The sequence below is a fragment of the Pantoea sp. ICBG 985 genome, from assembly GCF_002928365.1.
In the GTDB taxonomy this organism is placed as follows: domain Bacteria; phylum Pseudomonadota; class Gammaproteobacteria; order Enterobacterales; family Enterobacteriaceae; genus Pantoea; species Pantoea dispersa.
Window position 1 is genome coordinate 114,916 of the sequence record NZ_POWM01000009.1, and the last position, 45,991, is coordinate 160,906.

Here is a 45,991-nt window from a genome sequence, read left to right on the forward strand (position 1 = left end):
GGTCGCCGCGTAAACGCAGCGGCCACATCCATTATTCATGCTAAAAATCAGGCGCAGGTTGTTGCCTGAACAGGAGAGAAACATGAGTACACCGCTCGACAGCGTGGCGCTGAACGCGCTGTTTACTGAAGCCCGCACCCATAGCTACTGGCAGGATAAACCGATTTCGCAGGAGGTGCTGAAGCAGCTCTATGCGCTGACGGCGCTGGGGCCGACCTCAGCCAACTGCTCGCCGGGCCGCTTTGTGTTCGTGACGTCTCAGGAAGGTAAAGAGAAGCTGAAGCCGGCGCTCTCCTCAGGCAATGTGGATAAGACCATGGCGGCACCGGTGACGGTGATTGTGGCGTGGGATCCGACCTTTTATGAAGCACTGCCAAAACTGTTCCCGCATGGCGATGCACGCAGCTGGTTTACCAGCAGCCCGGATTTGGCCAAAGAGACCGCGTTTCGCAACAGCAGCCTGCAGGCGGGCTATCTGATTCTGGCGGCCCGCTCGCTGGGACTCGATGCCGGCCCGATGTCCGGTTTTGATCCGGCTAAAGTTAACGCCGCGTTCTTCAGCGAAAATAACTGGCAGGTCAACTTACTGATCAACCTCGGCTATGGCGAAGCCAGCAAGCTGCATCCGCGCCTGCCGCGTCTGAGCTTTGACGAAGCCAGCAAATTTGCCTGATGCGTTAAGCCGCGCAGCCGCCCGACGCGCTGCGCCATGACTTAGCCCAGCGAGTGAAAACCGCTGTTGAAGTAGACCATCGGCGCTGTCGCTTCGCCCGGCAGCGCAATACCCACGATACGCGCCAGCAGCACGCTGTGGGTGTTCCACTCCACCGTTTTTTCCAGCTGACAATCGAAGCTCACCAGCGCATCAGCCAGCACGGGCGCGCCCGTATTAAGGGTTTGCCATTCACCGCTCTGGAAACGCTCAGCACGGCGCGTCGGCGAGCTGAATTGCGCGCATAGGTCATCGTGCTGCTCGCGCAGAACGTTCACGGCAAAGTAGCCCGCCTGCAGAATGGCATCGTGGCTTGATGCGCTGCGGTTAACGCAGACCAGCAGGCTGGGCGGTTCCGCTGCCAGCGAGCTGACCGAGGTGGCGATCAGCCCGAACTTTTCTCCGCTGGATGAGGTGGTCACCAGCGAGACACCGGCAGTGAGACGGCGCATGCCGTGACGAAATTCATCCAGCGAGATCGATTCCTGGCGAGCAAGAGAGGTAACAGACATAACAACTCCGACGTGCATGGTTTGCGATGCGCACGATTGGCAGATAGGTGAATAATTTAAGCACTTCATTGTGCAGCTCTTTCCTGTCCAAATCCTACACCACATCCGCCGCTTCGGCACCCCATCCGACACCAATGTGCAAAAGCCTCATATTCAATTGCAGCTCATGGCAATGAGATTCGCCTCGTCCTTATCTGAATTTACTGGCTATCCAGCGTAAGCCGGATGCAAACCCATGAGAAAATTCTTACAATAGCCCTGATGATTATCCGACCATTTTCACGGAGCGACAGATGGCTAGTCATTTTGTTCGTTGGGTGGTTAACCCGCCCCTCACCCCAGAGACCATGCGGGTTCCACAGGATGTGATGACCAGCGCCGGGCACCTGCCTGATAAGCGCCGCGGCCGCTTTCTTGCCGCACGCGCGCTGCTGGCCCAGCTGATGCTGCGCGTCTATGGTATTCGTGACCTGCCACCGCTGATCGCCAGCAGCAGCGGTCGTCCCTGCTTTGCCGATCCTAATCTGCCTGACTTCAGTATCTCCTATGCCGGTAACATGGTCGGCGTGCTGCTGGCGGAAGAAGGCGGGCGCGCTGGCCTGGATATGGAAATCGTCCGGGCGCATAGCCGTCAGGCGCAGGATGCCCTCACGCAGGGGCTGTCATCGGGTGAAAAGGCGTGGATTAACGCCCAGCAGGATTTTATGGAAGCGGTGACGCAGATCTGGACGCTACGCCAGAGCATCCTCAAACTGACCGGCGAAGCCAACAGCGGTATTGATGCGCTGCGGCTGCATCCGGCGGCCGGCCGGCTGCGATCCAGCGTCTATCCCGATATTCAGGCGGTGTGTGATGCCGAGCCGACGCTGGTGTGGTCCTGCGCGCTGTCGCCCGGCACTGAGCGTTTACGGCTGTGGGAGATTGATGCGCAGCAGCAGTGGCAGTCGCTGCGCGATGTGGAGATGAGCAAACCCAACATCGGGCCGCGCACCCTGCGCCTCACCAGCCTGCCCGGCGAGCGTGTCGCCAGTCAGCCGGAAGTCAGGCATCCCGGATAACCAGGCCGCACCCGCGGCCTGTTGCGTTTAGTGCGCGTCGATAAAAGCGATTTTCAGCACAAACAGCAGCGCCACCACCACCACGCACGGGCTGATTTCACGCCAGCGTCCGGTGCCGAGTTTCATCACGCAGTAAGAAATAAAACCGAGCGCAATACCTTCGGTGATCGAGAAGCTGAACGGCATCATCGCCGCCGTGACAAACGCCGGCACCGCTTCGGTGAGATCGTCCCAGCGCACGCGCGCCAGCGAAGCCGTCATCAGTACGCCAACATAAATCAGCGCACCGGCCGCCGCATAGGCGGGCACCATGGCAGCCAGCGGCGACAGGAACATCACCAGCAGGAACAGGATGCCGGTCACTACCGCCATCAGGCCGGTACGGCCACCAATCGCCACGCCGGATGAGCTTTCGATGTACGCCGTCACCGAAGAGGTGCCGATCAGCGAACCGGTGACGGAGCTGATGCTATCCACGTACAGCGCCTGTTTCATGCGCGGAAAAGTACCTTTCTCATCGGTCAGGCCCGCTTTATCAGTTACGCCAATCAGCGTACCGGACGAGTCAAACAGATTGACCAGCATGAAGGCGAAGATCACGCCCGCCATGCTCACGTTGAACGCGCCTTTGATATCGACCTGGCCGACCACCGAAGTGATGGCCGGCGGCGCGGCGAACAGCCCGGTAAACTTCACGTCGCCCAGCAGCAGACCGATCGCGGTGGTCACTACGATAGAGACCAGCACCGCCGCGTGGATGTTGCGCGACGCCAGAATCGCAATGATAAAGAAGCCGAGCGCGCCGAGCAGCACGTTGTGCGAGGCCAGGTTGCCGACGGTCACGATGGTGTCCGCGTTGGGCACAATAATACCGGCGTTTTTCAGCCCCATCATGGCGATGAACAGACCGATACCGGCGGTGATGCCCACGCGCAGGCTGAGCGGAATATTGGCGATCATCCAGTAGCGTACGCGCAGCAGCGTCAGGATCAGCAGCCCCAGCGCGCCCCAGAAGATTGCGCCCATGCCAACCTGCCACGAGTAGCCCATCGCACCCACCACCACAAAGGCAAAGAAGGCGTTGAGGCCCATGGCCGGTGCCAGCGCCACCGGCAGATTGGCCACCAGCCCCATCAGGATGCTGCCGAACGCAGCAATCACGCAGGTGGTGACAAACACCGCCTGGGTGTCCATGCCTGCGGCACCAAGAATCTGCGGGTTAACGAAGACGATATACACCATCGTCAGGAAAGTGGTGAAACCGGCAATCACTTCAGTGCGCGCGGTGGTTCCGTGTTCCTGCAGCCTGAAAATACGCTGCAAAAGGCCCTGCTCGTTCATTTCGCTGTTCCGATGAAAAATTTATCGCCGCGTATCCTATAGACTTTAGCGCCGCAAAACACTGATTTTTCGCAACCGGTTGCCTGGGGTCGCTTTCTGCGCTGAGTGCGCTAGAGTGACAGCTTATTGTTTACTAAAAGGATGAGGCGCGATGTCAGTTGAATGTATCTTTTTTGATTGCGATGGCACGCTGGTCGACAGCGAAGTGATCTGCACGCAGTCCTACGTCAACACCTTTGCCCGTTACGGTATCGAACTCTCGCTGCAGCAGATGTTTGAGCAGTACAAAGGGGTGAAGCTTTACGACATCATCCGCGATGTGACGGCACAGCATCAGGTGACACTGCCGCTGGCTGAGGTGGAGAGTGCCTACCGCGCGGAAGTGGCGCGCCTGTTTGATCTTGATCTGCAGCCGATTGCCGGCGCCAGAGCGCTGGTGGAGCGCGTGAAGGTGCCGATGTGCGTGGTGTCGAACGGTACGGTGAAGAAAATGGAGCATTCGCTGGGGCTGACCGGCATGCTGCCGTATCTGAGCGGACGCCTGTACAGCGGCTATGACATTAATCACTGGAAGCCGGATCCGGAGCTGATGTATCACGCGGCGGAACAGATGCAGGTGCCGATTGAAAAGTGCATTCTGGTGGATGATTCAGAGGCTGGCGCGCGGGCTGGCATCGCCGCTGGCATACCGGTGTTTTACTATTGTGCCGATGCACACAATCCGGTGATTGATCACCCGCTGGTGACGCGTTTTGACGATATGGCGCAGCTGCCAGCACTGTGGCGTGCACGTGGCTGGGATGTGGTCAGGTAAGTGCGCGCAGCCCCCTCATCCCAGCCTTCTCCCGCCAGCGGGAGAAGGGGCCGATCGAGCGGGGTTGAACAAAAGTGCCCACCCACATACCGCACCAGACGGTTCCCTCTCCCGTTTGCGGGAGAGGGTTAGGGTGAGGGGAAAAAATCACCCAATCGCGCCCAGCGAATCCTCATTGCCCTGGCTTTTTGGCAGCAGGAACAGCGTAGCGACAATATCCAGCAGATAAATCAGCGCCAGCAGCGTAATCGCAGCGGTGAATGAAATATGCGTGGCCAGCATGCCGATCACCAGCGGGCCGAAACCGCCGACGCCGCGGCCGAGGTTGAACAGCACATTCTGCGCGGTGGCGCGCGCCTGCGGTGGGAAAGTGTCCGAGATCAGCGCGCCGTAGCCGCCAATCATGCCGTTAACAAACATCCCCATGATGGCACCGGTAAACAGCATCACCGTCGGGTCGCGCAGCTGGGCGTAAACCACCACCATCGCCACGGCGCCAAACTGGTACAGCAGGAAAATCTTCCAGCGCGCAAAGCGGTCCGCCAGTACGCCGAACAGCCAGATGCCGAACGTCATGCCCACCACCGTAACGGCCGTCCACAGGCCGGATTTGGTCAGGCTGAAGCCGAAGCTGGAAGAGAGATAACTTGGCATCCAGATCATCAGGCCGTAATAGCCAAAATTCTGCACCGAACAAAGAATCAAAATGCCGAGGCTGGCTTTGCTGGTGGCGCGATCGGCAAACAGCAGTTTAATGCGCGCGGAAAAGGAGAGCTGCGGGGCCTTTTCCACATGGCGGGTGAAGGCTTCCGGCTCGCCCATGCTGCGGCGAATCACAAACGACACCAGCGCCGGCAGCAGGCCAACCAGGAACATACCGCGCCAGCCAATCACGCTCAGCAGCGGCGGCGTGATAAAGGCCGCCAGCAATACGCCGAGCTGCCAGCCGATACCGACCCACGCCGAGGCGCGGTTGCGCTTCTCCTTCGGCCAGGCTTCGGCAATCAGCGCCATGCCGATGCCAAACTCACCGCCCAGTCCCATGCCGGCCAGCGTACGATACGCCAGCAGATCCCAGTAGCCCTGCGCCACGGCGCACAGCCCGGTGAACAGCGAGAACATCAGGATCGTCACGGTCAGAATGCGGATGCGGCCGTAGCGATCGCTCAGATGACCAAACACAATGCCGCCGACCACCGCGCCGATCAGCGTCCAGGTCACCAGCGAACCGGCCTGCGACGCATCCAGCGCCAGCGACACGCTGATCGCCGGCAGCATAAATCCCAGAATCAGCAGATCAAATCCATCCATGGCATAGCCGCTGACGGCAGCCACCATCGCTTTCGCCGGCGTAACGGCGGTTTTGTTGTTATTTGCAGAGGACATAAAACAGCACCTGGCAGAAAAATGTGCGCCAAGTATAAAGAGAGCGGCAGGTTGAGAACAGGCAGAAATCAAGCGCACTGCCTGTCAGCCTCAGCGCTAACAGGCAGTCATCACGTCAATCAGGAGGGTTTATTGCTGCCGTCGTCGCCCGACAGCAGTTCATCCAGCTTGTCACCGCCAACGTGACGGAAATCCTGACCTTTCACGAAATAGAAGATAATTTCGCAGATGTTCTGGCAGCGGTCACCGATGCGCTCGATAGCGCGCGCGCAGAACAGCGCGGTGAGCACGCTGGGAATAGTGCGCGGATCTTCCATCATGTAGGTCATCAGCTGGCGCACGATACCTTCGTACTCTTTATCCACCTTTTTGTCTTCGCGGTAGATCTTGATGGCTTCGTTGAGATCCATGCGCGCGAAGGCATCCAGCACGTCGTGCAGCATCTGCACGGTGTGATGTCCGAGCGACTCGAGGCTCACCAGCAGCGGCAGGTGCTGCTGACCGAACTTCTCCAGCGCGGTACGGCTGATCTTCTCCGCCACGTCGCCGATGCGTTCCAGCTCCGAAATGGTTTTGATGATCGCCATCACCAGACGCAGGTCGCTGGCGGTAGGCTGACGCTTGGCGATGATGCGCACGCAGGCTTCATCAATCTCCACTTCCATCATGTTGACCTTCTGGTCACCGTCGATCACCCGGCGCGCCAGTTCGCCATCCTGGTTATGCATCGCGGTGATGGCATCGGTAAGCTGCTGCTCCACCATGCCACCCATGATCATCACCTGGGTACGAATGTGCTCCAGCTCCGCGTTGAACTGACCGGAGATATGTTTGTTCAGATTTAAATTATCCATGTTTCTCTCCTGAATCAGCCGTAACGACCGGTGATGTAATCTTCTGTCTGCTTCTGCGCTGGCTTGGTAAACAGCGTGTCGGTGTCGCTGAACTCAATCAGCTCGCCCAGATACATAAACGCCGTGTGATCGGAACAGCGCGCCGCCTGCTGCATGTTGTGGGTCACGATGACCACGGTGTAATCCTGCTTCAGCTCGGTGATCAGCTCTTCGATGCGTCCGGTGGAGATCGGATCCAGCGCCGAACATGGCTCATCCAGCAGCAGCACTTCCGGGCGAATCGCGATGCCGCGCGCGATGCACAGGCGCTGCTGCTGACCGCCGGAGAGACTGTAACCGCTCTGGTGCAGCTTGTCTTTGGTTTCATTCCACAGCGCGGCTTTGCTCAGCGCCCACTGCACGCGCTCGTCCATATCGGCACGCGACAGCTTCTCAAACAGCCGCACGCCAAAGGCGATGTTGTCATAAATCGACATCGGAAACGGCGTCGGCTTCTGGAACACCATACCGACGCGCGCGCGCAGCAGGGCGATATCCTGATGCGATGCCAGAATGTTGTCGCCATCCAGCAAAATTTCACCCTCAGCACGCTGCTCCGGATAGAGCGAGTACATTTTGTTGAAGGTGCGCAGCAGGGTGGATTTGCCGCAGCCCGACGGACCGATAAACGCCGTCACCTGGTTTTTGGCGATATCCAGATTAATGTTCTTCAGCGCGTGGAACTTACCGTAGTGGAAGTTCAGATTGCGCACCTGAATTTTACCGGCAGAAGGAGTTGCCATACTCATTGCTCATCTCTCATGTGCAGCGCCGCCGAAGCCGCGCCGGAAAATTAGTGTTTGCCTTTGGCGAAAATCACGCGCGCCACGATGTTCAGCAGCAGCACGCACAGCGTAATAATCAGCACACCGGCCCACGCCAGGCTCTGCCATTCGGCAAACGGGCTCATGGCGAATTTGAAGATGGTCACCGGCAGGTTGGCCAGCGGCTGCATCATGTCGGTGCTCCAGAACTGGTTCGACAGCGCGGTGAACAGCAGCGGTGCGGTTTCACCGGCAATGCGCGCAATCGCCAGCAGCACACCGGTAATGATGCCGGAGACCGAGGCTTTCAGCGTAATAGCCGAGATCATCTTCCACTTCGGCGTGCCCAGCGCATAAGCCGCTTCACGCATGCTGTCCGGCACCAGCCGCAGCATATTTTCGGTGGTACGAATCACAATAGGCACCTGCAGCAGCGCCAGCGCTATCACACCGGCCCAGCCGGAGAAGTGCTGCATCTGCGCCACCACGATGGTGTACACGAACAGGCCGACCACAATTGACGGTGCGGACAGCAGGATATCGTTGATGAAGCGAATCACTTCCGCCAGCCAGTGCTTGCGGCCATATTCTGCCAGGTAGATACCCGCCAGAATGCCCAGCGGCGTGCCAAAGAAGGTGGACCAGAAGATCAGCAGGCCGCTGCCCGCCAGGGCGTTCGCCAGACCACCGCCCGCGGTGTTGGGCGGCGGCGTGGATTCGGTAAACAGCGTCCAGCTCAGGCCATCGATCCCTTTCGTGACGGTGGTGAACAGGATCCAGATCAGCCAGAACAGGCCGAACGCCATGGTCAGCAGCGAGAGCGTCAGGGCAATTTTGTTTTTGGTGCTGCGCCACGCCTGCATTTTACGGCGTGAGGCTTCCAGCTCGGCGCGCGCCTGCATTTCAATTGCTGTCATGAACGGGCTCCTTCACTCTTCGCCAGACGCAGGATCATCAGTTTGGAGATCGCCAGAACGATAAAGGTAATCACGAACAGAATCAGGCCCAGTTCCATCAGCGCCGCCACGTGCACGCCGGATTCGGCTTCGGCGAACTCGTTCGCCAGCGCTGAGGTGATACTGTTGCCGGGCATAAACAGCGACGCGCTGTCCAGCTGGTAGGTATTACCGATGATAAAGGTGACCGCCATGGTTTCGCCCAGCGCGCGGCCGAGACCCAGCATCACGCCGCCGATCACGCCGTTTTTGGTAAACGGCAGCACGATGCGCCAGATCACTTCCCAGGTGGTGCAGCCGATGCCGTAGGCCGACTCTTTCATCATCACCGGCGTCTGTTCGAACACATCGCGCATCACCGAGGCGATGTAAGGGATAATCATGATGGCGAGGATCACGCCCGCCGCCAGAATGCCGATGCCGAAGGCCGGACCGGAGAACAGCGCGCCGACGATCGGGATATTTGCCAGCACCTCGCCAACCGGCGTCTGGAAATACTCCGCGAACAGCGGAGCAAAGATAAACAGGCCCCACATGCCGTACACGATGCTGGGAATGGCCGCCAGCAGCTCAATCGCGGTACCCAGCGGACGGCGCAGCCAGTTTGGTGCCAGCTCGGTCAGAAACAGGGCGATACCGAAACTCACCGGCACCGCGATGATTAAGGCAATCAGTGAGGTTACGAGGGTGCCGTAAATCGGCACCAGCGCACCAAATTCTTCGTTTGGCGCATCCCAGGTTTTGGTCCACAGAAAGGAGAAGCCAAATTTCTGGATGCTCGGCCAGGAGGAGAAAATCAGGGAGACGATAATGCCACCCAGCAGCAGTAACACGATCAGCGCGGAGAGCTTCACCAGCGCGCCGAATATCATGTCGCCTTGCTTGCCCGGTGCTTTAAACGTCGGCTTAGTGGCAGCCATAGAATTCTCGATCTCAGAGGGTAATCAGGGCGGCAACAAGGCCGCCCATCAGGCTGGCCAGCGCGGACGCTGGCCGGGTCATACACTTACTGGTACAGCGCTTTACCGGAACTGTCTTTGATGTTGGCTTTCCAGGCAGCACGAATCTGATTCGCTACGCTCTCTGGCAGCGCTGCGTAATCCAGCGCCGTAGCGGTTTTGCTGCCGCCTTTGTACGCCCAGTCAAAGAACTTCAGCACTTCACTGCCCTTCTCCGCATTCGCCTGCTCTTTGTAGATCAGGATGAAGGTGGTTGAGGTGATCGGCCATGCATCGTTGCCTTTCTGGAAGGTCAGATCCTGGGCAAAGGATTTGCTCCAGTCAGCGCCTTTAGCGGCGTTCGCAAAGCTGGCTTCGCTCGGTGCCACTGGCTTGCCATCGGCATCAACCAGTTTGGTGTAAGTCAGGTTGTTCTGTTTGGCGTAGGCGTACTCTACGTAGCCAATCGAGCCTGGCAGACGCTGTACAAACGCGGCCACGCCGTCGTTACCTTTACCGCCCAGACCGGTTGGCCAGTTGACGGTGTTGCCTTTACCGATTTTGCTGTTCCAGGTCTCGTTCACTTTAGACAGGTAGCTGGTGAAGACGAAAGAGGTGCCGGAACCATCCGCGCGGCGCACCACGTTGATGTTGGTGTCTGGCAGCTTCACGCCCGGGTTCAGTTTGGTGATCGCCGGATCGTTCCACTTTTTGATGGTGCCGAGATAGATGTCGCCGACCGTTTTACCGTCGAGCGTCAGCTCACCGGATTTAACGCCGGGAATGTTCACCGCCAGCACCACGCCACCGATCACCGTCGGGAACTGGAACAGGCCATTTTTCTGCAGATCTTCCTCTTTCATCGGCGCATCGGACGCACCGAAATCCACGGTTTTGGCGATGATTTGCTTCACGCCACCCGAGGAACCAATACCCTGATAGTTGATTTTGCTACCGGTGGCTTGCTGATACTCTGCTGCCCACTTGGCATAAACCGGTGCCGGGAACGTCCCGCCTGCGCCTGTCAGGTCGGTGGCTGCAAAAGCAGAAACCGCGCTTACTGCGAAGGTGGCGGCGAGAATTCGGGCTACGGTGCTACGCATCAGTGTCATGTTCCCTCCAGGGGATTAAAAATCAGGCTTGACGCCGTTTTAGTAAGAGTCATTGATTGCTGCTGGAGGCAAAATAGGACAGTTTGATGACAGTGAAATGTACGAATTGTGACAGTTATATGACAACCGGGTCGGCTGGCAAATCAGAGGTAATTAATGAAAACCACCGTGCTGCCGGTAAAGTTACCGGGACTGGGGGTTGTTGAGGAAAGCGTCGAAATCAGCGTGAACGGCGTCGTCACGTTAGCCCGCACTAATCGCGGTTTATTCAGGCTCCCGTCAGCCAGTGATAACAGCGTACTGATGTTGTTGCTCAGTTTGAGGATATTGATCCCACCGGCAAGCGCAAAACTGATATTCACATCACGGTTGCAGAAAAGCGAGAAGTTAACGCTGGCTTTGGCGCCATTAACGGCGGCCGGGGCCAGCGTACCATGATTAATATTCAGCGCGGCTCCGCTTACCGAACAGGATACCGGCACCACCGGAATGTTGACGCAAGGTGCCCAGGGCGCAACCATTCCGGAATAGTCAGTTACGGTCGCGGAGGCTGTCACAAAGCTGCCGCAGTATGAACTGTAATAACGGGTATCTGAGTTACGCAGAAACTTGCCACCCCGACCATTAAAACGGATAAAACGTTCAGCCACCGAGGCCAGGCTCTCGCCCTGATCGACGTAAATTTGTGGCCCGCCCGCAGCGCTGAATACGGTGCCATGCCCGATAAACCAGGCGCTGACACCGATGCCTGCTGCGCAGGTTCTCTCTGAAGAGTTACAGCGGGCATAGCCGGATATCATACCGACATCCACCACTGACCAGGTAATTTCAACCTGGCTTGCGTTGACCCAGCGAATGCCATCCACGCGCGGGGCTTCCATCGCTTGCGCTGAAAAGAACAGCAGCAGGCCAGCGAAAAAAGCCAGATAGCGGAAAACAAGCCCTGTTAGCATTGGTCTAATCCTGTGGTTGCGTCAACGCCGATCATCTACTGGTACTCAACCACCAGCGCAGCAAAAGCAGAAAAGTCACCGCTGGTTAACACCGCGGCGTTTTTTTTCACCGGTATCACCTGAATGACGGGCAGCGCAGGAAAGGTAAACGGCAGCCAGTTATTCAGTGCCAGGGCGTTTTCGCCATTTTTACCGCTTAATATCTGAATCGCCAAATCACGCTGGCTGGTCGCCAGCAAAGCAGAATTAAATGCGCTTCCGGTGCCACTGATTTGTACACGCATACTCTTATCGGGATTATTGCTACAGGTTAACGTCCAGGAGACAGGTTTTCTGTAGCTGTCGCCATTGATTTGGGAAATAACCACTGAACCAAATTCCACCATAATTGGCTTTTCGCCGTTAATCTGACATAACGGCGGCTCGATGAGTTTTCCACTGAAGTTAGCCTGCACGCTGAAAGCAGCCACTGCGCTATACTTCAGCATAGCGGGCAGCAATAGTGCCATTAACCACGTACGTTTCATTTATTGCAGTTCCACTACCAGTGTTGCCGCTGAAGTAAAACTTCCACCCGTTAAACTGCTGCTGTTATCTTTCACCGGGACGGCCGTAATAACCGGCAGCGCGGGATAAGTAAAGTTTACCCAGCTGGTATTAATATTTAACCTTTCAGCGTTAGACTTAAAAAACGCAATACCTAAACCGCTGACTGATGCGCGTAACGCACCGCTATCAAAGCTGGCTGCATTCCCCTGTAGCTGGATTTTAAGCGCATTAGAGGGAAGATTAGTGCAGGAAAGCGTAAATGACACAGGTTGCTGATACGCTTTCCCATCTATTTTATCGGTGCGCACATCGCCGAAATTAACACTAATCGGCATACCATTATTTATTTTACAGTCGGCAGGTACCATCACGTTACCGGAAATATTCACACTGAATGACGATGCCAGTGCATCGGATAAAAGCATCAGACACAAAAAAGTAAATATGAAATAACGCGCCATAAATTCCTACATGCAAAGAACGAGTTTGGCTTGCTACATGCATCAGAAAGCTTATGACTGAAAGGTTAAATTAAAGTTAAACAAAACAGAAGTGAAGGACAGCCAGCGAATTATGAAAGTTGATTTCACATATCAGGGAGAAATTAATTCACAACGTTCACAGAATTCACGATTAATTTAATCGGAACAACAATGAGTTAAAAAACCCGGCCTGTTTCCAGACCGGGCTACGCTTATTCCACCGTAACCGATTTCGCCAGGTTACGCGGCTGGTCGACGTCGGTGCCTTTGATCAGCGCCACGTGATAGGAGAGCAACTGCAGCGGCACGGTGTAGAAGATTGGGGCAATCACCTCTTCAACGTGCGGCAGCGGGATGATTTTCATGCCTTCGCTGTCGCTGAAACCGGCATCCTGGTCGGCAAACACATACAGCAGACCGCCGCGCGCGCGCACCTCTTCGATGTTGGATTTCAGCTTCTCCAGCAGTTCGTTGTTTGGTGCCACCACAATTACCGGCATATCGGCATCAATCAGCGCCAGCGGACCGTGCTTCAGTTCGCCCGCCGCATAGGCTTCGGCGTGGATGTAGGAGATCTCTTTCAGCTTCAGCGCCCCTTCCATGGCAATCGGATACTGATCGCCACGGCCAAGGAACAGCGCGTGATGCTTGTCAGAGAAGCCTTCGGCGAGATTCTCGATCACTTTATCCTGCGCCAGCATCTGTTCAATGCGGCTCGGCAACGCCTGCAGTGCATGAACAATCTCATGCTCGGTTTCAGCGCGCATGCCGTGCAGACGGCCCAGCTTCGCCACCAGCATCAGCAGTACCGTCAGCTGGGTGGTGAACGCTTTGGTCGAGGCCACGCCGATTTCGGTGCCGGCTTTGGTCATCAGCGCCAGATCTGACTCACGCACCAGTGACGAACCCGCCACGTTGCAGATGGCCAGCGAACCGAGATAGCCCAGCTCTTTGGACAGGCGCAGCGCTGCCAGCGTATCGGCGGTTTCACCGGATTGCGACAGGGTGATCAGCAGGCTGTTTTTACGCACCGCAGATTTGCGATAGCGGAATTCGGAGGCGATTTCCACGTCACACGGGATGTTAGCCAGCGACTCAAACCAGTAACGCGACACCATGCCGGAGTTGTAGGACGTGCCGCAAGCGATGATCTGGATATGTTCTACCTGGCTCAGCAGCGTTTCCGCGTTAGCGCCCAGTTCGCTGAGATCAACAATGCCGTCATGGAAGCGGCCGGCCAGCGTGTTTTTGATGGCGTTCGGCTGTTCGTAGATCTCTTTCTGCATGTAATGGCGGTAGACGCCTTTGTCGCCGGCATCGTACTGCGCATTGGATTCGATCTCCGCGCGCTGCGCCTGGTTACCGTGGCGATCGATAATCGTCACTTCGCGGCGGGTAATTTCGGCAATATCCCCCTCTTCGAGGTAGATAAAGCGGCGGGTCACCGGCAGCAGCGCCAGCTGATCGGAAGCGATAAAGTTTTCGCCCACGCCGCGGCCAATCACCAGCGGGCTGCCGGAACGCGCAGCCACCAGCACCGACGGATCGCGGCTGTCCATGATCACCATGCCATACGCCCCGCGCAGTTGCGTGATCACCCGCAGTACCACTTCGCGCAGCGTACCGCCCTGTTTCTGCTCCCAGTGCACCAGGTGCGCCACCACTTCGGTGTCAGTTTCTGAGGCAAAGCGATAACCGCGTGCGATCATCTGTTCACGCAGCGGTTCGTGGTTCTCAATGATGCCGTTGTGCACAATAATAATGTGCTCTGAGACGTGCGGATGCGCATTGGCTTCCGACGGCTCACCGTGCGTCGCCCAACGGGTGTGCGCGATACCGGTTCCGCCAATCAGCGGCTGCTGTTCCGCCGCTTCTGCCAGATTGGCCACTTTACCCAGACGACGCAACCGCGTCATGTGGCCCTGGCGATCGACAACCGCCAGACCGGCAGAGTCATAACCGCGATACTCAAGACGACGCAGCCCTTCCAGCAGAATTTCTGCGATATCACGCTGCGCTACTGCACCAACAATTCCACACATAGTAATTTCCTGACGTCATGGCTTTCGGCCATTGCGTTGTCATCTGACCTGATTGTTCCCCGAGCCTTGTAGAGAGTGGGGGATATCCCTTTCTATTCCAGGTTGCAGGTGCGTTAGCTGCCTGAAAGCCGGTATATTTCGGGTTTTTAATACCGGGCCGATCTTTGCCGGCCCTGACATTTATTTTTTCTTAACCGGACGCTGCCAGCCAGACTTCTGATTTTGCTCTTTGCGGTTATAGACCAGATCGGCAGCGGTAACGTCTTTCATCACCGTCGTGCCGGCGGCGATGGTGGCGCCCGCCGCCACGCTGACCGGAGCCACCAGCTGGGTGTCCGAGCCGACAAACACGTTGTCGCCGATAATGGTTTTAAACTTGTTGGCACCGTCGTAGTTGCAGGTGATGGTGCCGGCACCGATATTCACGCCCGCGCCAATCTCGGCATCCCCGAGATACGACAGATGGCCGGCCTTTGAGCCTTTGCCCAGCGTCGCTTTCTTCATCTCGACGAAGTTGCCGACGTGCGCCTGTTCAGCCAGTTCGCTGCCCGGACGCAGGCGCGCAAACGGCCCGACGGTGCAGGCGGCGGCCAGCGTGGCATCTTCAATCACCGAATAAGGACTGATTTCGCAGTCATCGGCAATCACGCTGTTTTTGATGATGCAGCCAGCGCCAATTTTTACCCGATGGCCCAGCGTGACGTTGCCTTCAATGATCACGTTGGTATCAATATCGACATCACGACCGTGCTGCAGCGTACCGCGCAGATCGAAGCGCGCCGGATCGCGCAGCATGACGCCAGCCAGCAGCAGCTTTTCTGCCTGCTCGCGTTGATAAGTGCGCTCCAGAGTGGAAAGCTGCAGACGATTGTTCACGCCATCGGTTTCGCTGATGCGCGCCGGGTGCACTGCGTTGATCACGCGGCCTTCCTGATGCGCCATGGCGATGATATCGGTAATGTAGAACTCACCCTGCGCATTGTGGTTGTTGAGCTGCGCCAGCCAGCGCTTCAGATCGGCACCGTTGGCGATCAGGATGCCGGTGTTGATCTCCTGAATCTTCAGCTGTTCGGCTGACGCATCTTTTTGCTCCACGATGCCGGTGATGGTGCCGTTTTCACGCACGATGCGTCCGTAGCCGGTGGGGTTATCCAACACCACGGTGAGCAGCCCGATGCCGCCAGCGGGTTTGGCGTCGCGCAGACGCTGCAGGGTTTCCTGGGCGATCAGCGGGACATCGCCGTACAGCATCAGGATATCTTCGTCATCAGCGAAGAACGGTGCCGCCTGCTGCATGGCATGGCCGGTGCCGAGCTGTTCCGCCTGCAACACCCAGTTCAGCGGGTTATGCGCCAGTTTCTCCTGCAGCAATTCACCGCCGTGGCCGTAGACCAGATGCACCTGCTGTGCGCCGAGGCCGGTAGCGGCATCAATAACGTGTTGCACCATCGGTTTACCTGCCAGGCTGTGCAGCACCTTAGGCAGATCGGAATACATGCGGGTGCCTTTGCCAGCGGCGAGGATCACCACGCTCATTGCGCTTGTCGACATAACTATCCTGACTCAATTTAGCTTTCGAAAGTGTAAGGTTTACCCCTGAGATTACTACATTTTTCTCCGTGCGAAATTAGCGGAAGAGGATGAGCGGTGGTGAGTGGCCAGCACGGGTCGCCGGGAAGGGCATAAGGTAAGGGCGTTGTGCCATTTTCGGTCGCCATCAATGGCGCCCCTGCGGGGTAATTGTGCGGTTTTGGACAGCATGCGCATTTATGCGCACCGGCAGCAGGCAAAAAAAATGCCAGCCCGGGGGCTGGCATTTCGTGACGCATAAAGCCTGATTACATCGCTTTTTTGGTCAGCTCGATGACGCGCAGTTTCGCGATAGCTTTCGCCAGCTCCGCAGAGGCCTGAGCATAGTCCACGTCGCCGTGGCTGCTGTTCATGTGCTCTTCTGCTTTACGTTTCGCTTCCAGCGCGCGCGCTTCGTCGAGGTCTTCACCGCGAATTGCAGTGTCGGCCAGAACGGTCGTGCTGCCCGGCTGTACTTCCAGCACGCCGCCAGAGAGGTAAATATACTCCTCTTCGCCGTGCTGTTTAACGATGCGAATCATACCAGGCTTGATGGCAGTCAGCAGCGGGGCGTGACCCGGGTAAATACCCAGCTCACCTTCGCTACCTGACACCTGGATACGCTGCACCAGACCGGAGAACATTTGCTGCTCCGCGCTGACCACGTCCAGATGATAAGTCATAGCCATACCACTCCTCCTGGGAAACCGTTATTACAGTTTCTTCGCTTTTTCGACAGCTTCTTCGATCGCGCCGACCATGTAGAACGCCTGCTCTGGCAGGTGGTCGAATTCGCCTTCCATGATGCCTTTGAAGCCACGGATGGTGTCTTTCAGCGTCACGTATTTACCCGGAGAACCGGTGAAGACTTCTGCTACGAAGAACGGCTGAGACAGGAAGCGCTGAATCTTACGCGCACGTGCCACCAGCAGTTTGTCTTCTTCAGACAGCTCGTCCATACCGAGGATGGCGATGATGTCTTTCAGCTCCTGGTAACGCTGCAGCAGCGACTGAACGCCACGCGCGACGTCGTAGTGCTCCTGACCGACGATCAGCGGATCCAGCTGACGGCTGGTAGAGTCCAGCGGGTCAACGGCCGGGTAGATACCCAGTGACGCGATCTGACGGCTCAGCGTAACGGTTGAGTCTAAGTGAGCAAAGGTGGTTGCTGGTGACGGGTCAGTCAGGTCATCCGCAGGAACGTAAACGGCCTGTACGGAGGTGATTGAACCGGTCTTGGTGGAGGTAATACGCTCCTGCAGCACACCCATCTCTTCAGCCAGCGTTGGCTGATAACCTACCGCCGATGGCATACGACCCAGCAGTGCAGAAACCTCTGTACCGGCCAGGGTGTAACGGTAGATGTTGTCGATGAACAGCAGAACGTCACGGCCTTCATCACGGAATTTTTCCGCCATGGTCAGACCGGTCAGTGCTACGCGCAGACGGTTACCCGGCGGCTCGTTCATCTGGCCATACACCAGCGCTACTTTATCGATAACGTTGGAGTCCGTCATTTCGTGGTAGAAGTCGTTACCCTCACGAGTACGCTCACCCACGCCGGCAAAGACCGAATAACCTGAGTGCTCAGCCGCGATGTTACGGATCAGCTCCATCATGTTTACGGTTTTACCCACACCCGCACCACCGAACAGACCGACTTTACCGCCCTTCGCGAACGGACACATCAGGTCGATAACCTTGATGCCGGTTTCCAGCAGTTCCTGCGAGTTTGACTGATCTTCATAAGAAGGCGCTGCGCGGTGAATAGAGGAAACCTCTACAGCGCTGCCGTCTTCTTCTTTCAGGTCGCCTTTCATGTCGATTGGCTCACCCAGCACGTTCATGATACGGCCGAGTGTTGCTTTACCAACCGGAACCTGGATAGGTTTTTTCAGGTCGGTGACTTCCAGACCGCGCTTCAGGCCGTCAGAAGAACCCATGGCGATGGTACGCACCACGCCACCGCCCAGCTGCTGCTGAACTTCCAGCACCAGACGAGCATCACCATTTTTTACCTCGAGAGCGCTGTATACCTGCGGTACCGCGTCCTGAGGGAATTCGACGTCAACTACGGCGCCGATAATCTGGACAATCTTTCCAGCTGCCATCTTGAATCCTCTACCTAATACGAGAATATCCGGCCGCGCTCGCGCGACGGGATATATGCCTGGTTAAACCGCGGAGGCTCCCGAGACGATCTCGGTAAGTTCCTGAGTGATGCTGGCCTGACGAGCTTTGTTGTACACCAACTGCAGCTCTTTGATCAGGTTTCCGCCGTTATCGGTTGCCGCTTTCATGGCCACCATACGTGCAGCCTGCTCACTGGCCAGGTTTTCCACCACACCCTGATAAACCTGCGATTCGACATAACGACGCAGCAGGGTATCCAGCAGCGCTTTCGGATCGGGTTCGTACAGGTAATCCCAGGTCTTCGCCTTCATCTCTTCTTCACCTTCCGCTGGCGGTAACGGCAGCAGTTGGGTAATGGTCGGAGTCTGAGACATGGTGTTATTAAACTTATTGCTGACGATATACAGCTTGTCGATGCGGCCTTCATCATAAGCCTGCAACATCACTTTTACCGGGCCGATCAGGTCGGACAGCGCAGGCTTATCGCCCATGCCGGTAACCTGAGCCACGACGTTGCCACCTACAGAGCCGAAGAAAGAAACGCCTTTGGAACCGATAATCGCCAGATCGCTCTGCACGCCTTTATCAGACCAGCCTTTCATTTCTGCCAGCAATTTTTTGAACAGGTTAACGTTCAAACCACCACAAAGCCCGCGGTCAGTCGAAACGACCAGGTAGCCGACGCGCTTAACGTCGCGCTCATCCAGGTAAGGGTGCTTGTATTCCAGATTACCCAGAGCAAGGTGACCAATCACTTTGCGCATGGTATCTGCATACGGACGGCTGGCCGCCATGCGTTCCTGCGTTTTACGCATTTTGGAGGCGGCGACCATTTCCATCGCTTTGGTGATCTTCTGCGTGTTTTTCACGCTTCCGATCTTGGTACGTATTTCTTTTGCGCCGGCCATTAGCTTCTCCTCAAAGCCTTGCGGCCTGCCTTTTCAGACAAGCCGCCAGACATTACCAGGACTGGGTTGCTTTAAACGTTTCGAGGAGGCCTTTCAGCTTCTCTTCGATTTCGTTGTTGTAGTTACCCGCCTGGTTGATTTCAGCCATCAGCTCCGCGTGTTCGCGATCGGCGAACGCCAGCAGAGCGGCTTCGAAGCTGCCGATTTTCGCCAGTTCAACGTCGTTCAGGAAGCCGCGCTCGGCAGCGAACAGTACCAGACCCTGTTGTGCAACAGACATCGGTGCATACTGTTTCTGCTTCAGCAGCTCGGTCACTTTCTGACCGTGGCTCAGCTGTTTGCGCGTTGCATCGTCCAGATCGGAAGCGAACTGAGAGAACGCTGCCAGTTCACGATACTGTGCCAGCGCGGTACGGATACCACCGGACAGTTTCTTGATGATCTTGGTCTGTGCAGCACCACCAACACGGGATACCGAAATACCCGGGTTAACGGCTGGACGAATACCGGAGTTGAACAGGTTCGATTCCAGGAAGATCTGACCATCGGTAATCGAGATTACGTTGGTCGGAACGAACGCAGAAACGTCACCCGCCTGGGTTTCGATGATCGGCAGCGCGGTCAGAGAACCGGTCTGGCCTTTCACTTCACCGTTGGTGAAACGCTCAACGTAGTCAGCGCTTACGCGTGATGCACGCTCCAGCAGACGAGAGTGGAGGTAGAACACGTCGCCCGGGAATGCTTCACGACCCGGCGGACGGCGCAGCAGCAGAGAAATCTGACGGTAAGCAACAGCCTGCTTAGACAGGTCATCATAAACGATCAGCGCATCTTCACCGCGGTCACGGAAGTATTCACCCATCGCGCAACCGGCATACGGAGCCAGGTACTGCAGCGCAGCGGATTCAGAAGCGGAAGCGACAACCACGATGGTGTTAGACAGCGCACCGTGCTCTTCCAGCTTACGTACCACGTTAGAGATGGTAGAGGCTTTCTGACCGATCGCGACGTAGACACACTTGATGCCAGAATCGCGCTGGTTGATGATGGCGTCGATGGCCATCGCAGTTTTACCGGTCTGACGGTCACCGATGATCAGCTCACGCTGGCCACGGCCGATTGGAATCATCGCATCGACAGATTTGTAACCGGTCTGAACAGGCTGGTCGACTGACTGACGGTCGATAACGCCTGGTGCAATCACTTCAACTGGTGAGAAGCCATCGTTGTCGATAGCGCCTTTACCGTCGATCGGTGCACCCAGGGTGTTAACCACGCGGCCCAGCAGGCCACGGCCAACCGGCACTTCCAGGATACGGCCAGTACACTTCACCTTCATGCCTTCGGCGAGGTCAGCGTACGGACCCATCACTACTGCACCTACAGAGTCACGCTCGAGGTTCAGTGCGATAGCGTAACGGTTGCCCGGCAGAGCAATCATCTCACCCTGCATTACATCGGCCAGGCCGTGTACGCGGATGATACCGTCACTTACAGAAACAATAGTACCTTCGTTGTGAGCTTCGCTCACGACATTGAACTGAGCAATGCGCTGCTTGATCAGTTCGCTGATTTCGGTGGAATTCAGTTGCATATGCTCCAGTCCCCTTAAGACTGCAAGACGTCTGCCAGACGGTCAAGACGGCCGCGCACGCTGCCATCAATCACCAGGTCACCCGCACGGATAACCACACCTGCCATTACAGACTTATCAATTTTGCAATTCAGCTTAACTTTGCGTGACAGACGTTTTTCCATCGCGGCGCTGATTTTACTCAGCTGGCTGTCACTCAGCGCACTGGCGGAGATCACATCAACTTCGGCTGTCGCTTCATAAGCGTCACGCAGTTGAATGAACTGTTCCAGTACCGCTGGAAGCGCTGTCAAACGTCCGTTCTCCGCCATAACCTTAATCAGGTTCTGAGCGTGTTCATCAAGTTGATCACCACAGACTGCGTTGAAAGAAGCAGACAAGGCTTCCGGTGCCAATGCACCGGAAAGGAGTTCTGCCATCTGTTCGTTGCGAGCCACTTCTGCGGCAAACGCCAGCATGGTCTGCCAGCGGTCGATACTTTGATGCTCAACAGCAAAGTCAAAAGCTGCTTTGGCGTAGGGGCGAGCTACAGTAATCAGATCAGACATCAGCCCCTCCCTCCTTACAGTTCAGCGACCAGTTTATCAACGATGTCGCTGTTAGCAGCTTCATCCACGGAACGTTCGATGATCTTCTCGGCGCCAGCTAAGGCCAGCAGCGCGACTTGCTTACGCAGCTCTTCACGTGCACGTGAGCGCTCGGCTTCGATTTCTGCCTGCGCCTGAGACACGATGCGGTTACGTTCAGTCTCAGCTTCAGTTTTGGCTTCGTCCAGAATCTGGGCACGGCGTTTGTTCGCCTGCTCGATAATGACCTGAGCTTCTTCTTTGGCTTTTTTCAGCTGGTCGGTCGCATTGGCCTGCGCGAGATCCAAATCTTTCTTCGCGCGTTCAGCAGAAGCAAGGCCTTCAGCAATTTCTTTCTGGCGCTTTTCGATGGCAGCCATAATCGGCGGCCATACGTACTTCATGCAGAACGCGACAAACAGGATGAACGCGATGGCCTGGCCGAGGATTGTTGCATTAATGTTCACAGCACAATGCCTCTTATTAAGTTAACTTGCTCTGCCGCTATCAGCGATAAACGGCAGAATCCGTTCCTCATCACACTGCGTGCCATGAGTGAACCACGGCTACAGGCTTTAGGCGACAGCAAACATCACGTAGAGACCCAGACCAACAGCGATCATTGGGATTGCATCCACCAGACCCATTACAACAAAGAACTGCGTACGCAGCAGAGGGATCAGATCCGGCTGACGCGCTGCGCCTTCCAGGAATTTACCTCCGAGGATGCCGATACCGATCGCAGCACCGATTGCCGCCAGACCCATCATCACAGCGGCAGCCATGTACAGCAGATCCATATTCAGGTTTTCCATGACAGTCTCCAGTTTGTTTCAGTTAAAAGCTAAGTTGTTGAGATAAAAATCAATGCTCTTCAGATGCCATCGACAGATAGACAATCGTGAGGACCATGAAAATGAAAGCCTGCAGCGAAATAATCAGGATGTGGAAAATGGCCCATGGCACATTCAGCACCCACTGCGACCACCACGGCAGCAGACCGGCAATCAGGATAAAGATCAGCTCACCCGCATACATGTTGCCGAACAGTCGCAGACCGAGCGAAACCGGTTTGGACAGCAGGCTAACACCTTCAAGAATCAGGTTGATGGGGATGAAGATCGGGTGATTAAAAGGCTGCAGCGTCAGCTCTTTGGCGAAGCCACCTACACCTTTCATTTTGATGCTGTAGAACAGAATCAAAATAAATACGCCCAGCGCCATAGACAGCGTGATGTTCACGTCTGCAGACGGCACGACGCGCAGCGCCGGCAGGCCCAGATAGTGCTCGCCGATAAACGGCAGCAAATCGATAGGCAGCAGATCCATGAAGTTCATCAGGAAGACCCAGACGAAAATCGTCAGAGCCAGCGGGGCGATAACTTTACTCTTACCGTGGTACATGTCGCGGACGTTGCTATCAACAAAGCCAACGACCAGCTCGATAGCCGCCTGCATTTTCCCTGGCACACCGCTGGTGGCGCTTTTCGCCACTTTACGGAACAGCACCAGGAACACCAGTCCCAGTACAACAGAGAAAAACATGGAGTCCAGGTTTAACGTCCAGAACGTTGCTGGCGCGTCGTGTGCATTCACCAGCTCGAAAGTACGCAGGTCCATCTGAAGATGTGTCAGATGATGACCTATGTATTCCTGCGGCGTTGAGATCTCTCCTGCGGCCATGATGCCTCTTACCCTTTGTTGTTAATTACAGCCGGCGCGACGATTTGTACCACCAGCACCGATAACCAGGTGATTGCGAGTGGCCAGAAGACCGCTCCAAATCCACCTAACGCCACAACGAGAAAAACAACGGTGGCAAACACCTTGAGCACTTCACCAAAGGCGAAGCTCCAGGCGACACGCCCTTTTGCCGGAGTTTGATCCTGCAGGCGCCAGGCTAAAAACATAAACAGTACGTTTGGCAGCCAGGCTGCCGCACCACCCGCGATGGCAGAGGCGCCCCAGGTGACATCTTTCAGGGCAAACAGCGCACCGATTACGACAAAGGTCACCAGCTGGATCACCAGCACGGTTCGGGCTAATTTCACACTGTAAAGAGACACTGACATGACGCTTAACTCTCCTGCCCCGAACGGGGTATGTCGCGTGTCGTATAAGACTGCCTTTACTCTTTTGAGTCAAGCAGCAAAAGCCGTGCAAATTATACGGGCCGCACCTGCGATTTCAATCGGTAAGTAGCGAAAAGGTGAACAATTATTTAAATTTCTTTCTGGAGGGCTATTTTTCAAAACATCCGCTTCGGCCTGCCTGACGAAACAGGCTTGAAATTGCCCGGCAGACTTGCTTTTAAAGCGTGCTTCAGATCACATTATAAGCACCCCCGGCAGCGATAATTTGCTTTTTAACCCCTGCCGCGCAATTAATCAAACCCGTAATTTACTTTTCTATCAGTGAGATAGAATTATTGTTCCAGGATTAGCGCCAGATTTTCGATAAAAACACTCTATTGACATCACCCACCGCAATAAAAACGTAAAACTGATATTACGTCCGCCGATTTATTGCAGAGTTATATTTTCCGCCGTGACTATTCGGCACAGTAAATACAGCGGTTAAAGTGATGTAACTGATAATGAAATGTGAATTATTCGTTAAATGTAACAGAGGTTTTCGGATAATTTCCGCGGCGGATGTTAACCTGCTTCCCCTGCCCTGTTGAATAAAAGCGTTTATCGTGACGCGTTCAACCGCTGTTTTTTTAGCCGGCTGCTGCGCTAAGCCAAACGGCATGAATCACGATAAATCCACACCGTTTGCGCGACTATTGCCGCCTGATCGTCACCAGATGACGCTCACCTTCCAGTTCCGGCACCCGCAGTGGTGCAATTTTTTCGATGGCGAAGCCGGCAGGCAGCGCGGCAATTTCGTCATCCGGCCTGACGCCTTTCAGCGCATAGAAGTGGCCTGTCGCGCCCGGCAGATGGTGACACCAGTTCAGCATGTCCTCCAGCGACGCAAAGGCGCGGCTGATCACCCCGTCAAACGGTGGCTCAGCCGGGAACTCTTCCACCCGGCTCTGCACCGGCGTAACGTTAGTAAGCCCTAACTCATGTTGCACCTGACGCAGGAAACGCACGCGTTTTCCGAGGCTGTCCAGCAGCGTAAAGTGCGCCTGCGGGCGGACAATCGCCAGCGGGATCCCCGGCAGGCCCGGTCCGGTACCGACATCAATAAAGCGCTCACCCTGCAGGTGGGGTTCTACCACGATGCTGTCGAGAATGTGGCGCACCAGCATCTGCTGCGGATCGCGCACTGAGGTCAGGTTGTAGGCTTTATTCCACTTGTGCAGCAGTTCGACATAACCCACCAGCTGCTGTTTTTGCTGATCGGAGAGGGAAATGTTTGCCGCTTGCAGCAGCCGGGAGAGTTTATTAATCACGACGAGAATTCCATTAACAGGGGCGAGCGTGCCCGCCCCGGGGGTCGATCAGGCGCTTTTACGCAGCAGGCCCTGTTTTTTCAGGTAAATCAGCAGAATTGAAATTGCCGCCGGCGTGATGCCGGAAATACGCGATGCCTGGCCAATGGAGGTCGGTTTGTGGTCGTTGAGTTTGGCGATCACTTCATTCGACAGTCCATTCACCTGGCGATAGTCGAGGTCGGCCGGGAGTAAGGTGTTTTCATTGCGCTGCTGGCGATCGATCTCCTCCTGCTGACGCGCGATGTAACCTTCATACTTCACCTGAATCTCTACCTGCTCTGCGGCCTGCTCATCCGCCAGCGCCGGACCGTAGCTCGGCAGCGACATCAGCAGTTCGTAGGTCATCTCCGGACGACGCAGCAGATCTTCCGCGCTGGCCTCTTTGGTGAGCGGCGCGCTGATTACCGTGTTCACTTCGCTGACGTTTTCAGACTTCGGATGCACCCACAGGTCACGCAGACGCTGACGCTCCTGCTCAATCGCTTCCAGCTTCTGGTTATAGCGAGCCCAGCGCGCGTCGTCGACCAGGCCGAGTTCACGTCCGGTTTCGGTCAGGCGCAGATCGGCGTTGTCTTCACGCAGCATCAGACGATACTCGGCGCGCGAGGTAAACATGCGATACGGCTCTTTGGTGCCCAGCGTACACAGATCGTCGACCAGCACGCCAAGATAGGCCTGATCGCGACGCGGCGCCCAGCCCTCTTTGTCCGCAGACTGACGCGCAGCGTTAAGGCCGGCCAGCAGCCCCTGCGCCGCCGCTTCTTCATAACCGGTGGTGCCGTTGATCTGGCCGGCAAAGAACAGGCCATGGATAAATTTACTCTCCAGCGTCGGCTTGAGATCGCGCGGATCGAAGAAGTCATACTCGATGGCGTAGCCCGGACGCACGATCTTCGCGTTCTCCAGACCTTTCATCGAGCGCACGATCTGCATCTGCACATCAAACGGCAGGCTGGTGGAGATACCGTTCGGGTAGATTTCGTTGCTGGTCAGCCCTTCCGGCTCAAGGAAAATCTGATGCGCGTTACGATCGGCAAAGCGCATCACTTTGTCTTCAATCGACGGGCAGTAGCGTGGCCCGATCCCCTCGATGATCCCGGCATACATCGGGCTGCGATCGAGGTTATTGCGGATCACTTCATGTGTCTGCTCGTTGGTGTGGGTGATCCAGCACGGCACCTGCTGCGGATGCTGTCCGGCATGGCCCATAAACGAGAACACCGGCATCGGGTCATCCCCGTGCTGCGGCGTGAGCACCGAAAAGTCGATGGTGCGGGCATCGATACGCGGTGGCGTACCGGTTTTCAGGCGGTTTACGCGCAGCGGCAGCGCACGCAGACGTTTAGCCAGCGGAATCGACGGAGGATCGCCTGCCCGACCACCGCTGTAGTTATCGAGACCGATGTGGATTTTGCCGTCCAGGAAGGTGCCCACCGTCAGAACGACGGTTTTCGCCCGGAACTTCAGGCCCATCTGGGTCACGGCGCCGACAACGCGATGGTTCTCCACAATCAGATCGTCAACCGCCTGCTGGAAGATCATTAGGTTCGGCTGGTTTTCCAGCGCAGTGCGTACCGCCTGGCGATACAGTACCCGGTCTGCCTGTGCACGCGTGGCACGCACCGCCGGGCCTTTGCTGGCGTTTAGTATCCTAAACTGAATACCGGCCTGATCGATCGCGCTGGCCATCAAACCGCCTAAGGCATCCACTTCCTTAACCAGGTGTCCTTTCCCGATGCCACCGATCGCCGGATTACAGGACATTTGTCCCAGCGTATCAATATTATGGGTGAGTAACAGGGTTTGCTGACCCATTCGGGCAGCGGCCATCGCGGCTTCTGTGCCCGCATGACCACCACCGATTACGATGACGTCAAAAGGATCTGGATAAAACATGAAGTGGGTCCTCGTTAGTGTTCGGACAGGGATCGTTGCCCTGGGCGGTGGATTCTACTGAAATTCTGTTCAGGGCGAAAGTCGCGGGATCCTGCGGTTTAAAAGAAAGGATCTTAAGTCTTTTATATGATCTCTCTGTTAGATCTCTTATTAGGATCGCCCCTGGCTGTTGATAACCCGGAAAAGCGTTGTGGCAACAGGGGATTAGCGCGGATCGTTTACTGTGAATGATCGGTGATCCTGATCCGTATAAGCTGAGATCAACTTTGCTACTTATGCACAGCGTAAAAAAGCATCAGCGGTTGTTCTTTGGATAACTACTGGTTATACGCATGAAATAACGGATCTTATCCACAGAGCGACGCAGGTAAAAGGCGATAAAACAGCGGAATCAACTGGGGATCGACACAAATACCCGATCCCCGACCAGCAAAGATCGTCTTAAATCTGCGGGTGCCAGCTGGCGACCCACACTTCCGCCGGATCTTCCGGAATCTCATGTTCCAGCACGTCGATCTCCAGCCGATCACCAATACGTTTGGCGCCCAGCTGCGTTAACGTCGTCTCCAGCAGCTTGATCGCACCGCAGAACAGATCGTATTCATGATTACCGATACCCACTGCGCCAAAGCGTACGCCTGAGAGATCCGGCTGGCTCTCCTGCAGCGCTTCATAAAACGGCAGCAGGTTGTCCGGCAGTTCGCCGGCACCGTGCGTTGAGCTGACAATCAGCCAGACGCCCTCCTGCGGCACCTCATCCAGCTCGGGTCCGTGCAGCAGTTCGGTTGAAAAGCCCGCTTCCTGCAGTTTCTCTTCCAGATGTTCAGCGACATATTCGGCGCTGCCAAGGGTACTGCCACTGATTAAGGTAATATCGGCCATGATGCTCTCCCGCACTAAAGGCGAGCATTGTACGCTGTGATCAAGCGGTGATCCACCTGTGGAAAACAGGGTTAATCGTCGATAGCATCAGGCGACAAGGCGCATCACAAAAGCGATCCGCCCGGGATAAGGTTATGCACAGCGGGGAAGCCGATCACGGCTTGATGGTGCGCATGATCGGGTTTTGCAGGGATATCAGCGTTTCGGTGGACTGGATTTCATCAATGGTCTGGATCTTGTTGATCAGCACCTGCTGCAGCGCGTCAATTGAGCGGCACATCACTTTAATAAAGATGCTGTAGTGGCCGGTGGTATACCAGGCTTCCACCACTTCATCCAGCGCTTCCAGTTTGCTGAGCGCTGCCGGATAGTCGCGCGCGCTTTTCAAAATGATGCCGATAAAACAGCAGACATCAAATCCGAGCTGCCGCGGATCGATCTCCACGCGCGTACCCAGAATAATCCCCGCCTGACGCATTTTCTCGACGCGCACGTGAATCGTGCCGGGGCTGACGTTGAACTGCTTGGCGAGTTCGGCGTACGCGGTGCGCGCGTTTTGCAGCAGCGCATTTAAAATGCCGCGGTCGAGATTATCCAGTTGCAGGTGTTCCGCCATCATCCATCCTCATTAGGTTCTTCTTCTCTGAACAGGGAGAATGTGCAGCAAATTAGCGGGACAGGCAAGGCGCAGACAGCGGAGCTGCCGCTGTCTGCACGCTTTTTAGCGCTTACGCCACAGCGTCAGCTGGGCCTGTGTGTGCTGGAACTTACGCGCCGTTTCGCGAATCACAAACGGCACGTCCTGCGGCGGCGCAACCTCCTCAAAGGCATCGCGCAGCAGCCGTTGCAGTGCCTGCCAGGTGGTGAGCGCTTCACCGTTTTCACGGAAACCACCCAGCCAGTTCTCCTTCGGCGTGAACTCTTCCAGCCAGGTGTAAGGTGAGGAGATAGCCAGCAAACCGCCGGAGCGGATCATCGGCGTGATGTCCTGCAGGAAGCGCTTCGGCTGGCGCAGGCGATCGATCAGGTTAGAGGCCAGTACCAGATCGTAGCCATCTGGCTGCGGTTTCAGGTTACAGGCATCGCCCTGCACAAACTGAATGCGCTGCGCCAGGGTCTCATCGAAACCAAACTCTTTCAGCCGCACCTGGCGATACTCCACCAGCTCTCCCTCTTCCGGCACCACGTAACGGAAATCCTCGCCCGAGGTCAGCTGCAGCGCCACGTCGATAAAGCGCGCCGAGTAATCCATGCCGGTGACCGCAGCAAAATGGCGCGCCAGTTCAAAGCTGGCACGACCGGTGGCGCAGCCGATATCCAGCGCGTGGCCACGCTGCGCGCAGTGCGGCAGCACGATGTCGACCAGCGCCGCCGCGTAGTTCGGCACACCGTAATAGCCGGGGCCGTACTGGAAATCAAGGTACTGCGACACCATGCTGTCGGTTTCATACGGATTCAGCGCCATGCTCTCCTGATGCGAGGAAACCACGTAGCGGAAACCGGCATGCTGGAAGAAGTGGCGCCGGAAGGCGTAGCGTGAGGATTTCAGCGCTTCGTTGCCGGTGGAGATCCAGCTGCCGCCTTTGATCAGCGCATGTTTGCCGTCAAAGGTGGGCGTGGAGAAATCGTCATACAGTGGATGTACCCTGAAGCCTTCAAAGCCGTTGGTCGGCGTGGTGGTCCACTGCCAGACGTTGCCGACGATGTCGAAGAAGTCACCCTGGGCAAAGTGGTCTACCGGGCAGGAAGAGGCCCAGCGGGCGAGATTGATGTTGCCCGGCGCGTCGATCCAGTCCGGCTGATCGCCGGCAACCTGCTCGCGCAGCTGCATCCACTCGGCTTCGCACGGCAGCTGGATCGCTTTGCCGCTCTCTTCCGCCAGCCAGCGGCAGAATGCCGCGGCTTCCAGCTGATTCACTTCGGCGGGCCAGTCCCACGGCATCGCCACTTCTTCGGTCATCAGGCGCAGCCGGAGATCGTCAGGTTGCGCGATGTCGCCGACCCAGAAAGTCGGCATCTGCGCCTGGGCAAACTCGCGCCAGCCCCAGCCTTCGTCATCCCACCAGCGGCGTTCGTTGTAGCCGTTAGCGGCAATAAAATGAAAGAACTCGGCGTTGCTCACCAGCATTTTGCTGGCTTTGAACGGTTTCAGCTCAGTTGTAAGGCTGCCGTATTCATTATCCCAGCCGTAGGTATCATCGATTTTACCCTGCGTGACGCGTCCGCCTGGCATCGCCACCAATGTATTGGCCGGTACCGAGGCACGATCGTGGCGCGCCTGCGGACACGCTGGCCAGTGCGGCTGCGGTTTCACCCACGCCAGCGGCAGCTGGCGGATCAGCACGCTGGAGGTTTCGAGGTGAATTCGCTCATGCTCAATGCCCATCAGAATCACCCACGCCGGGCTGTCCCAGTCAATCGGCAGCTCCAGCGGCATGGTGCGGATGAATTCACTTACCACGGTTTTCACTTTACCGCGGTAGTCGCGCACCTCGGCCACGTCCGGCCAGCTGTAATGGCTGTCGTCGAGATCGTCCCAGCTCATCTCATCCACGCCGATCGCCATCATCGCCTCGATGCGATCGTCAATGCGCTGCTGCAGATAACCGCCCGCCATCAGCTTATTAATGTAGAAAGTAGCGGTATGGCCAAAGTAGAAGATCAGCGGATGGCGCAGGGTGATGGCTTTATTAAAGTACGCGCGCTCATCGGCGAGGCAGTCGAACAGGCTTTCGTACAGCTCCCAGGTCTGGGTGAAATAGGCCAGCAGTTCGGCGCGTTTGGCGTCGCTGCTGCTGCCGGAAAGCCGGACGGTGCGGGTGGGCGCAGGCAATTGATCGTGAAGATGAGCGGTTGTCACAGTGAACTCCGTAAGCTGATTAAACACAGCGGGTAATTCACTATAGCAAATTAGCATTTCTGCCTGATGAATTAGCGTTTCCAGCGGCGCAGCAGGCGGCTTTTCAGGCCGGTATCGAAGCGCCAGATGTGATCGAAAATGCGCAGAATGCCGGGTTTGCCGTGCGCCGACATCGCCACGGCGTGGAAGCGTTGCTGGTGGTGACGCTGGCGCTGTTTAATGGTGCTGACGATGTCGTCCGGCAGATGCTGGGCGATAAAATCGGAAACGATCACCGCATCGGCTTCCTGCCACTGACTGCCCTCCATACGCGTGACCACCGCAGACAGGCAGGCGGCCAGATCGGTGCCGCCGCGAAAACGCTGGCTGAGAAAACGGATTGCCTGCTCGATGCCGTTATCCGCGGTCAGCTCGTAGCCAATCACTTCGTGAGCAAACAGCATGATGTAGCAGCGCCGCCTGTCGGCCAGCGCCACCTTCAGCAGCGCCAGACAAAACGCTTTGGCGCAGCGTTCATTGAAACCGCCCATCGAACCAGAGGTATCTACGCAGACGATGAACGGGCCGCGCGGCTGCGCTTCGTGCTGCTGATGGCTGGCCGGGCGCAGCGTTACTTTCTCGTGCCAGGCATCGCCCTGTAACCGGTAGGTCAGCAGGCGTTTCTCCACCAGCCGGCGATAAAACTCCAGCTCCAGTTCGCTGATGCTCAGCGCCGCCAGCTCCGGCGGCAACAAACGCAGCACATCGTCGCTCTGATGGATGCCGCTGACCTCTTCCGGCACGTTGTCCGGCTCGCGCACCAGCTGATGAAACGCTTCCAGCGGCGCATCCTGGGACGGCACCGATTTCGCTTCGCGGCTGCGTCCTAGCTGCTGCGCCAGTTTCATCAGTTCCGGCTGCTGGGCGAGGAAATCGCCGTACTGCACAATCAGCTCATAGTCGCCATGCTGCAGCGGTGCCTTGCTCAGATCCCACAGGCGTCCGGCGGCGGCTTCGTCGTCATCGGTCAGAATCGGCGCCAGCTGGCCGCTGATGGCCATGCGCTGCTGCAGCTCAGCCATCAGGCGTTCCCGCTGCTCTTCCAGCAGGGTTTCGTTCAGCGTCAGGGTTTGCAGCGTCAGGCTCAGGCGCCAGCGCTGCAGGAACAGCGTGTGCTGCGCATTGCTCAGCTGGGCGCTGTCGGTATGCAGCAGCAGTTTGCTGGCTTCTTCGATAAACGGGGACGGCAGCGCTTTCAGCTGCGTCATGATGGCCGGCAGTTGCTCACTGAAGGCGTGGCTGCTAAGCAGCTGCATCTGCTGGAAGAGCTGAAATTCGCGCGCCAGCGCGTCCGGCACCGGCGTGGTTTTCATCTGGGCGGCAATCTCGGCGCGCCAGCGCGGCAGCTCGCCCATCATCGCCTGTTGCAGGCGCGGAAATTTTTCAAAGAACAGCGCCAGCTGCGGCGAGGCCAGCAGTGCCACAATCAGCTCTTCGATTAGCTCGGTTTCGCCAATCGACAACAGCGTGCTGAGCGTCTCCAGCGAGATCATTTTCTCGCCTGTTTCAGCTGTTCCGCCACATCCTGCAGGCTGGTTTCGACGCGTGCCAGCCAGTCGTCGCTGATAAACAGGCAGCGCTGGTGCTGGCTAAACAGCGTGCGCTGCGCGCGCAGCTGGGCCTCCAGCGCGTCATATTCTTCCATGATTTCCTGCGGCACGTCGCTGCTGCTGGCGGCACCCGGCAGCGTTAGGCGCGTGGACTGCAGGCTGACGTCGCGCAGCGTCAGACAGTGGTGCGCATCCACCAGCAGGTCGAGCGTCTGGCCAAAGCCGATGCCGTTGAGCTTGCCGCGGATCTCGCCCGCTTTCAGCAGCCACTGATTGAGCGCATCGCGTGCCACCACCACGTGCGTGACCTGCATGTCGTGCAGCGTCAGCGGCTGTTGCAGCATCAGGGTCAGCTGTTCGTCCGTGATCGAGGCCGGTAATTCATAGTGCGGTTTGCGGCTGAACATGCCGCTGTGCTTCTCCAGCGTCAGCGCCTGCGCCACGCTCTGCTGCTGTTGCAGCGCCAGCCGGCGCGCTTTGATCTGCTGTAGCGTGTGCAGCATCGCCTGCTGCTGCCACGCGTGCTGCGTCATCAGCGCATCGATTTCACGATCCAGCAGCTGCATCGACGCCACGTCGTGCCACAGGCAATCTTTCAGCAGGATCAGATCAAGCGGGGCAATCGCCACGCGGCCGCTGTAAAACGCGCTGGCCTGCAGCAGATGGATGGCTTTTTTCCAGCGGCGATCGGAGATATACGGCGCCTCTGGCAGGTTCTCCAGCTGCTGGCGCAGCTGATAGATCAGTTCAAACACATGATCGGGCAGGCTGACCTGGCTGATGCCTTTCTGCCACTGCTGATACTCTTCATCGCTGATGCACAGCGATTCCGCCACCGGGTTGGCGTTTTCATCCTGCTGGTGGGTCAGCATGCTGCGGAAGTTCTGTTTTTCATGCACATTGTCGAGCCACAGCCGGATCAGCATACGGTCGTACAGCGCTTCCAGACCGCTGTCGGCCTCCGGCAGTTCGTTGGAGGCGGTGACCAGCAGGCGCATCGGGATCGGCTCTTCGCTGTCGCCGTTGCGGAAGCGACGTTCGTTGATGGCGGTGAGCAGCGTATTGAGAATCGCCGGACCGGCTTTCCAGATCTCATCCAGAAAGACAATTTCGGCATCCGGCAGATAGCCTTTGGTCAGACGCTGATAGCGTCCTTCATCTTTCAGCGCCTGAATCGACAGCGGGCCAAACACCTCTTCAGGCGTGGAAAAACGGGTCATCAGGTATTCAAAGGCACGGGCGTGCTGGAAGGCGTATTTCAGGCGGCGGGCAATCAGGCTCTTGGCGATGCCCGGTGGCCCAAGCAGAAATACGCTTTCGCCGCTCAGCGCTGCCAGCAGGCAGAGACGAATGGCATGATGCCGTTCATACAGCCCTTTCTCCAGGGCATTGCTGAGGCGAGAAATTCTTTCTGCCAAAAGATGGGGTTGAGCCATAATCACATCATTGTCCTTCTGATCCTGGTGCCGTCATATTCTGGCGAGCGCAATACTCTACTGTTTATCATGCGTGAAAGCGTTGATAGCCGTCAGCTTTTTTGTTTCAGAAGGTTGAGGTGAGGCAAAACGCGGGTTTTCAGCGCATTTCGCGCCGATTTTCGGCGAAAAAACGCTGCGCAGACGGCGTAATGCCAGACGGTAAAAGTAGGTTTTTTCGGGAATATGTGCATACTGTGCGCTTTTTGATGATCTGAGCGCCGGGCTGAGGCCTGCGCGGCTCCAACAAAAGACAACTTATGAGCTCGGATAAGAAACAGTCCCTTGGCGCAGTCACTCTGGCGGCGATCGGCGTGGTGTATGGCGATATCGGTACCAGCCCGCTCTATACCCTGCGCGAGTGTCTCTCTGGTCAGTTCGGCTTTGGCGTGGAACGCGAGGCGGTGTTTGGCTTTCTGTCGCTGATCTTCTGGCTGCTGATTCTGGTGGTTTCGCTTAAATACATCAGTTATGTGATGCGCGCCGACAACGCCGGGGAAGGCGGGATCCTGACGCTGATGTCACTGGCGGGCCGCAATACCGGCGCACGCGCCACGGCGATTCTGGTGATCATGGGGCTGATTGGCGGCAGCTTCTTCTACGGGGAAGTGGTGATCACGCCGGCGGTATCCGTGCTTTCGGCCATCGAAGGGCTGGAGATCGCCGCGCCTAGCCTCGATAACTACATTGTGCCGCTGGCGATTGCGGTACTGACGCTGCTGTTTGTGATTCAGAAACACGGCACCGGCATTGTCGGTAAGCTGTTTGCGCCGGTGATGCTGCTGTGGTTCATCATCCTGGCGGTGCTGGGTGCGCGCAGTATCATCAATAATCCCGAGGTGCTGCACGCCATGAACCCATACTGGGCGCTGCACTTCTTTATTCAGTACAAAACGGTATCGTTCTTCGCGCTGGGCGCGGTGGTGCTGGCGATCACCGGCGTTGAAGCGCTGTATGCCGATATGGGCCACTTTGGTAAGTTTCCGATTCGCCTGGCATGGTTTGTGGTGGTGCTGCCGTCGCTGGCGCTCAACTATTTCGGCCAGGGTGCGCTGCTGCTGGAGCATCCGGAGGCCATCAAAAACCCGTTCTTCCTGCTGGCGCCGGACTGGGCGCTGATTCCGATGCTGATTCTCGCGACGCTGGCCACGGTGATCGCCTCGCAGGCGGTGATCTCCGGCGTATTCTCGCTGACGCGCCAGGCGGTGCGTCTTGGCTATCTGCCGCCGATGCGCATCGTGCACACGTCCGAAGAGGAATCCGGCCAGATTTATATTCCGGTGATCAACTGGCTGCTCTATTTCTCTGTGGTGATTGTGATCGTCGGCTTTGAGCACTCCAGCAATCTGGCGGCCGCCTACGGGATTGCGGTGACCGGTACCATGGTGCTGACCGCCATTCTGTGTTCAACGGTGGCGATTCAGAACTGGCACTGGAATCGCTACCTGGTGGTGCTGATTCTCATCGCGATGCTGTGCATCGATGTTTCGCTGTTCTCCGCTAACCTGGTCAAAGTGTTCTCCGGCGGCTGGCTGCCGCTGACGCTGGCGCTGATGATGTTTATCGTGATGACCACGTGGAAGAGCGAGCGCTTCCGCCTGCTGCGTCGTATGCATGAGCATGGCAATTCGCTGGAGGCGATGATCGCCTCGCTGGAGAAATCGCCGCCGGTGCGCGTGCCGGGCACGGCGGTCTACATGTCGCGGGCGCTCAATGTCATCCCCTTTGCCATGCTGCATAACCTGAAGCACAACAAGGTGCTGCACGAGCGCGTGGTGCTGCTGACGCTGCGTACCGAAGATGCGCCTTATGTGCACAACGTGCGTCGCGTGACCATTGAGCAGCTGTCGCCCACCTTCTGGCGCGTGGTGGCAAGCTACGGCTGGCGCGAAACGCCGAACGTCGAGGAGATTTTCCACCGCTGCGGCCTCGAAGGGCTCAACTGCCGCATGATGGAAACCTCGTTCTTTATGTCACACGAGTCGCTGATCATCGGCAAACGCCCGTGGTATCTGCGTCTGCGCGGCAAGCTATTCCTTGCGCTGCAGCGCAACGCCCTGCGCGCGCCGGATCAGTTTGAAATTCCGCCGAACCGGGTAATCGAGCTCGGTACTCAGGTCGAAATCTGACGCATCGCGCGTCACCAACTGAGGGTGACGCGCAGCCCCTGCGGCTGCACCGCGCTGAAGGTTAGCCGGATGCCGTGCAGCTGAGCCACATTTTTCACAATCGACAAGCCAAGCCCGCTGCCGGTTTGCGCCTGCCCCGGCGGTCGCCAGAAGCGTTCGCCCAGCCGCGTCAGTTGATCGGCGCTGACGCCCGGTCCGTTATCCACCACCTCCAGCCTGCGCGCGCTAAGCCGCAGCTGAATCTCACTGCCGGACGGCGTGTAGCGCAGCGCGTTATCCAGTAGATTGCGCAGCAGTAAACCCAGCAGCAGTGGATGACCGTTCATCACCGGTTCCGCGTCAGCCGTCAGCGTCAGCCTGGTGTGCTGCGCTGCCGCCTGTGCCTGATGTTCAGTGACCAGCTGGTGCAGCAACGGCGCGAGGGGGACTGGCTGAAATTCGCTGCGCAGATCGTCTGCTTCGACGCGCGACAGCGTCAGCAGCTGATCGACCAGCCGCGTGGCGCGCAGGATGCCGCTATCGAGCTGCTGCAGCGCATGGTTACGCATCGCCTCGTCATCGCCGGCCAGCTGAATCACCTCGCTCTGTACGCGCAGCGCCGCCAGCGGGCTGCGCAGCTCGTGCGCCGCATCGGAGGTAAAGCGTCGCTCGCGCTGGACCAGCTGTGCCATGCGGGCAAACAGGCCATTCAGCGCCGCCACCAGCGGCTTCACCTCCAGCGGCAGGCGTTGCGGCGTCAGCGGGGTGGCATCATCCGGCGCGCGTTGCTGCAGCGATGCAGTCAGGCGTTTCAGCGGACGCAGCTCAAACCACACCAGTGCCAGCAGCAACAGCAGCATCAGCGGCATGGCTACCAGCCACGGCAGCAGGCTGCTCAGTGCCAGATCGCGCGTCATGTCATCACGATATTCCCACTCCTGTCCAACCACCACGCGCCACTGCTTATCGGCTGACGTCAGCCACAGCAGCCGCCAGCGATCGTCATCGCCACGCAGGCGACCATCGTGGAAGCCGTCACGATCCGCTGTAAACTGCAAATCGCGGCCGTTTTCGCCGTCGTTCAGCAGCGGTTTGCCGTCGGCGCTGAACAGCGCAAAGGCCAGCGCGTCGTCATCCTGATCGCCGCGATGGTGGCGCAGAATCGCTTTGGTTTTTGGCAGCGAGGCGGCCTGCAGGCGACTGGCATCCAGCGCCAGCAGGCGTTTGGCGAACAGCATCTGCTGGGTATCAAACAGCTCATTAACGGTGTCGCGCGTCTGCTGCCATGCGCTAAAAGTGGCGCTGGCTCCACACAGAATAATTAACAGCAGAAAGCCAATGGCCAGTCGCAGGAACAGACTCATTCTGCCGCTCCCAGCGTGTAGCCAATACCGTGCACGGTGCGGATGAACTGGCTGCCGAGTTTTTTACGCAGATGATGAATATGCACCTCGACCGCGTTACTGGAGACGTCGTCATCCCAGCTGTACAGCTTCTCCTCCAGCTGGGCGCGCGTCAGCACGCGACCGGGATTGCGCAGGAACAGCTCCAGCAGCGCCAGCTCACGGCTTTTCAGGCTGAGCGGTTCGCCATCCAACATCACGCTGTGGCTGCCGGGAGCCATCACCAGCCTGCCGTGACGCAGCTCCGGCTGCAGCTGACCGTGACGGCGACGAATCAGCGCCTGCAGACGCGCGGCCACCTCCGTCAGCGCAAACGGCTTACACAGATAGTCATCGGCACCGAGTTGCAGGCCCTGCACGCGCTGGTCCAGCGCATCGCGTGCGGTGAGGATCAGCACCGGGACATCCGCGCCCTGCTCACGCCACTGGCGCAGGATGTCCAGCCCGTCACGTTGCGGCAGCGACAGATCCAGCACCACGGCATCCCATGGCGCCGCGTTGAGCGCCTGAAATCCGGCTTCGCCGCTGACAAACCAGTCGACGCTGAAACCCAGTTTGGTCAGGCCGACCTTCAGGCCATCGCCAATCAGCGTATCGTCTTCAATTAATAAAATGCGCATGCGTTTCTCCCGGTTACCTGGGGGTTTATACGAAGCAGATGCGCGCTTGTACAGCGCCATTCGCCCGCTTTGGCGTATTTTCCGCTTCTTTTTTTTCCTTAAGATCCTGTTAAGAACTCTATGATGAAATGGCTCCCGTAATCCGCACAGACATGGAAATGAGGTGAAAAATGAAAAAGAGTGCAGCGCTGTTCGCCATTATCGCCCTGGCGGCAACCCCGGTGTTAGCCGCCCAGCAGGGTGGCTTTGTCGACCCGAACGCGCCAGCCGCTCAGGCTAAAGCCGGCGGTTTTAAGGCCGATAACAGCAGTGTGGTGACGGTAAAACAGGCCGAAGAGATGAAGGATGACAGCTGGATCACCGTGCGCGGCCAGCTTGATAAGCAGATCGGCGACGAAGATTATCTGTTCCGCGACAGCAGCGGCAGCATGAAAGTGGAGATCGACCACAAACGCTGGAACGGCCAGACCATTACGCCGAAGGATCAGGTCGAGCTGACCGGCGAACTGGATAAGGATTTCAATTCGATTGAACTGGACGTTAAACAGGTGCGTAAACTGCCGTAACTTCCCCCTGCGGAGCCGCGTCGCGGGCTCCGCCATCCCGCCAAACTCAAATTTTCTCTGGTATAAGCGAAACGTTTCGATGGCGATCACATTTCCGTGATGCCGTCATTGAGTTGCCATGTACATTTAATACACTGCCAGACAGCGAAACGTTTCGCTGTGGAGTGGAATAAATGAAAAAAGGTCGCCTGTTAAACGCTGAAGTCTCTCATGTGATTGCCCGCCTCGGGCATACCGATACGCTGACGATTGCCGATGCGGGCTTGCCGATCCCGGCCGGTCCACAGCGCATCGATCTGGCGCTGACGCCCGGTACGCCCGATTTTTTACAGGTGGTGGAGGTCATCACGCAGGAGATGCAGGTTGAGAGCGCCCTGATAGCGGAAGAGATCCAACAACACAATCCGCAACTCCACAGCCAGCTGATCGCCGTGCTCGAAGCCTTGCAACAGCACCAGGGGAATGTGATTAGCGTTCGTTACACCAGCCATGAACAGTTCAAACAACACACTCAGCGCAGTCAGGCGGTCATTCGCAGCGGAGAGTGCTCTCCGTATGCGAATGTCATCCTGAGCGCGGGCGTCACTTTCTGAGGCCGCTATGCAACCGTTATTGCAACTCAGGGGAATTGAAAAATCATTTCCCGGCGTGAAGGCGCTCAACGGCGCGTCGCTGGCGGTTTATCCCGGGCGCGTGATGGCGTTAGTGGGAGAGAACGGCGCGGGCAAATCCACCATGATGAAGGTGCTGACCGGCATCTACAGCATGGACGCCGGTTCGCTGCACTGGCTGGGCAAAGAAGTGACGTTCTCCGGGCCGAAAGCGTCTCAGGAAGCCGGCATCGGCATCATCCATCAGGAGCTGAACCTGATCCCGCAGCTGACCGTTGCGGAAAATATTTTCCTCGGCCGTGAATTCGTTAACCGCTTTGGCCGCATCGACTGGAAACAGATGTATGCCGCGGCGGATGCGCTGTTAAAGCGCCTCAATCTGCGCTTCAGCAGCCACAAGCTGGTGGGCGATCTGTCGATTGGCGACCAGCAAATGGTGGAGATCGCCAAAGTGCTCAGCTTCGAGTCGCAGGTCATCATTATGGATGAACCGACCGATGCGCTGACCGATACCGAAACCCTGTCGCTGTTCCGCGTCATCAATGAGCTGAAAGCGCAGGGCTGCGGCATTGTTTATATCTCACACCGCATGAAAGAGATCTTTGAGATTTGCGATGACGTCACCGTGTTCCGCGACGGCCAGTTTATTGCCGAGCGCGCGGTAAACGATCTGAGCGAAGAGGGCCTGATCGAAATGATGGTTGGCCGCAAGCTTGAGGATCAGTATCCGCATCTCGATCAGACACCGGGCGAGGTGCGGCTGCGGGTCGAGCACGTTAGCGGACCGGGCGTAGAAGATGTCAGCTTTACCCTGCGTAAGGGCGAGATTCTGGGCATTTCCGGTCTGATGGGCGCGGGCCGCACCGAATTAATGAAGGTGCTGTACGGTGCGCTGCCGCGTACGCACGGCAAAGTGACGCTTAACGGCCGCGAGATTGTCACCCGCTCGCCGCAGGACGGCCTGGCCAACGGCATCGTCTATATCTCGGAAGACCGTAAGCGTGACGGGCTGGTACTCGGTATGTCGGTTAAAGAGAACATGTCGCTGACCGCGCTGCGCTACTTCAGCCGCGCCGATGGCGGCCTGAAGCACGCCGAAGAGCAGCTGGCGGTGGGCGATTTTATCCGCCTGTTCAATGTGAAAACGCCGTCAATGATGCAGCCGATCGGTCTGCTGTCCGGCGGTAATCAGCAAAAAGTGGCGATTGCGCGTGGCCTGATGACGCGCCCGGATGTGCTAATCCTCGACGAGCCGACGCGCGGCGTTGATGTCGGGGCGAAAAAAGAGATCTATCAGTTAATTAACCAGTTTAAAGCCGAAGGGCTAAGCATCATCCTGGTGTCGTCGGAAATGCCGGAAGTGCTGGGCATGAGCGACCGCATTCTGGTGATGCATGAAGGCCATCTGAGTGGCGAATTTTCCCGTGAGCAGGCTACCCAGGAATCCCTGATGGCAGCGGCGGTCGGTAAGCAACACAGCGAGGAGTTAGTTGTATGAGTACCCAAACCTTACCTGCCAGCCGTCGCTGGTTCAGCAAAGCCTGGCTGCTGGAGCAGAAATCGCTGATCGCGTTGATTGTGCTGATCGCCGTGGTCGCCAGCCAGAGCCCGAACTTCTTCACGCTGCCCAACATGTTCAACATCCTGCAGCAGACATCGGTCAACGCCATCATGGCGGTGGGCATGACGCTGGTGATTCTGACCTCAGGCATCGATCTTTCGGTCGGCTCGCTGCTGGCGCTGACCGGCGCGGTAGCGGCATCGATTGTCGGGCTGGAAGTCAATGCGCTGGTGGCCGTAGCGGCATCGCTGGCGCTCGGTGCCTTTATTGGTGCCATTACCGGTGTGATTGTGGCACGCGGCAAGGTGCAGGCGTTTATCGCTACGCTGGTGATGATGCTGCTGCTGCGCGGCGTCACCATGGTTTACACCAACGGCAGTCCGATCAACACCGGCTTCAGCGATAACGCCGATCTGTTTGGCTGGTTCGGCATTGGCCGTCCGCTGGGCATTCCGACGCCGGTATGGCTGATGGCGGTGGTGTTCGCGCTGGCATGGTACATGCTGCATCACACCCGCCTTGGTCGCTATATCTATGCGCTGGGCGGTAACGAAGCGGCCACGCGGCTGTCCGGCATCAACGTTAACCGCGTTAAAGTCATCGTCTATTCGCTGTGCGGCCTGCTGGCGGCACTGGCGGGCACCATCGAAGTGGCGCGTCTCTCTTCCGCGCAGCCGACGGCGGGCACCGGTTATGAACTGGATGCGATTGCCGCAGTAGTGCTGGGCGGGACCAGCCTCGCGGGCGGTAAAGGGCGCATTATGGGCACGCTGATCGGTGCGCTGATTCTCGGCTTCCTCAATAACGGCCTCAACCTGATGGGCGTATCGTCTTACTACCAGATGATTGTCAAAGCCGTCGTCATTCTGCTGGCGGTGCTGGTGGATAACAAAAGCAGTAAGTAACTCTGACCTTCACACAGGATTAAAGAAATGAAAAAGTTAACTGCATTGGCCGTCATCCTTGGCGCCACCCTCAGTGCTGGCGCGATGGCTAAGGATACGATTGCGCTGGTGGTCTCAACCCTGAATAACCCGTTCTTTGTGTCGCTGAAAGATGGCGCACAGAAAGAAGCCGATAAGCTGGGCTATAACCTGGTGGTGCTCGACTCACAGAACAACCCGGCAAAAGAGCTGGCAAACGTGCAGGATCTCACTGTGCGCGGCACCAAACTGCTGCTGATCAACCCAACGGATTCTGACGCGGTCGGTAACGCCGTGAAAATGGCTAACCAGGCGAACATCCCGGTGATTACGCTGGACCGTATGGCGGCGCAGGGGAAAGTTGTCAGCCACGTGGCGTCTGATAACCGCTTCGGCGGCAAAATGGCCGGCGATTTCATCGCGAAGAAACTGGGCGACGGTGCGAAAATCATCGAGCTGCAGGGCATTGCCGGCACCTCCGCTGCCCGCGAGCGTGGCGAAGGCTTTAAGCAGGCCGCTGATGCACACAAATTCAACGTGCTGGCCAGCCAGCCGGCCGACTTCGACCGTACTAAAGGTCTGAACGTGATGCAGAACCTGCTGCAGGCGCATCCGGACGTGCAGGCAGTTTTTGCCCAGAACGACGAAATGGCGCTGGGCGCGCTGCGTGCGCTGCAGACCGCAGGCAAAACCGACGTGCTGGTGGTGGGCTTTGACGGCACCGCGGACGGCGTGAAGGCGGTAGAATCCGGTAAACTCAGCGCGACCGTTGCACAGATGCCAGACAAGATTGGTATGATTGGCGTCGATACCGCAGATAAAGTTCTGAAGGGCGAAAAAGTGCAGGCGATCAACCCGGTTGACCTGAAACTGGTTACTAAATAAAACCCAAAGAAAAGCATGGCAACGCGCCACCCTCGCGGTGGCGCAACTTCCTGGATAACTCCCTATGAGCAAAAGCGCAAAACTGGCGGTACTCGGCAGCATCAACGCCGACCACATCCTCAACCTCGCCCATTTTCCCCGTCCGGGTGAAACGGTGATCGGGAAACAGTATCAGGTTGCCTTTGGCGGTAAAGGGGCCAACCAGGCCGTCGCGGCTGGCCGTGCCGGCGCTGACATTGCTTTTATTGCCTGCGTGGGTGCAGATGACATCGGCGAACGTATTCGCCAGCAGCTGCAGCAGGACCAGATTGATACCGCTCCGGTGGAAACCGTGGCGCAGGAAGCCACCGGCGTGGCGATGATCTTCGTGAATGGCGAAGGCGAAAATAACATTGGCATCTACTCAGGCGCGAACGCGGCGCTGACGCCAGCCTGTGTGGAGCGCCACCAGCAGGTAATTCGTTCGGCCGATGCGCTGCTGATGCAGCTGGAGTCGCCGCTGGACAGCGTGCTGGCCGCGGCCCGCATCGCGCGCGCCAGCCACACCCAGGTGATCCTTAATCCGGCGCCGGCGACCCAGCTCTCTGATGAGCTGCTGGCGCTGATCGACATTATTACGCCGAATGAAACCGAAGCGGAAATCCTCACCGGCATCGCCGTCAACGACGACGACGACGCGGCGCGGGCAGCCCAGGCGCTGCACGCCAAAGGCATCGATACCGTATTGATTACGCTGGGCCGGCGCGGCGTATGGCTCAGCGAGCAGGGCCAGGGACAACGTATTCCCGGCTTCAGCGTGCAGGCGGTGGATACCATCGCTGCCGGTGATACCTTCAACGGGGCCTTCATTACCGCGCGGCTGGAAGGCGTGGCGATGCAGGATGCGGTCCGTTTTGCCCATGCGGCGGCAGCCATTGCCGTGACGCGCCCGGGCGCACAGCCCTCAGTGCCATGGCGCACTGAGATTGACGCATTCCTGCAGCAACAGGGTTAAGCGCTTGGCTACCATGAAAGATGTCGCCCGTCTGGCGGGCGTCTCCACCTCCACCGTTTCGCACGTTATCAACAACAACCGTTTTGTTAGCGAACAGGTGCGCGATAGAGTGGAACAGGCGATTCGCGAATTAAACTACGCGCCGTCGGCGCTGGCGCGCAGCCTGAAGATCAAGCAAACGCGCACCATTGGTATGTTACTGACCGCCAGCAGCAACCCGTTCTACTCGGAAGTGGTGCGCGGTGTAGAGAACAGCTGCTATGAACGCGGCTACAGCCTGATTCTGTGCAATACCGAAGGCGATGAAGAGCGCATGAATCGCAGCCTTGAAACGCTGATGCAGAAGCGCGTGGATGGCCTGCTGATGATGTGCACGGAAACCCATCTGCCCTCCGCCGAAATCCTTAATCGCTATCCTTCGGTGCCGATGGTGATGATGGACTGGGCGCCGTTTGAAGGGCGTGGCGATATTATTCAGGATAACGCGCTGCTGGGCGGTGAGCTGGCCACGCAGTATCTGATTGACCGCGGTTACACCCGCATCGCCTGTATTGCCGGGCCGCTGGATAAAACCCCGGCGCGCCTGCGTCTGGACGGTTTTCATCAGGCGATGGCCGCCAGTGGGCTGGCGGTGTCGCCGGGCTATGTGGTGGACGGCGATTTCGAATTTCAGGGCGGTTTCAACGCCATGAATCAGCTGCTGGCGCTCGATCCGCCACCGCAGGCGGTGTTTACCAGCAACGATGCGATGGCGGTAGGCGTCTATCACGCCCTGTATCAGGCGGGACTGCGCGTGCCGCAGGATATGGCGGTGATGGGCTATGACAACATTGAGCTGGCGCGCTATCTGACGCCGCCGCTCAGTACCATTCATCAGCCGAAAGATGAGCTGGGCGAGCTGGCCATTGATACGCTGATTCATCGTATGAGCGATCCCGACGCCAGCCAGCAAACGCTGGTGCTGACGCCGGAGCTGGTGGAGCGCGGTTCGGTTTAACTGCTTTTACGCGTTTTCTCGCGGTTGGCGATCAGGTTACGGCCATCACCCGGCCGTAACATCAGAAACGCCAGTGCCGACAGCACGGTAATCACGCCCATGGTAAAGAAGGTGGCGTGGAACTGCTGCACCGTGGTGCTCTCAAAATCCTGGTAAAAGCGCAGCACGGCGGCGCTGACCGCCACGCCAAAACTGATCGACACCTGCTGCGTTACCGCCAGCACGCTATTGCCGCCGCTGGCGTTCTCATCATTCAAATCCGCCAGCGTGATGGTATTCATGGCGGTAAACTGGGTGGACATCGCCATGCCCAGTACAAACAGCGCCACCAGCAACATGATGATGCTTCCGTCCGGCGACTGCAGCGCGAAGCTGGCGACCAGCAGGCCAATGATAACCGTAATGCCCACCAGCGTTTTACGATAGCCAAAGCGGCGCAGCACCTGAGTCACGGTGGATTTGGCCAGCAGCGAGCCAATCGCCGTGGGGCCCATCATGCAGCCGGCGATGATCGCCGGATAGCCAAATCCTACCTGTAACATCAGCGGCATCAGGAACGGAATACAGCCGGTACCGAGACGCGCGGCAATATTACCGATAATCCCGACGGAGAACGTGCGTGTCTTAAACATCGGCAGACTAATGAGCGGAGCCGGATGGCGACGCGCATGCATAATATAGAGCAGCAGCAATACCACGCCGCTGACCAGCACCAGCACCGCCTGCCACGGCGATACGATACGCTCGCCAAACAGCTCAATGCCGATGGAGATCAGCACCAGGCCAAAACCAAACAGCATAAAGCCGCCAAAATCGAAGCGGCGTTTTGGCGTGGTGAAGTCCGGCATATATTTGCGCGCATAGAAGATGCCGGCGATGCCGATAGGAATATTAATCAGGAAGATCCAGTGCCAGCTGGCGTAGGTGACCAGCAGACCGCCGAGCATAGGGCCAAGAATAGGTCCGACCAGTCCGGGCATGGTGACAAAGTTGAGTACCGGCAGCAGTTCGCTGCGCGGATAGGCGCGCAGCAGCGCCAGACGCGCTACCGGCATCATCATTGCTCCACCAACGCCTTGCACCACGCGCGAAACCACCAGCATGCTCAGCGATCCGGACAGCGCACAGGCCAGTGAGCCAAGCGTGAACAGCGAAACCGCCACGATAAACACCTTACGCGTGCCAAAGCGATCGGCCAGCCAGCCGCTGACCGGAATCAACATCGCGACCGTGAGCGTATAACTGATGACGGCGGACTGCATGGCGAGTGGGGAACGTTCAAGGCTGGTGGCAATGGCGGGAAGCGCGGTATTCAGGATGGTGGCGTCGAGAGCCTGCATAAAAAACGCCATGGCGGCGATCCAGGGCAGGCCGGCCATACTGCGCGCGGAGCGAATCATTGAAAATCCTTCTTGAAGAAAATCTGTCAGCAAAGAGCGTAAGTTAAACAGGATAGCATCGGTCGCTGCGACGATGGCGCTGATTTGTGCCGCTGTGAGAGCTGATTTGCCTGATTATTAGCCGGGAAATGTCTGTTTTTACCGTGTTCGTATAAAAAAGTAGCTTTCAGTCAATTTTTTTCAGGAAATGCTTGTCACTTCAGATTAACGCCCTATAATGCGCCACCACTGAGACGGCAAAGCGGCAACGCAGGCGGCTCAGCAGGGCGTGAAGCGATTCACCCCGCCGGAGAAAAACGCTGAAAAAAGTGTTTGACTCTGAAGGAGGAAAGCGTAATATACGCCACCTCGCGACAGCAGGCTGAATGCCGCGTCGCACCGCTCTTTAACAATTTATCAGACAATCTGTGTGGGCACTCGCAGGATTGATATCACAAGCCTACGGGCTTTAAAAAATATCAAGTCTTTGCTGAGTGAACACGTAATTCATTACG

At 57.3% G+C, this 45,991-nt stretch carries 43 protein-coding genes; 11 read left to right on the forward strand and 32 right to left on the reverse strand.

The features are described 5' to 3' along the window. The first annotated feature begins 82 nt into the window (after nucleotides 1–82). Nucleotides 83–673, forward strand: a complete 591-nt coding sequence (locus C1Y42_RS21590; protein WP_021506918.1) for a malonic semialdehyde reductase — start codon at nucleotides 83–85, stop codon at nucleotides 671–673. A 41-nt stretch (nucleotides 674–714) separates the two neighbouring features. Here the strand turns inward: C1Y42_RS21590 and C1Y42_RS21595 are convergent, their stop codons facing one another. Next, complete coding sequence (locus tag C1Y42_RS21595) at nucleotides 715–1,224, reverse strand: flavin reductase family protein (RefSeq protein ID WP_031279601.1); 510 nt, start codon at nucleotides 1,222–1,224, stop codon at nucleotides 715–717. A gap of 293 nt (nucleotides 1,225–1,517) precedes the next feature. Here C1Y42_RS21595 and C1Y42_RS21600 point away from each other — a divergent pair, with 293 nt between their 5' ends. Then, entirely contained in the window at nucleotides 1,518–2,282 is a 765-nt protein-coding gene (locus C1Y42_RS21600; protein ID WP_031279602.1) for a 4'-phosphopantetheinyl transferase superfamily protein, read from the forward strand. 27 nt (nucleotides 2,283–2,309) lie between these two features. Here the strand turns inward: C1Y42_RS21600 and C1Y42_RS21605 are convergent, their stop codons facing one another. After that, complete coding sequence (locus C1Y42_RS21605; protein WP_058770726.1) at nucleotides 2,310–3,623, reverse strand: NCS2 family permease; 1,314 nt, start codon at nucleotides 3,621–3,623, stop codon at nucleotides 2,310–2,312. A 151-nt stretch (nucleotides 3,624–3,774) separates the two neighbouring features. Here C1Y42_RS21605 and yieH point away from each other — a divergent pair, with 151 nt between their 5' ends. Next, complete coding sequence (yieH, locus tag C1Y42_RS21610) at nucleotides 3,775–4,437, forward strand: 6-phosphogluconate phosphatase (protein WP_021506922.1); 663 nt, start codon at nucleotides 3,775–3,777, stop codon at nucleotides 4,435–4,437. A gap of 147 nt (nucleotides 4,438–4,584) precedes the next feature. On the opposite strand, the gene C1Y42_RS21615 is transcribed toward yieH, so the two are convergent. The 27 genes from C1Y42_RS21615 to ravA all read right to left on the reverse strand — a co-directional run bounded on the left by C1Y42_RS21615 (nucleotide 4,585) and on the right by ravA (nucleotide 33,390). Next, nucleotides 4,585–5,823 carry an MFS transporter gene (locus C1Y42_RS21615; protein WP_088516154.1) on the reverse strand — a complete coding sequence of 413 codons (1,239 nt, stop codon included), beginning with the start codon at nucleotides 5,821–5,823 and terminating at the stop codon, nucleotides 4,585–4,587. Between the two features lie 119 nt (nucleotides 5,824–5,942). Continuing rightward, entirely contained in the window at nucleotides 5,943–6,677 is a 735-nt protein-coding gene (gene phoU, locus C1Y42_RS21620; RefSeq protein WP_021506924.1) for a phosphate signaling complex protein PhoU, read from the reverse strand. 14 nt (nucleotides 6,678–6,691) lie between these two features. Continuing rightward, nucleotides 6,692–7,465: a phosphate ABC transporter ATP-binding protein PstB gene (pstB, locus tag C1Y42_RS21625; RefSeq protein WP_021506925.1), complete on the reverse strand. Its 774-nt coding sequence runs from the start codon at nucleotides 7,463–7,465 to the stop codon at nucleotides 6,692–6,694. Between the two features lie 44 nt (nucleotides 7,466–7,509). Then, nucleotides 7,510–8,397 (reverse strand): phosphate ABC transporter permease PstA, encoded by an 888-nt coding sequence (gene pstA / locus C1Y42_RS21630; protein ID WP_021506926.1) that lies wholly within the window; start codon nucleotides 8,395–8,397, stop codon nucleotides 7,510–7,512. Continuing rightward, entirely contained in the window at nucleotides 8,394–9,356 is a 963-nt protein-coding gene (gene pstC, locus C1Y42_RS21635; RefSeq protein ID WP_058770723.1) for a phosphate ABC transporter permease PstC, read from the reverse strand. The genes pstA and pstC overlap by 4 nt, the downstream gene beginning before the upstream one ends. 86 nt (nucleotides 9,357–9,442) lie before the next feature. Beyond that, nucleotides 9,443–10,486 (reverse strand): phosphate ABC transporter substrate-binding protein PstS, encoded by a 1,044-nt coding sequence (gene pstS, locus C1Y42_RS21640; RefSeq protein WP_021506928.1) that lies wholly within the window; start codon nucleotides 10,484–10,486, stop codon nucleotides 9,443–9,445. A 143-nt stretch (nucleotides 10,487–10,629) separates the two neighbouring features. After that, nucleotides 10,630–11,439, reverse strand: a complete 810-nt coding sequence (locus C1Y42_RS21645; protein WP_104094320.1) for a hypothetical protein — start codon at nucleotides 11,437–11,439, stop codon at nucleotides 10,630–10,632. A gap of 35 nt (nucleotides 11,440–11,474) precedes the next feature. Further along, nucleotides 11,475–11,966, reverse strand: a complete 492-nt coding sequence (locus C1Y42_RS21650) for a fimbrial protein (RefSeq protein ID WP_104094321.1) — start codon at nucleotides 11,964–11,966, stop codon at nucleotides 11,475–11,477. Beyond that, entirely contained in the window at nucleotides 11,967–12,449 is a 483-nt protein-coding gene (locus C1Y42_RS21655; RefSeq protein ID WP_104094322.1) for a fimbrial protein, read from the reverse strand. It abuts the gene before it with no gap. A gap of 233 nt (nucleotides 12,450–12,682) precedes the next feature. Beyond that, complete coding sequence (gene glmS, locus C1Y42_RS21660; RefSeq protein ID WP_104094323.1) at nucleotides 12,683–14,512, reverse strand: glutamine--fructose-6-phosphate transaminase (isomerizing); 1,830 nt, start codon at nucleotides 14,510–14,512, stop codon at nucleotides 12,683–12,685. Nucleotides 14,513–14,692: 180 nt separating this feature from the next. Further along, the gene (gene glmU, locus C1Y42_RS21665) at nucleotides 14,693–16,063 is read right to left on the reverse strand and encodes a bifunctional UDP-N-acetylglucosamine diphosphorylase/glucosamine-1-phosphate N-acetyltransferase GlmU (protein ID WP_031279605.1); all 1,371 of its coding nucleotides are present in this window, start codon (nucleotides 16,061–16,063) and stop codon (nucleotides 14,693–14,695) included. 287 nt (nucleotides 16,064–16,350) lie between these two features. Continuing rightward, nucleotides 16,351–16,770, reverse strand: coding sequence for a F0F1 ATP synthase subunit epsilon (locus C1Y42_RS21670; RefSeq protein ID WP_021508191.1), 420 nt, complete (start codon nucleotides 16,768–16,770; stop codon nucleotides 16,351–16,353). Between the two features lie 24 nt (nucleotides 16,771–16,794). Next, on the reverse strand, nucleotides 16,795–18,192 hold the full coding sequence (gene atpD, locus C1Y42_RS21675) for a F0F1 ATP synthase subunit beta (RefSeq protein WP_021508190.1): 1,398 nt from the start codon (nucleotides 18,190–18,192) through the stop codon (nucleotides 16,795–16,797). Between the two features lie 63 nt (nucleotides 18,193–18,255). After that, on the reverse strand, nucleotides 18,256–19,122 hold the full coding sequence (gene atpG, locus C1Y42_RS21680; RefSeq protein WP_021508189.1) for a F0F1 ATP synthase subunit gamma: 867 nt from the start codon (nucleotides 19,120–19,122) through the stop codon (nucleotides 18,256–18,258). Nucleotides 19,123–19,174: 52 nt separating this feature from the next. Beyond that, nucleotides 19,175–20,716, reverse strand: a complete 1,542-nt coding sequence (gene atpA / locus C1Y42_RS21685; protein ID WP_021508188.1) for a F0F1 ATP synthase subunit alpha — start codon at nucleotides 20,714–20,716, stop codon at nucleotides 19,175–19,177. A 14-nt stretch (nucleotides 20,717–20,730) separates the two neighbouring features. Beyond that, the gene (atpH, locus tag C1Y42_RS21690; protein ID WP_021508187.1) at nucleotides 20,731–21,264 is read right to left on the reverse strand and encodes a F0F1 ATP synthase subunit delta; all 534 of its coding nucleotides are present in this window, start codon (nucleotides 21,262–21,264) and stop codon (nucleotides 20,731–20,733) included. 14 nt (nucleotides 21,265–21,278) lie between these two features. After that, on the reverse strand, nucleotides 21,279–21,749 hold the full coding sequence (gene atpF / locus C1Y42_RS21695) for a F0F1 ATP synthase subunit B (RefSeq protein WP_021313757.1): 471 nt from the start codon (nucleotides 21,747–21,749) through the stop codon (nucleotides 21,279–21,281). A gap of 108 nt (nucleotides 21,750–21,857) precedes the next feature. Continuing rightward, a complete protein-coding gene (gene atpE / locus C1Y42_RS21700; protein WP_003849523.1) occupies nucleotides 21,858–22,097 on the reverse strand; it encodes a F0F1 ATP synthase subunit C in 240 nt (79 codons plus the stop codon). Between the two features lie 49 nt (nucleotides 22,098–22,146). Beyond that, nucleotides 22,147–22,965 carry a F0F1 ATP synthase subunit A gene (gene atpB, locus C1Y42_RS21705; protein WP_031279833.1) on the reverse strand — a complete coding sequence of 273 codons (819 nt, stop codon included), beginning with the start codon at nucleotides 22,963–22,965 and terminating at the stop codon, nucleotides 22,147–22,149. Between the two features lie 8 nt (nucleotides 22,966–22,973). Then, the gene (gene atpI / locus C1Y42_RS21710; protein WP_021508185.1) at nucleotides 22,974–23,354 is read right to left on the reverse strand and encodes a F0F1 ATP synthase subunit I; all 381 of its coding nucleotides are present in this window, start codon (nucleotides 23,352–23,354) and stop codon (nucleotides 22,974–22,976) included. A gap of 713 nt (nucleotides 23,355–24,067) precedes the next feature. Continuing rightward, the gene (gene rsmG / locus C1Y42_RS21715) at nucleotides 24,068–24,685 is read right to left on the reverse strand and encodes a 16S rRNA (guanine(527)-N(7))-methyltransferase RsmG (RefSeq protein ID WP_104094324.1); all 618 of its coding nucleotides are present in this window, start codon (nucleotides 24,683–24,685) and stop codon (nucleotides 24,068–24,070) included. 48 nt (nucleotides 24,686–24,733) lie between these two features. Beyond that, entirely contained in the window at nucleotides 24,734–26,623 is a 1,890-nt protein-coding gene (gene mnmG / locus C1Y42_RS21720) for a tRNA uridine-5-carboxymethylaminomethyl(34) synthesis enzyme MnmG (RefSeq protein WP_104094325.1), read from the reverse strand. A gap of 441 nt (nucleotides 26,624–27,064) precedes the next feature. After that, complete coding sequence (gene mioC, locus C1Y42_RS21725) at nucleotides 27,065–27,505, reverse strand: FMN-binding protein MioC (protein WP_021508182.1); 441 nt, start codon at nucleotides 27,503–27,505, stop codon at nucleotides 27,065–27,067. 154 nt (nucleotides 27,506–27,659) lie between these two features. Continuing rightward, on the reverse strand, nucleotides 27,660–28,121 hold the full coding sequence (gene asnC, locus C1Y42_RS21730) for a transcriptional regulator AsnC (protein ID WP_007893613.1): 462 nt from the start codon (nucleotides 28,119–28,121) through the stop codon (nucleotides 27,660–27,662). A 105-nt stretch (nucleotides 28,122–28,226) separates the two neighbouring features. Then, nucleotides 28,227–30,365, reverse strand: a complete 2,139-nt coding sequence (gene ovoA, locus C1Y42_RS21735) for a 5-histidylcysteine sulfoxide synthase (RefSeq protein WP_104094330.1) — start codon at nucleotides 30,363–30,365, stop codon at nucleotides 28,227–28,229. A gap of 71 nt (nucleotides 30,366–30,436) precedes the next feature. Continuing rightward, nucleotides 30,437–31,897, reverse strand: coding sequence for an ATPase RavA stimulator ViaA (gene viaA, locus C1Y42_RS21740; RefSeq protein WP_104094326.1), 1,461 nt, complete (start codon nucleotides 31,895–31,897; stop codon nucleotides 30,437–30,439). Beyond that, nucleotides 31,894–33,390, reverse strand: coding sequence for an ATPase RavA (gene ravA / locus C1Y42_RS21745; protein ID WP_059012074.1), 1,497 nt, complete (start codon nucleotides 33,388–33,390; stop codon nucleotides 31,894–31,896). Before ravA ends, viaA begins: the two co-directional genes overlap by 4 nt. 299 nt (nucleotides 33,391–33,689) lie before the next feature. Here ravA and kup point away from each other — a divergent pair, with 299 nt between their 5' ends. Then, nucleotides 33,690–35,558 (forward strand): low affinity potassium transporter Kup, encoded by a 1,869-nt coding sequence (gene kup, locus C1Y42_RS21750; protein ID WP_104094327.1) that lies wholly within the window; start codon nucleotides 33,690–33,692, stop codon nucleotides 35,556–35,558. Between the two features lie 11 nt (nucleotides 35,559–35,569). Here the strand turns inward: kup and qseC are convergent, their stop codons facing one another. After that, nucleotides 35,570–36,901 carry a quorum sensing histidine kinase QseC gene (qseC, locus tag C1Y42_RS21755; RefSeq protein ID WP_104094328.1) on the reverse strand — a complete coding sequence of 444 codons (1,332 nt, stop codon included), beginning with the start codon at nucleotides 36,899–36,901 and terminating at the stop codon, nucleotides 35,570–35,572. Further along, nucleotides 36,898–37,560, reverse strand: a complete 663-nt coding sequence (qseB, locus tag C1Y42_RS21760) for a quorum sensing response regulator transcription factor QseB (protein ID WP_058775628.1) — start codon at nucleotides 37,558–37,560, stop codon at nucleotides 36,898–36,900. The genes qseC and qseB overlap by 4 nt, the downstream gene beginning before the upstream one ends. A 170-nt stretch (nucleotides 37,561–37,730) precedes the next feature. Here qseB and C1Y42_RS21765 point away from each other — a divergent pair, with 170 nt between their 5' ends. From C1Y42_RS21765 to rbsR, 7 genes are all read left to right on the forward strand, one after another. After that, nucleotides 37,731–38,126 (forward strand): YgiW/YdeI family stress tolerance OB fold protein, encoded by a 396-nt coding sequence (locus tag C1Y42_RS21765; protein ID WP_058758226.1) that lies wholly within the window; start codon nucleotides 37,731–37,733, stop codon nucleotides 38,124–38,126. A 173-nt stretch (nucleotides 38,127–38,299) separates the two neighbouring features. After that, complete coding sequence (gene rbsD / locus C1Y42_RS21770) at nucleotides 38,300–38,719, forward strand: D-ribose pyranase (RefSeq protein WP_021313542.1); 420 nt, start codon at nucleotides 38,300–38,302, stop codon at nucleotides 38,717–38,719. A 7-nt stretch (nucleotides 38,720–38,726) separates the two neighbouring features. Next, nucleotides 38,727–40,235 carry a ribose ABC transporter ATP-binding protein RbsA gene (gene rbsA / locus C1Y42_RS21775; protein WP_058781859.1) on the forward strand — a complete coding sequence of 503 codons (1,509 nt, stop codon included), beginning with the start codon at nucleotides 38,727–38,729 and terminating at the stop codon, nucleotides 40,233–40,235. Continuing rightward, complete coding sequence (rbsC, locus tag C1Y42_RS21780; protein ID WP_021508172.1) at nucleotides 40,232–41,203, forward strand: ribose ABC transporter permease; 972 nt, start codon at nucleotides 40,232–40,234, stop codon at nucleotides 41,201–41,203. The genes rbsA and rbsC overlap by 4 nt, the downstream gene beginning before the upstream one ends. 27 nt (nucleotides 41,204–41,230) lie before the next feature. Next, entirely contained in the window at nucleotides 41,231–42,106 is an 876-nt protein-coding gene (gene rbsB / locus C1Y42_RS21785) for a ribose ABC transporter substrate-binding protein RbsB (protein ID WP_021508171.1), read from the forward strand. Between the two features lie 64 nt (nucleotides 42,107–42,170). Further along, the gene (gene rbsK, locus C1Y42_RS21790) at nucleotides 42,171–43,100 is read left to right on the forward strand and encodes a ribokinase (RefSeq protein WP_058770712.1); all 930 of its coding nucleotides are present in this window, start codon (nucleotides 42,171–42,173) and stop codon (nucleotides 43,098–43,100) included. A gap of 4 nt (nucleotides 43,101–43,104) precedes the next feature. Continuing rightward, nucleotides 43,105–44,097, forward strand: a complete 993-nt coding sequence (gene rbsR / locus C1Y42_RS21795) for a ribose operon transcriptional repressor RbsR (RefSeq protein WP_370445722.1) — start codon at nucleotides 43,105–43,107, stop codon at nucleotides 44,095–44,097. On the opposite strand, the gene mdtD is transcribed toward rbsR, so the two are convergent. Next, complete coding sequence (gene mdtD, locus C1Y42_RS21800; protein WP_058775630.1) at nucleotides 44,094–45,497, reverse strand: multidrug transporter subunit MdtD; 1,404 nt, start codon at nucleotides 45,495–45,497, stop codon at nucleotides 44,094–44,096. The genes rbsR and mdtD overlap by 4 nt on opposite strands. Nucleotides 45,498–45,991 lie beyond the last annotated feature (494 nt).

Bases quoted from the DNA above. Each gene is read 5' to 3' on its own strand.
- C1Y42_RS21590 (WP_021506918.1), top strand. From the start codon at position 83: ATGAGTACACCGCTCGACAGCGTGGCGCTGAACGCGCTGTTTACTGAA.
- C1Y42_RS21595 (WP_031279601.1), bottom strand. From the start codon at position 1,224: ATGTCTGTTACCTCTCTTGCTCGCCAGGAATCGATCTCGCTGGATGAA.
- C1Y42_RS21600 (WP_031279602.1), top strand. From the start codon at position 1,518: ATGGCTAGTCATTTTGTTCGTTGGGTGGTTAACCCGCCCCTCACCCCA.
- C1Y42_RS21605 (WP_058770726.1), bottom strand. From the start codon at position 3,623: ATGAACGAGCAGGGCCTTTTGCAGCGTATTTTCAGGCTGCAGGAACAC.
- yieH (WP_021506922.1), top strand. From the start codon at position 3,775: ATGTCAGTTGAATGTATCTTTTTTGATTGCGATGGCACGCTGGTCGAC.
- C1Y42_RS21615 (WP_088516154.1), bottom strand. From the start codon at position 5,823: ATGTCCTCTGCAAATAACAACAAAACCGCCGTTACGCCGGCGAAAGCG.
- phoU (WP_021506924.1), bottom strand. From the start codon at position 6,677: ATGGATAATTTAAATCTGAACAAACATATCTCCGGTCAGTTCAACGCG.
- pstB (WP_021506925.1), bottom strand. From the start codon at position 7,465: ATGAGTATGGCAACTCCTTCTGCCGGTAAAATTCAGGTGCGCAATCTG.
- pstA (WP_021506926.1), bottom strand. From the start codon at position 8,397: ATGACAGCAATTGAAATGCAGGCGCGCGCCGAGCTGGAAGCCTCACGC.
- pstC (WP_058770723.1), bottom strand. From the start codon at position 9,356: ATGGCTGCCACTAAGCCGACGTTTAAAGCACCGGGCAAGCAAGGCGAC.
- pstS (WP_021506928.1), bottom strand. From the start codon at position 10,486: ATGACACTGATGCGTAGCACCGTAGCCCGAATTCTCGCCGCCACCTTC.
- C1Y42_RS21645 (WP_104094320.1), bottom strand. From the start codon at position 11,439: ATGCTAACAGGGCTTGTTTTCCGCTATCTGGCTTTTTTCGCTGGCCTG.
- C1Y42_RS21650 (WP_104094321.1), bottom strand. From the start codon at position 11,966: ATGAAACGTACGTGGTTAATGGCACTATTGCTGCCCGCTATGCTGAAG.
- C1Y42_RS21655 (WP_104094322.1), bottom strand. From the start codon at position 12,449: ATGGCGCGTTATTTCATATTTACTTTTTTGTGTCTGATGCTTTTATCC.
- glmS (WP_104094323.1), bottom strand. From the start codon at position 14,512: ATGTGTGGAATTGTTGGTGCAGTAGCGCAGCGTGATATCGCAGAAATT.
- glmU (WP_031279605.1), bottom strand. From the start codon at position 16,063: ATGTCGACAAGCGCAATGAGCGTGGTGATCCTCGCCGCTGGCAAAGGC.
- C1Y42_RS21670 (WP_021508191.1), bottom strand. From the start codon at position 16,770: ATGGCTATGACTTATCATCTGGACGTGGTCAGCGCGGAGCAGCAAATG.
- atpD (WP_021508190.1), bottom strand. From the start codon at position 18,192: ATGGCAGCTGGAAAGATTGTCCAGATTATCGGCGCCGTAGTTGACGTC.
- atpG (WP_021508189.1), bottom strand. From the start codon at position 19,122: ATGGCCGGCGCAAAAGAAATACGTACCAAGATCGGAAGCGTGAAAAAC.
- atpA (WP_021508188.1), bottom strand. From the start codon at position 20,716: ATGCAACTGAATTCCACCGAAATCAGCGAACTGATCAAGCAGCGCATT.
- atpH (WP_021508187.1), bottom strand. From the start codon at position 21,264: ATGTCTGATCTGATTACTGTAGCTCGCCCCTACGCCAAAGCAGCTTTT.
- atpE (WP_003849523.1), bottom strand. From the start codon at position 22,097: ATGGAAAACCTGAATATGGATCTGCTGTACATGGCTGCCGCTGTGATG.
- atpB (WP_031279833.1), bottom strand. From the start codon at position 22,965: ATGGCCGCAGGAGAGATCTCAACGCCGCAGGAATACATAGGTCATCAT.
- atpI (WP_021508185.1), bottom strand. From the start codon at position 23,354: ATGTCAGTGTCTCTTTACAGTGTGAAATTAGCCCGAACCGTGCTGGTG.
- mnmG (WP_104094325.1), bottom strand. From the start codon at position 26,623: ATGTTTTATCCAGATCCTTTTGACGTCATCGTAATCGGTGGTGGTCAT.
- mioC (WP_021508182.1), bottom strand. From the start codon at position 27,505: ATGGCCGATATTACCTTAATCAGTGGCAGTACCCTTGGCAGCGCCGAA.
- asnC (WP_007893613.1), bottom strand. From the start codon at position 28,121: ATGGCGGAACACCTGCAACTGGATAATCTCGACCGCGGCATTTTAAAT.
- viaA (WP_104094326.1), bottom strand. From the start codon at position 31,897: ATGATCTCGCTGGAGACGCTCAGCACGCTGTTGTCGATTGGCGAAACC.
- ravA (WP_059012074.1), bottom strand. From the start codon at position 33,390: ATGGCTCAACCCCATCTTTTGGCAGAAAGAATTTCTCGCCTCAGCAAT.
- kup (WP_104094327.1), top strand. From the start codon at position 33,690: ATGAGCTCGGATAAGAAACAGTCCCTTGGCGCAGTCACTCTGGCGGCG.
- qseC (WP_104094328.1), bottom strand. From the start codon at position 36,901: ATGAGTCTGTTCCTGCGACTGGCCATTGGCTTTCTGCTGTTAATTATT.
- qseB (WP_058775628.1), bottom strand. From the start codon at position 37,560: ATGCGCATTTTATTAATTGAAGACGATACGCTGATTGGCGATGGCCTG.
- C1Y42_RS21765 (WP_058758226.1), top strand. From the start codon at position 37,731: ATGAAAAAGAGTGCAGCGCTGTTCGCCATTATCGCCCTGGCGGCAACC.
- rbsD (WP_021313542.1), top strand. From the start codon at position 38,300: ATGAAAAAAGGTCGCCTGTTAAACGCTGAAGTCTCTCATGTGATTGCC.
- rbsA (WP_058781859.1), top strand. From the start codon at position 38,727: ATGCAACCGTTATTGCAACTCAGGGGAATTGAAAAATCATTTCCCGGC.
- rbsC (WP_021508172.1), top strand. From the start codon at position 40,232: ATGAGTACCCAAACCTTACCTGCCAGCCGTCGCTGGTTCAGCAAAGCC.
- rbsB (WP_021508171.1), top strand. From the start codon at position 41,231: ATGAAAAAGTTAACTGCATTGGCCGTCATCCTTGGCGCCACCCTCAGT.
- rbsK (WP_058770712.1), top strand. From the start codon at position 42,171: ATGAGCAAAAGCGCAAAACTGGCGGTACTCGGCAGCATCAACGCCGAC.
- mdtD (WP_058775630.1), bottom strand. From the start codon at position 45,497: ATGATTCGCTCCGCGCGCAGTATGGCCGGCCTGCCCTGGATCGCCGCC.